At 67.3% G+C, this 57327-nt stretch carries 54 protein-coding genes (1 of these 54 only partly in view); 30 read left to right on the top strand and 24 right to left on the bottom strand.

From position 1 onward, the window contains the following. Nucleotides 1-1446: the 5' portion of an acyl-CoA carboxylase subunit beta gene (locus NI1_RS22885; RefSeq protein WP_067824518.1), read on the bottom strand. The gene continues 105 nt to the left of window position 1, outside the view; 1446 of the gene's 1551 nt are visible here — the first part of the coding sequence; it begins with the start codon at nt 1444-1446; its stop codon lies beyond the left edge, outside the window. A 171-nt stretch (nt 1447-1617) separates the two neighbouring features. Between NI1_RS22885 and NI1_RS22880 the strand changes: the two genes are divergently transcribed. Further along, on the top strand, nt 1618-2997 hold the full coding sequence (locus NI1_RS22880; protein ID WP_157535276.1) for an ABC1 kinase family protein: 1380 nt from the start codon (nt 1618-1620) through the stop codon (nt 2995-2997). Nucleotides 2998-3067: 70 nt separating this feature from the next. Further along, the gene (locus tag NI1_RS22875) at nt 3068-3577 is read left to right on the top strand and encodes a DUF4822 domain-containing protein (RefSeq protein WP_067824514.1); all 510 of its coding nucleotides are present in this window, start codon (nt 3068-3070) and stop codon (nt 3575-3577) included. 43 nt (nt 3578-3620) lie between these two features. Here the strand turns inward: NI1_RS22875 and NI1_RS22870 are convergent, their stop codons facing one another. Further along, entirely contained in the window at nt 3621-4244 is a 624-nt protein-coding gene (locus NI1_RS22870) for a TetR/AcrR family transcriptional regulator (RefSeq protein WP_067824512.1), read from the bottom strand. A 145-nt stretch (nt 4245-4389) separates the two neighbouring features. Here NI1_RS22870 and NI1_RS22865 point away from each other — a divergent pair, with 145 nt between their 5' ends. From NI1_RS22865 to NI1_RS22790, 16 genes are all read left to right on the top strand, one after another. Next, nucleotides 4390-5610, top strand: coding sequence for an alkane 1-monooxygenase (locus NI1_RS22865; RefSeq protein WP_067824511.1), 1221 nt, complete (start codon nt 4390-4392; stop codon nt 5608-5610). After that, a complete protein-coding gene (locus tag NI1_RS22860; RefSeq protein ID WP_067824510.1) occupies nt 5610-5798 on the top strand; it encodes a rubredoxin in 189 nt (62 codons plus the stop codon). The genes NI1_RS22865 and NI1_RS22860 overlap by 1 nt, the downstream gene beginning before the upstream one ends. Beyond that, on the top strand, nt 5791-5973 hold the full coding sequence (locus NI1_RS22855; RefSeq protein ID WP_067824508.1) for a rubredoxin: 183 nt from the start codon (nt 5791-5793) through the stop codon (nt 5971-5973). Before NI1_RS22860 ends, NI1_RS22855 begins: the two co-directional genes overlap by 8 nt. Further along, nucleotides 5970-7244 (top strand): NAD(P)/FAD-dependent oxidoreductase, encoded by a 1275-nt coding sequence (locus NI1_RS22850; RefSeq protein ID WP_067824505.1) that lies wholly within the window; start codon nt 5970-5972, stop codon nt 7242-7244. The genes NI1_RS22855 and NI1_RS22850 overlap by 4 nt, the downstream gene beginning before the upstream one ends. Before the next feature lie 275 nt (nt 7245-7519). Next, the gene (locus NI1_RS22845; protein WP_084523572.1) at nt 7520-8350 is read left to right on the top strand and encodes an MlaE family ABC transporter permease; all 831 of its coding nucleotides are present in this window, start codon (nt 7520-7522) and stop codon (nt 8348-8350) included. Then, nucleotides 8350-9219 carry an MlaE family ABC transporter permease gene (locus NI1_RS22840; RefSeq protein ID WP_067824503.1) on the top strand — a complete coding sequence of 290 codons (870 nt, stop codon included), beginning with the start codon at nt 8350-8352 and terminating at the stop codon, nt 9217-9219. The genes NI1_RS22845 and NI1_RS22840 overlap by 1 nt, the downstream gene beginning before the upstream one ends. Before the next feature lie 2 nt (nt 9220-9221). Beyond that, nucleotides 9222-10247 (top strand): MlaD family protein, encoded by a 1026-nt coding sequence (locus NI1_RS22835; protein ID WP_067824501.1) that lies wholly within the window; start codon nt 9222-9224, stop codon nt 10245-10247. Beyond that, entirely contained in the window at nt 10244-11251 is a 1008-nt protein-coding gene (locus tag NI1_RS22830) for an MCE family protein (RefSeq protein WP_067824500.1), read from the top strand. Before NI1_RS22835 ends, NI1_RS22830 begins: the two co-directional genes overlap by 4 nt. Next, a complete protein-coding gene (locus NI1_RS22825; RefSeq protein WP_067824498.1) occupies nt 11248-12261 on the top strand; it encodes an MlaD family protein in 1014 nt (337 codons plus the stop codon). Before NI1_RS22830 ends, NI1_RS22825 begins: the two co-directional genes overlap by 4 nt. Next, nucleotides 12262-13182: an MCE family protein gene (locus NI1_RS22820; protein ID WP_084523571.1), complete on the top strand. Its 921-nt coding sequence runs from the start codon at nt 12262-12264 to the stop codon at nt 13180-13182. After that, nucleotides 13179-14192, top strand: coding sequence for an MlaD family protein (locus tag NI1_RS22815; protein ID WP_067824494.1), 1014 nt, complete (start codon nt 13179-13181; stop codon nt 14190-14192). The genes NI1_RS22820 and NI1_RS22815 overlap by 4 nt, the downstream gene beginning before the upstream one ends. Continuing rightward, nucleotides 14189-15139: an MlaD family protein gene (locus tag NI1_RS22810; RefSeq protein WP_067824492.1), complete on the top strand. Its 951-nt coding sequence runs from the start codon at nt 14189-14191 to the stop codon at nt 15137-15139. Before NI1_RS22815 ends, NI1_RS22810 begins: the two co-directional genes overlap by 4 nt. 14 nt (nt 15140-15153) lie before the next feature. Next, a complete protein-coding gene (locus tag NI1_RS38540; protein WP_169815617.1) occupies nt 15154-15831 on the top strand; it encodes an Rv1363c family protein in 678 nt (225 codons plus the stop codon). Beyond that, nucleotides 15768-16469, top strand: coding sequence for a TetR/AcrR family transcriptional regulator (locus NI1_RS38535; RefSeq protein WP_169815616.1), 702 nt, complete (start codon nt 15768-15770; stop codon nt 16467-16469). The genes NI1_RS38540 and NI1_RS38535 overlap by 64 nt, the downstream gene beginning before the upstream one ends. Next, complete coding sequence (locus NI1_RS22795; protein WP_067824489.1) at nt 16469-17104, top strand: TetR/AcrR family transcriptional regulator; 636 nt, start codon at nt 16469-16471, stop codon at nt 17102-17104. The genes NI1_RS38535 and NI1_RS22795 overlap by 1 nt, the downstream gene beginning before the upstream one ends. 72 nt (nt 17105-17176) lie before the next feature. Then, the gene (locus tag NI1_RS22790) at nt 17177-17602 is read left to right on the top strand and encodes a hypothetical protein (protein ID WP_067824488.1); all 426 of its coding nucleotides are present in this window, start codon (nt 17177-17179) and stop codon (nt 17600-17602) included. Nucleotides 17603-17649: 47 nt separating this feature from the next. On the opposite strand, the gene NI1_RS22785 is transcribed toward NI1_RS22790, so the two are convergent. Then, nucleotides 17650-18507: a cyclopropane mycolic acid synthase family methyltransferase gene (locus NI1_RS22785; RefSeq protein WP_067824487.1), complete on the bottom strand. Its 858-nt coding sequence runs from the start codon at nt 18505-18507 to the stop codon at nt 17650-17652. 200 nt (nt 18508-18707) lie between these two features. On the opposite strand from NI1_RS22785, the gene NI1_RS22780 reads away from it, so the two are divergent. Together NI1_RS22780 and NI1_RS22775 are read left to right on the top strand one after the other, a co-directional pair. Beyond that, nucleotides 18708-19607, top strand: coding sequence for an expansin EXLX1 family cellulose-binding protein (locus tag NI1_RS22780; RefSeq protein ID WP_067824485.1), 900 nt, complete (start codon nt 18708-18710; stop codon nt 19605-19607). 96 nt (nt 19608-19703) lie between these two features. After that, complete coding sequence (locus NI1_RS22775) at nt 19704-20633, top strand: alpha/beta fold hydrolase (protein ID WP_245663368.1); 930 nt, start codon at nt 19704-19706, stop codon at nt 20631-20633. Here NI1_RS22775 and NI1_RS22770 read toward each other — a convergent pair. Further along, nucleotides 20630-22030 (bottom strand): WS/DGAT/MGAT family O-acyltransferase, encoded by a 1401-nt coding sequence (locus NI1_RS22770; protein WP_067824484.1) that lies wholly within the window; start codon nt 22028-22030, stop codon nt 20630-20632. The genes NI1_RS22775 and NI1_RS22770 overlap by 4 nt on opposite strands. A 265-nt stretch (nt 22031-22295) precedes the next feature. Here NI1_RS22770 and NI1_RS22765 point away from each other — a divergent pair, with 265 nt between their 5' ends. Beyond that, on the top strand, nt 22296-22949 hold the full coding sequence (locus tag NI1_RS22765) for a cutinase family protein (RefSeq protein ID WP_084523568.1): 654 nt from the start codon (nt 22296-22298) through the stop codon (nt 22947-22949). A 161-nt stretch (nt 22950-23110) separates the two neighbouring features. Here NI1_RS22765 and NI1_RS22760 read toward each other — a convergent pair whose 3' ends face one another. Both NI1_RS22760 and NI1_RS22755 read right to left on the bottom strand, forming a co-directional pair. Next, a complete protein-coding gene (locus NI1_RS22760; protein WP_067824482.1) occupies nt 23111-25126 on the bottom strand; it encodes an SDR family oxidoreductase in 2016 nt (671 codons plus the stop codon). A 494-nt stretch (nt 25127-25620) separates the two neighbouring features. Beyond that, entirely contained in the window at nt 25621-26196 is a 576-nt protein-coding gene (locus NI1_RS22755) for a TetR/AcrR family transcriptional regulator (protein ID WP_067824480.1), read from the bottom strand. Between the two features lie 133 nt (nt 26197-26329). Between NI1_RS22755 and NI1_RS22750 the strand changes: the two genes are divergently transcribed. After that, complete coding sequence (locus tag NI1_RS22750; protein ID WP_218026811.1) at nt 26330-26923, top strand: SRPBCC family protein; 594 nt, start codon at nt 26330-26332, stop codon at nt 26921-26923. Here NI1_RS22750 and NI1_RS22745 read toward each other — a convergent pair. The 12 genes from NI1_RS22745 to NI1_RS22690 form a co-directional block, all read right to left on the bottom strand. Beyond that, complete coding sequence (locus tag NI1_RS22745) at nt 26920-27780, bottom strand: amidohydrolase family protein (RefSeq protein WP_067824479.1); 861 nt, start codon at nt 27778-27780, stop codon at nt 26920-26922. The two genes, NI1_RS22750 and NI1_RS22745, sit on opposite strands and share 4 nt — an antisense overlap. A gap of 11 nt (nt 27781-27791) precedes the next feature. After that, nucleotides 27792-28532: an SDR family NAD(P)-dependent oxidoreductase gene (locus tag NI1_RS22740; protein WP_218026810.1), complete on the bottom strand. Its 741-nt coding sequence runs from the start codon at nt 28530-28532 to the stop codon at nt 27792-27794. Nucleotides 28533-28585: 53 nt separating this feature from the next. Beyond that, entirely contained in the window at nt 28586-29893 is a 1308-nt protein-coding gene (locus NI1_RS22735; protein ID WP_245663367.1) for a glycosyltransferase, read from the bottom strand. Nucleotides 29894-29927: 34 nt separating this feature from the next. Next, entirely contained in the window at nt 29928-31241 is a 1314-nt protein-coding gene (locus NI1_RS22730) for a glutamate-1-semialdehyde 2,1-aminomutase (protein ID WP_067824477.1), read from the bottom strand. Beyond that, on the bottom strand, nt 31234-32505 hold the full coding sequence (locus NI1_RS22725) for a GNAT family N-acetyltransferase (RefSeq protein WP_067824476.1): 1272 nt from the start codon (nt 32503-32505) through the stop codon (nt 31234-31236). The genes NI1_RS22730 and NI1_RS22725 overlap by 8 nt, the downstream gene beginning before the upstream one ends. After that, nucleotides 32502-33878, bottom strand: a complete 1377-nt coding sequence (locus NI1_RS22720) for a glycosyl hydrolase family 28-related protein (RefSeq protein WP_067824475.1) — start codon at nt 33876-33878, stop codon at nt 32502-32504. The genes NI1_RS22725 and NI1_RS22720 overlap by 4 nt, the downstream gene beginning before the upstream one ends. Beyond that, nucleotides 33875-35170, bottom strand: a complete 1296-nt coding sequence (locus NI1_RS22715) for a tyrosine-protein kinase domain-containing protein (RefSeq protein WP_067824470.1) — start codon at nt 35168-35170, stop codon at nt 33875-33877. The genes NI1_RS22720 and NI1_RS22715 overlap by 4 nt, the downstream gene beginning before the upstream one ends. Beyond that, the gene (locus NI1_RS22710) at nt 35161-36573 is read right to left on the bottom strand and encodes a hypothetical protein (protein ID WP_157535275.1); all 1413 of its coding nucleotides are present in this window, start codon (nt 36571-36573) and stop codon (nt 35161-35163) included. The genes NI1_RS22715 and NI1_RS22710 overlap by 10 nt, the downstream gene beginning before the upstream one ends. A gap of 88 nt (nt 36574-36661) precedes the next feature. Further along, the gene (locus NI1_RS22705) at nt 36662-37666 is read right to left on the bottom strand and encodes a CgeB family protein (protein ID WP_067824466.1); all 1005 of its coding nucleotides are present in this window, start codon (nt 37664-37666) and stop codon (nt 36662-36664) included. Beyond that, nucleotides 37663-38952 (bottom strand): lipopolysaccharide biosynthesis protein, encoded by a 1290-nt coding sequence (locus tag NI1_RS22700; RefSeq protein WP_067825231.1) that lies wholly within the window; start codon nt 38950-38952, stop codon nt 37663-37665. Before NI1_RS22700 ends, NI1_RS22705 begins: the two co-directional genes overlap by 4 nt. 574 nt (nt 38953-39526) lie before the next feature. After that, nucleotides 39527-40738 carry a glycosyltransferase family 4 protein gene (locus NI1_RS22695; protein WP_067824464.1) on the bottom strand — a complete coding sequence of 404 codons (1212 nt, stop codon included), beginning with the start codon at nt 40736-40738 and terminating at the stop codon, nt 39527-39529. Continuing rightward, the gene (locus tag NI1_RS22690; protein WP_067825229.1) at nt 40735-41790 is read right to left on the bottom strand and encodes a glycosyltransferase family 4 protein; all 1056 of its coding nucleotides are present in this window, start codon (nt 41788-41790) and stop codon (nt 40735-40737) included. The genes NI1_RS22695 and NI1_RS22690 overlap by 4 nt, the downstream gene beginning before the upstream one ends. Nucleotides 41791-42001: 211 nt before the next feature. Between NI1_RS22690 and NI1_RS22685 the strand changes: the two genes are divergently transcribed. The 4 genes from NI1_RS22685 to NI1_RS22670 all read left to right on the top strand — a co-directional run bounded on the left by NI1_RS22685 (nt 42002) and on the right by NI1_RS22670 (nt 47007). Beyond that, on the top strand, nt 42002-43519 hold the full coding sequence (locus tag NI1_RS22685; protein ID WP_067824462.1) for a serine/threonine-protein kinase: 1518 nt from the start codon (nt 42002-42004) through the stop codon (nt 43517-43519). A gap of 72 nt (nt 43520-43591) precedes the next feature. Continuing rightward, the gene (locus NI1_RS22680) at nt 43592-44731 is read left to right on the top strand and encodes a serine hydrolase domain-containing protein (protein WP_084523565.1); all 1140 of its coding nucleotides are present in this window, start codon (nt 43592-43594) and stop codon (nt 44729-44731) included. A 48-nt stretch (nt 44732-44779) separates the two neighbouring features. Continuing rightward, on the top strand, nt 44780-46171 hold the full coding sequence (locus NI1_RS22675; RefSeq protein ID WP_067824460.1) for a polysaccharide pyruvyl transferase family protein: 1392 nt from the start codon (nt 44780-44782) through the stop codon (nt 46169-46171). Next, nucleotides 46168-47007, top strand: a complete 840-nt coding sequence (locus tag NI1_RS22670) for a glycosyltransferase family 2 protein (protein ID WP_067824458.1) — start codon at nt 46168-46170, stop codon at nt 47005-47007. Before NI1_RS22675 ends, NI1_RS22670 begins: the two co-directional genes overlap by 4 nt. 61 nt (nt 47008-47068) lie before the next feature. Here the strand turns inward: NI1_RS22670 and NI1_RS22665 are convergent, their stop codons facing one another. Together NI1_RS22665 and NI1_RS22660 are read right to left on the bottom strand one after the other, a co-directional pair. After that, nucleotides 47069-47695 carry an MspA family porin gene (locus NI1_RS22665; protein ID WP_084523636.1) on the bottom strand — a complete coding sequence of 209 codons (627 nt, stop codon included), beginning with the start codon at nt 47693-47695 and terminating at the stop codon, nt 47069-47071. An 80-nt stretch (nt 47696-47775) separates the two neighbouring features. Then, on the bottom strand, nt 47776-48900 hold the full coding sequence (locus NI1_RS22660; RefSeq protein WP_067824454.1) for a class I SAM-dependent methyltransferase: 1125 nt from the start codon (nt 48898-48900) through the stop codon (nt 47776-47778). Nucleotides 48901-48914: 14 nt separating this feature from the next. Here NI1_RS22660 and rfbC point away from each other — a divergent pair, with 14 nt between their 5' ends. Further along, the gene (gene rfbC, locus NI1_RS22655) at nt 48915-49487 is read left to right on the top strand and encodes a dTDP-4-dehydrorhamnose 3,5-epimerase (RefSeq protein WP_067824452.1); all 573 of its coding nucleotides are present in this window, start codon (nt 48915-48917) and stop codon (nt 49485-49487) included. On the opposite strand, the gene NI1_RS22650 is transcribed toward rfbC, so the two are convergent. Genes NI1_RS22650 through NI1_RS22635 form a run of 4 tightly spaced genes read right to left on the bottom strand, consistent with a single transcriptional unit; the run spans nt 49471 to nt 53160 of the window. After that, nucleotides 49471-50499 carry an NAD-dependent epimerase/dehydratase family protein gene (locus tag NI1_RS22650; protein WP_067825224.1) on the bottom strand — a complete coding sequence of 343 codons (1029 nt, stop codon included), beginning with the start codon at nt 50497-50499 and terminating at the stop codon, nt 49471-49473. The two genes, rfbC and NI1_RS22650, sit on opposite strands and share 17 nt — an antisense overlap. Nucleotides 50500-50501: 2 nt before the next feature. After that, on the bottom strand, nt 50502-51152 hold the full coding sequence (locus NI1_RS22645) for a PIG-L deacetylase family protein (RefSeq protein ID WP_067824450.1): 651 nt from the start codon (nt 51150-51152) through the stop codon (nt 50502-50504). Continuing rightward, nucleotides 51149-51931, bottom strand: coding sequence for a sugar phosphate nucleotidyltransferase (locus NI1_RS22640; protein WP_067824448.1), 783 nt, complete (start codon nt 51929-51931; stop codon nt 51149-51151). The genes NI1_RS22645 and NI1_RS22640 overlap by 4 nt, the downstream gene beginning before the upstream one ends. Beyond that, nucleotides 51928-53160 carry a class I SAM-dependent methyltransferase gene (locus tag NI1_RS22635; RefSeq protein ID WP_067824446.1) on the bottom strand — a complete coding sequence of 411 codons (1233 nt, stop codon included), beginning with the start codon at nt 53158-53160 and terminating at the stop codon, nt 51928-51930. Before NI1_RS22635 ends, NI1_RS22640 begins: the two co-directional genes overlap by 4 nt. A gap of 522 nt (nt 53161-53682) precedes the next feature. Here NI1_RS22635 and NI1_RS22630 point away from each other — a divergent pair. The 3 genes from NI1_RS22630 to NI1_RS22620 all read left to right on the top strand — a co-directional run bounded on the left by NI1_RS22630 (nt 53683) and on the right by NI1_RS22620 (nt 57311). Next, nucleotides 53683-55191 (top strand): sugar transferase, encoded by a 1509-nt coding sequence (locus NI1_RS22630; protein WP_067824444.1) that lies wholly within the window; start codon nt 53683-53685, stop codon nt 55189-55191. A gap of 159 nt (nt 55192-55350) precedes the next feature. Continuing rightward, on the top strand, nt 55351-56586 hold the full coding sequence (locus NI1_RS22625; protein WP_067824442.1) for a cytochrome P450: 1236 nt from the start codon (nt 55351-55353) through the stop codon (nt 56584-56586). Beyond that, nucleotides 56583-57311, top strand: coding sequence for a TetR/AcrR family transcriptional regulator (locus NI1_RS22620; protein ID WP_067824440.1), 729 nt, complete (start codon nt 56583-56585; stop codon nt 57309-57311). Before NI1_RS22625 ends, NI1_RS22620 begins: the two co-directional genes overlap by 4 nt. The last annotated feature ends 16 nt before the right edge of the window (nt 57312-57327 follow it).

Raw genomic sequence — 57327 nt, 5'->3', positions numbered from 1 at the left:
CTCGATGACAGCGTCGATGTATCCGCGCTCGGCGGCCGTCCACGGGGTGGCGACGGTGGCATTGTAAAAGTCGATCATGTTCTGCCGCACCGCCTCTCGCTGCTCCGGCGGGGTCGCCTCCAGCTGGCGCTTGCCGACGATCGGGATCATGGACTCCGCGCCCATCACCGCGAGCCGGGCGGTCGGCCAGGCCAGGGCGATATCCGCACCGAGTTGCTTGCAGCCCATCACCGCGTAGCCGCCGCCGTAGGCCTTACGGGTCACGATGGTCACGATCGGCACGGTGGCCTCGATGAGCGCGCGGAACATGCGCCCGCCGCGCTTGATCACGTGATTGCGTTCCTCGTCCACGCCCGGCAACACGCCCGGGGTATCGACCACATAGACCAGCGGGATATGGAACGCGTCGCAGATGCGGATGAAGTGCGCGGCCTTGTCCGAGCAGGCCGCGTCCAGCGCGCCGCCCAGCACCAGCGGCTGGTTGGCGACCACGCCGACCGGCAGGCCGTCCACCCGCGCGAAGCCGGTGATCAGGTTCGCGGAGGTCTTCTCGCCCATCTCGTGGAAGGTGCCGTCGTCGAAGATGCGCAGCAGCACTTCGTGCATGTCGTAGCCGGTCTTGTCGGCGTCGGGCATGAGCCGGTCGAGTTCGCGGTCGGTGTCGGTGATCTCGGGTTCCAGGCCGGGATTCACCACCGGCGGCTGCTCCAGGCAGCTCGACGGCAGGAAGCTCAGGTAGTCGCGCACCCAGTCGAAGGCGGCCTGCTCGGTCTTGGCGACGTGATGCACGGTGCCGTTCTGTTCCAGCGCCCGCGCGCCGCCCAGCTCCTCGGCGGTGACCACCGAACCGGTGACGGCCTTGATGACCTCCGGGCCGGTCACGAACATGTAGGAGTCCTCGGTGGCGACCAGGACGTCCATATTGATGGGTCCGTACACCGAGCCGGCCGCGCACTTGCCGAGCATGACCGCGACCATCGGCACATAGCCGGAGAGGTCCTCTTGCAGCCGGCACATATTGGCGTACCAGGCCAGGGAGGTGACGCCGTCCTGGATGCGCGCGCCGCCGGAGTCGTTGATGCAGATCACCGGGCACGCGTTGTTGTACGCGAATTCCATGACGAGTTGCACGCGCCGGCCGAAGGTCTCGCTGACCGAGCCGCCGTACACGGTCGGATCGTGGGAGATGACCACGACCGGGCGGCCGTCGATGGTGCCGCGACCGGTGACCACGCCGTCGCCGTAGTAGGCGTTGGAATTGCCGGGCTGGCGCATGAGCGCGCCCATTTCGACGAAGCTGCCCGGGTCCAGCAGCATGCGCACCCGTTCTCGGGCGCTGGGGATGCCTTTGGCTAGCCGCTTCTGGATGCCTTTTTCGCCGGTGGGTTCTTCGGCGATCTCCAGGAGCTTGCGCAGTTCCGCCAGCTTTTCCGCTGTACCCGTCATTACTTAGGTCTTGCCTTTCGCCTTCATCAGGGGAGCCGAGCACGGCCCTGCCGAGCCGGATCACGGCCCGACCATGCACGGTACCTGGTGGGCCCGCGCCGAAACCACCGAACTCCTGGGTAACGTGGCCGCGAGCGGCTGCGCAGCCCGGGCAGCGATACACTGCGCCCCGTGAGCTCACCGACGACCGAACGGGCGAATACGCCCGAGGTGATCCGGCCCGACCTGGATACATTCGGCTTCTCCGAATGGAAGCGAACCGCGATCGTCGGTTTCGTGCTGGGCGGCTCCGTCACCGGGAACGTGCTGCGTCACGGCCTGCGCCCGTCCAAGCGTAAGCGCGCGGTGGCCGACGGCGTGGTGAACGGTTTCGAAACCCTCGGGCCGATGTTCGTCAAGCTCGGCCAGTTGATCGCGTCCTCGCCGGGTGCTTTCCCGCGCGATCTCGCCGATGCCTGCCTGCGCTGCCTCGACGATATGCAGCCGTTCCCGTCCGCCGATGCCCGGGCCATCATCGAGGCCGATCTCGGTAAGCCGATCTCCGAGCTCTTCCTCGAATTCGACGACGAACCGCTCTCGGCCGCCTCGATCGCCCAGGTGCACGCCTGCGTGCTGCGCGACGGCCGGCCCGCCGTGGTCAAGGTGCAGCGCCCCGAAATCGGCCGCCGCATGATCGTCGACCTGCGCGCCGCCATGCGCCTGGCCCGCACCCTCGAGAAGCGCTCCGAGAACGCTCGGGTCGCCAATACCCAAGCGGTAGTGCGTGACCTGTACGAGGCGACCGTCGCCGAACTCAACTTCCTCATCGAAGCCGACAACCAGTCCCGCGCCCGCGAGAACCTGGCGGCCTTCGGCGACAACACCAATGTGGCCATCCCCGAGGTGTATTGGGACTACACGGCCCCCCGCGTGCTGTGCATGGAGCGCATGCGCGGTATGCCCCTGGACCGCTTCGACGATATCCGCGAATCCCACCCCGACTCCGAACTGCTGATCCGCCGCCTGGTCAAGGCATGGATGGAATCGGTTGCCGTGCACGGTCTCTTCCACGGCGACGTGCACGCCGGCAACCTCTGGCTCCTGGACGACGGCCGCGTGGCCATGCTCGACTTCGGCATCGTCGGCCGCATGGAAACCGAATGGCGGGAGTTCGTCCGCGCCCTCTTCTACGCCAGCGCCATCGACAACGACTTCCGCCCTGTAGCAAGGGCTTTGCGCAAGCTGGATCTGGTCTCCGACGACAGCGGCGACGACGCCACCATCGGCCGTCAGCTCGCCGTGGCCCTCGGCCCCGTCCTCTCCGGCAGCCTCGACAAACTCGACCTCGGCGTGGTCTCCGCCCGCCTCCTCGAATTCGGCAAGCGCCGCGGCGCTTCCGGCCCCCAGCAACTCATCCTCATGGGCAAACAACTCGGCTACTTCGAGCGCTACGCGGTAGCCCTGGCCCCCGGCTGGAAACTCGGCCGAGACCTGTTCCTCTTCCGCAATATCTTCCCCACCGAAGTAGCGGAAAAGCTCGCCGAAACCGCCACCCGAATCCCCGCCGACTAGCGGCATCTACCGCTCGAGCGGCTCGGCGCGGTGTTCGGATATGGGATGCCGGGGCTGGTAGGACTGGGGTATGAACAAGATCGCGCCCTTTGTCGCGGCCCTTGTCGCGACCGGCCTGCTCGCTGCTTGCAGCAGTAATGACAGCTCTACGTCGGATTCCACCACCACTGTTGTCTCCTCCGGGGTGGTACGGCCGGGGTCGCCGTCGGCGATCCTGTCGGCCACCGCCTGGGAGACGACCGGTGGGAAGAACGTTCAGGGAGAAGCGGTTCCGCTCACCGATCCGAATGTTCAGAACTATGTCGGCTTTGCCTACTTCAAGCCGGATGGCACGTTCACCATGTACAACCTCGATGATTCGCCGAAGATGCACGGGGATTGGTCGGTGACGCCCGATGGGAAGACCCGGGTCATCGTGGCCAAGAACGATGCGGGGGTGGAGCAGTTCCGGCGGGAGAGTCCGATCGTGACGCTTACCGATAAAGAGTTCACCTATCGGGTCTATCCGGATGGGGCGAATACCGCCGTGTACTACGACATCGTTCACACGCCTACTTCGCACGCCGAGCCGGCGAAGTAGCCTCCCGCTGCGGGGGGATCGGGGGGCTACGAGTGTCGGTGCTTTACGCTGCCGGCGGAGTATGGAGGGCGGGGGCCAGGACGCCTCGGATGACCGTTTCGATTTGATCGACTGCTCGTTCGATCGGTCCGATGGGCTGGAAGAGATGGCTCAGGGCAAGTCGCACAAGGGTTTCCGACACTGCCTCCAGTTGCAAGTCGGTGACGGCGGCGAAGCCGTATTGGGCGCGCAGTGCCACCACCACCGCGTCGATCGCTCGGCCGAGGACTGGTTCGGGCTCGGTCATCAGCACCGGTAGCAGTGTGGTGTCGGCGCCGGTGCGGCCGGCCAGCACGGCTTTGATCAACGTGTTGTCGGCGCCGGTGCGCAGCGTGTAGTCGACCGCTGCGATCATTCCCGCCGCCGCGTCGGTGGGATGCGCCGCGAGCGTTTCGCCGATCCCGATCAGGAACATGTCCAGTTCCTGGCGGATCACGACCTCGGCCAGGTCGTGCTTGTTCGCAAACTCCTTGTACATGACCGGGCGGCTCACGCCGACCTCCTTGGCGAGGCGGGACATGTTCACCGCGCCCCAGCCTTCGGTGATCACGACCCGTCGCGCGTTGTCGATGATGCGTTCGCGCAGCAACTGACGCATTTCGGTCTGGAAGTTCGGCGTGTCGGCCACGTCGAGTCGGTCTGGAAGTTCGGCGTGTCGGCCACGTCGAGATCGTACATGAGCTGCCCATTCGTCTCGTCCGTTGACATTCTCTGGACAAGTGTATCTACTGGATACACTTCGACAAGAAGTGTAAACGTTCAGGAGATCGACAATGACGACGTCTCGAATCGAGGAGTCGCGCGCACTACCGCAGTGGCGTGACCGCAAGCGCTACCTCTGGCTGTTCGGCCTGGTGCCCCCGACCGCGATATTCCTCGCCGCCGCGCTGGTGTGGGCGTTCAACCAATTCGCTTGGAGCGCACCGCTGGCCTCGGCCTGGTGGTGGATCGGCCCGCTGCTGGTCTATGTGCTGCTGCCGCTGCTGGATCGGTTCTTCGGCCCGGACGGCCAGAACCCGCCGGACGAGGTGATGGAGTATCTGGAGAACGACAAGTACTACCGGTACTGCACCTACGTCTACATTCCGTTCCAGCTGCTCAGCCTGGTGTTCGCGAGCTACCTGTGGACCGCGGGCGAGCTGTCCTGGCTCGGCATCGACGGCGGTCTGAGTCTGGTCTCCAAGATCGGCTTGGCGCTCAGCATCGGCGTGATGGGCGGCGTCGGCATCAATACCGCGCACGAACTTGGCCACAAGAAGGACGAATTGGAGCGCTGGCTGTCGAAGATCACCCTGGCCCAGACGTTCTACGGGCACTTCTACATCGAGCACAATCGCGGCCATCACGTGCGGGTGGCGACGCCGGAGGATCCGGCCAGCGCGCGGTTCGCGGAGACCTTCTGGAGTTTTCTGCCGCGCAGCGTCTGGGGCAGTCTGCGCAGCTCGTGGGAGCTGGAGGCCAAGCGCCTGGAGCGACTCGGCAAGCGACCCTGGACGATTCGCAATGATGTGCTCAATGCCTGGCTGATGTCGGTGGTGCTGTGGGGCGTACTCGCGGCGGTCTTCGGTCAGGCGGTGCTGCCGTTCCTGGTACTGCAAGCGGTTTACGGCTTCTCACTGCTGGAGACGGTGAACTATCTCGAGCACTACGGCCTGCTGCGGCAGAAGACGGCGAGCGGCCGCTATGAGCGCTGCACGCCGGAGCACAGCTGGAACTCCGATCACATCGTGACGAACATCTTCCTGTACCACCTACAGCGGCACAGCGATCATCACGCGAATCCGACGCGTCGGTATCAGACGCTGCGGAGTATGGACGGCGCGCCGAATCTGCCGAGCGGCTACGCCTCCATGATCGGCCTGGCATACCTTCCGCCACTCTGGCGCAGGGTGATGGACCACCGGGTGCTGGAGCATTACCGCGGCGATATCACCCGGGTGAACATCCAGCCCCGCAAGCGTGACCGTGTGCTGGCGCAGTACGGAGCCCGCTGATGTCGATCTACCGCTGTCCCGTCTGCGATTACACCTACGACGAGGCGAAAGGCGCACCCCGCGAAGGTTTCCCGCCCGGCACGCCCTGGTCCGCGGTCCCCGACGACTGGTGCTGCCCCGACTGCGGCGTCCGCGAAAAACTCGACTTCGAACCCACCACCGCCAACACAGGACATCCCCATGACTGACTACAAACTCTTCCGCTGTCTGCAATGCGGCTTCGAATACGACGAGGAACTGGGCTGGCCCGAGGACGGCATCGCCCCCGGCACCCGCTGGGCCGACATTCCCGAGGACTGGTCCTGCCCCGATTGCGGCGCGGCCAAGATCGACTTCGAAATGGTCGAGGTCAGCCGCGCGTGAGCGGGCGCATCGTCATCGTCGGCGCGGGCGTAGCGGGGGCGACGGCCGCCCGCACCCTGCGCACCGAGGGCTACACCGGTGAGATAGTCCTGCTCGGCGCCGAACCCGGCCTGCCCTATCGCCGCCCGATGGTGTCGAAGGAGCTCCTCGCCGGCACCGCCACCGCCGGCCGAATGCTGTTGCAGACGGCGGACTTCTGGCACGCGCACGGGGTGGAGGTGCGCGCGGGGACGGCCGTCGAGCGCATCGATGCGGCGGCGTCCCGGGTAGCGCTGTCGGATGGTGGTGGGATGGCGTACGACAGCCTGCTGATCGCTACCGGTGCGCGGCCGCGCACACTCTCGCTCCTGAACCGCGCTCAGCCCGAATTCGCCACTGCGCCATCGCCGTTCGGCGTACGCGGGGAACAGGGCACATCCGGTGTCGTGTGCACGCTGCGCAGCGCGGCCGACGCGACGGCCTTGCGAGCCGCGCTCCATGCGGACGCGTCCCTGCTGATCGTCGGCGCGGGCCTGATCGGCTGCGAGGTCGCCGCCACCGCTCGCGCGCTCGGTGCACGGGTGACGGTGCTGGATGCGGCGGCGCGGCCGCTGGACCGGGTCGCGCCCGCGTTGGTGGGTGAGTTCTACCGGAACCTGCACCTGCGCAATGGCGTCGAGCTGCATTCCGATGTGGTTCTCACCGGCTTCACCGAGCATCCGCAGGTGGACCGCGGCCATGCCGCGGCGGTGACCAGCGCGGACGGGCGCACCTGGGCGGCTGATCTGGCACTGGTGGCCATCGGTTCGACGCCGGACACCGCGCTGGCCGAGGCCGCGGGGCTCGATGTTTCGGACGGTATCCGGGTGGACGAGGACTTCCGTACCTCGGTTCCGGGGATTTTCGCCGCGGGTGATGTGGCGGCGCGGTTCGATCCGGAACTGGGGGTGCACCAGCGCGAAGAGCATTGGAACAGTGCGCAGGCGCAGGGCGCGGCGGCGGCGCGGTCCATGCTCGGGCTGGCTGCCGGGCCGGTCGAGGTGCCGTGGGGGTGGTCCATGCAGTACGGGGTGAATTTGCAGTTCGCGGGGCGGGTGCGGGCGAAAGACGAACTGCTGCTGCGGGGTTCGGTGGGGGATGGGAAGTTCATGGTGCTGGCGGTGCGGGCGGGGCGTGTGGCGGGGGCGGTGGCGGTCGGCTGTCCGGGTGAGTTCCGGGCGGCGCGGGAGATGATCGCCGCGCGTAGTGCGCCGGCGGCGGGGGACGTCCCTCTGGGACAGCTGGTGAGCTAACCCCTCGCAATAACTGAAATGCCGCCGAATCAGACGCTTGGTTCGGCGGCATTGCTATTTGCTGAACCATTGCCGAAATGCCTTGTTATGCAGGCTGAAACGCGCTGAGCTGCGCATCTTCCAATACAACGCCCCCGTAGGTCAACCCCAGCAACAAAATTCGTGAAGACTGACACGTCAGTCCGAAATGTGTATTACTGTCTCGGCCAGTCGGTACCGGCGAATCGAACGCGCCGGTCGGCATCGACCACAGTGGGGACGTGGGGTGGTAGACATTGGTCGACAAGGTCATTCGGGGGCCGGAGCCGTACGTACGGCCTGCCGTCGAGTTCGTGCTCTCGGGGCTGCGGACATTCGGGCGAACGCTGCAACTGGCGGTGGCGGCCTTCCGCTACCTGGTGCTCGACATCGTCCGGCTGCGGCATCCGTGGCGTGAGACGCTACAACAGGGCTGGTTCATCGTCAGCGTTACCGCGATTCCCGCTGTGCTGGTTGCGGTTCCGTTCGGCGTCATCGTCGCGGTGCAGGTCGGCAGCCTGACCCAGCAGGTCGGTGCGAGCTCGGTCTCGGGCGCGGCGGGCGGGCTGGGCGTGATCCGGCAGGGCGCGCCCATGGTGACCGCGCTGCTGCTGGGCGGTGCCGCCGGTTCGGCCATCGCCTCGGATCTGGGCGCGCGCACCATCCGCGATGAGGTGGATGCCTTGCGCACCATGGGAATCGACCCGATCCGCCGTCTCGTCGCGCCGCGCCTGGCGGCCATGATCGCGCTCACGCCGCTGCTCTGCATGCTGATAATCTTCATGGGCGTCTTCACCGGTTATGTGATCGCGGTCGGCTTCCAGGGCGTCACGCCCGGCAGCTACCTGAGCGCCTTCGCCGCCTTCGCGAAAATGAGCGACCTGGTGGTGGCCATCGTGAAATCGATCATCTTCGGGGTGATCGTGCTGGTCGTCTCGTGCCAGCGCGGTTTGGAGGCCACCTCGGGCCCGAAGGGCGTCGCCAATGCCGTGAACGCGGCCGTGGTGATCGGCGTGATCGCCGCCTTCGGCGTGAATCTGGTTGTCACCCAGCTGGTTTCGATGTTCATACCGACACAGGTGGGCTGATGACTCAAGTACCTGCCCGCTATCAACCCCTCGGCGCGGTCGGCCAGCTGGCCGGCAAAGCCGTGCAGGCGCCGGCCGGGGTGTTCGAATCCCTGGGCCACCAGGCGACTTTCGTCTACGAGGTACTGGCCGCCATCCCGCACACGCTGCGGGTGTATCGCCGCCAGACCATGCTCATCCTCTCCGACATCACCTGGGGTTCCGGGGCGATCATCGTCGGCGGCGGCACCGTGGCGGTGCTGGCCTTCCTCGGTATCGCGGTCGGCGGCTCCATCGGCGTGGAGGGTTTCACCGCGCTGAACATGGTCGGCATGGGCCCGCTCACCGGCTTCGTCTCGGCCTACGCCAATACCCGCGAGATGGCTCCCATGGTGGCCGCCATCGGCTTCGCGGCACAGGCGGGTTGCCGGATGACGGCCGAGATCGGGGCCATGCGCATCTCCGAGGAGATCGACGCCCTGGAGGCGATCGGCCTGCGGCCCATGCCTTTCGTGGTGACCACCCGCGTCATCGCCGGTGTGATCACCATCGTGCCGCTGCACCTGCTCACGCTCATCCTGTCGTACCTGTCGTGCGCGACGGTGGTGAACGTGCTGCACGGGCAGTCGTCCGGCACCTACTACCACTATTTCGACGCCTTCCTGCAACCGAGCGACGTGGTCGCCTCGTTGATCAAGGCGACGATCTTCGTGGTCGCAATCATTCTCATCCACGGCTACCAGGGGTTTTACGCCAGCGGCGGTCCGGAGGGTGTGGGCCGGGCCTCCGGTCGCGCCATCCGCGCCAGCCTGGTGCTGGTGGTCATCCTGGACATGATCCTGACGATCGTGATCTGGGGCCTGGATGTCGGCATCCGGATCTCGGGGTAGTCATGGCGGTATTCAAGGATCATTCCGGCCGCGCGGCCGGACCGTGGGCGCTGCGATTGCGCGGAGTGGTCATCGCCGTGGTCCTCGTGACGGTGACGCTGGTCGTGAGCTCCTATGCCAAGGGCGGTTTCGCGGACCGGTTCCAGCTCACCATCGACGCGGCCACCCTCGGTGAAGGGTTGGCGCCGGGCGCGGAGGTGAAGTTCCGCGGTTACGCGGTCGGCACCGTGCGCGAGGTGGAGACCGTCGGCTACGGGCATCAGCGCATCAAGGTGGAGATCGAGCGCGGTCAGGCGGCCGCGCTCACCGACGATGTGACCGCGCGCTTCACCTCGTCGAACGTATTCGGTTCCAGCGCTGTCGAATTGGTGGCGGGCACCAGCACCGGGCAGCTGAAGGAGCACAGCATTCTCAGCATCGGCGAGAACGCCACCAATGCGACGGTGGCGGGGGTGTTCCGGCGGGCGGCCAAGCTCACCCAGGTGCTCGACTCGGACACCGTGCGCCGGCTGATCGATCTCATGCTCGACAATGCGAGCACCATCGGCCCGGTGCTGCGATCGTTCTTCGAGACCGCGCGCATGCTGGCCGACGGTCAGCAGGCCCCGCTCGCGCACTATCTGGAGATCGGCGCGGATATGACGGGCGCGTTCCGCGATCTCACCCCGTCGGCCGGGCACGCCGTGCTCGCCGTGCTCGAACAGAGCGCCTACTTCGGCGAGACCGAGAACCGGGCGCGCACCAACAAGGCCACAGAAGGCGTCGATGTGGCGGTGCTGCAAGGGATTTCGAATCTCTTGCAGACAAACAACCCGAACCTGAAGCCGGTGCTGTCGGGCGTGCTGGATCTGGCGGTGCCCGTCGCGATATCGATCGGCACGGTCGCTCCGGCCTACAACCGGGTGCCGAACCTGCTGCGCGCCATGAACGAAGCCTTCCCGGTGTTGGACGGCCACGTTCAGCTGCAAGTGGAGCTCATCGCGAAAAACATGCCGTACCTGGCCGATTCGCTCGGGGGTGGGAAATGAACGAGGTCGGCAAGTCGGCCGTCAAACTGACGGTGTTCCTGCTCATCGTGGCCGCCTGCTCGGTGTTCATCGTGACCGCGCTGCGCACCCCGATCCCGGGGGAGAAGGTCACCTACGATGCCGTGTTCACCGATGTCTCGGGCCTGTTCGCCGGTGATTCGGTGCGCATGTCCGGGGTCGCGGTGGGCAAGGTCGAGACCGTCGAGCTGGACGGCACCCGCGCCCGCGTGCACTTCACGGTGGATGAGGCGCGCCCCATCTACGAGAAGACCAAAGCCGCTGTGCGCTATCAGAATCTGATCGGCCAGCGCTATGTGGAGCTGCTCACCGAGGGCGACGCGGGTCCGAAACTGAAGGTGGGATCGACCATTCCGGTGGAGCGCACCATCGCCAGCTTCGATGTGTCCAAGCTGTTCAACGGATTCAAACCGCTGTTCGAAACCTTGGATCCGGCCCAGCTCAACCAGTTCGGCGACAACCTGCTTCGCGTCATCCAAGGTGACGGCTCCGGCATCGGCCCGGTGCTGGCCGATCTGGACAAGCTCACCAAGCAGGCCCGCAACAGTGAAGCGGTGATCGTGCTGCTGGTGCGCAACCTGGGCCTGGTCTCGGAATCCATCGGCGGAAAATCGCAGGCGGTGGGGGATCTGGTGCAGCAGCTGGCGGGGATCCTGCGCCAGTTCACCAGCAAGGAACAGACCATGCTCAACGCCGTCGACAGGGCCAATTCCGTACTGGGACCGCTGATTCCGGTGCTGGAGGAGGCCCGCGACGCCTACGACATCGCCTACGGCCCGATGGACAGTTTCATCCGCCGGCTGGTGCCCGCGACGAACCAGCTCACCGATCTGCTCGCCATCGCTCCGCAGGTGGTCACCGGCCTCAATGACGCGGTGCCCGGCGAAGGCGTGAAACCCCGCATCACCTGCACGAACGGTGAAGCCGCCCTGCCCGCCGTAGTGGGCGCGGTGCTCTCGACCCAGGACCTGGTGATTTGCAAATGAAGGGTTTGATCACCTACTTCGGCGAGCTGATTCGGGAACTGCTGGCCGGTCGCGGCGACCAGCCTCGTCAATTGCGCTGGGGCATAGCGGGTGTCGCGATCTGCGGCGTTCTGCTGCTGGCGGCGGGCGCGCTGTACGTGATCCCGTTCGGGCAGCGCACCTACATCGCCGACTTCAAGATCTCCGGTGGCGCGCGCTCCGGTGACGAGGTGCGGGTGGCCGGGATCAATGTCGGCAAGATCCGGGCGGTGGAACTGGTCGGCGACCATGTGGAGGTCAGCTTCACCGTGAACAGCGAGGTGAAGGTGGGTGAGCTGTCCGCCGTCGAGGTCAAGATGCTGACGCCGATCGGCGGTCACTATCTGGCGCTGGCGCCGGCGGGGGATAAAGCGCTGGGCGGCAAGCATATTCCGCCCGAACGCACCGCCACGCCGTTCGAGCTCAGCGATATCCTCGACAAGGGCACGCCGATCTTCAGCCAGGTGGATGCCACCACCATGCGCTCCACCATCGGCGAGCTGAACCGGGCCCTGGCCTCGCAGCCGGACGCGCTGCGCGGCGTGCTCACCAATGCCAACGAGCTGACCGGCCTGCTCGCCGACCGCACCCGCCAGCTCGACGGGGCGCTCCAGGTGTCGGACGAGTACATCGCCGCGATCGCCGACGACAAGGCGGTGCTGGCCGATTTCGTCAAACAGCTGGGCGAGGTCGCCGACAAGCTCGGCAACCGCAAGGACGATATCGTCGGGCTGTTCAACCTGGTGAAACGGCTGCTCATCGTGTTGCACCGGCCGATCATGGTCTACGGCGACAGCATCGAGCCCACCGTCACCCAGTTCGAGCAGCTGTTCTCGAAGGTGTTCGAGGACCCGAACCGGCTCGACATCGTGATCAACGGGCTGCGCGATGTGATCACGAAACTCAACGGCGTACTGGGCACCAAGGTCGCGGTGGCGAATCCGGCCGCGGGCGTTCAGGTGTGCATTCCCTACGAAGGCAAGGCGTGCTGAATGAGTTGGGGTAGACCAGCACTCGTAGCCGCGGCCGCGGTCGTCGCGATGGCGACCGTCGCCGGCGGGGTGACATGGGCGAATACGGCACGCGACGCGAAACAGAGCGTATGCGCCGAATTCGCCGACACCGTAGGGCTTTACGAGGGCAACAGTGTGACCATGCTCGGTGTCGAGGTCGGCACCGTGTCCAAGATCGAGGCGCAGGGCGACCGCATGAAGGTCACCATGAGCGTCGGGCCGAAGGTGAAACTGCCCGCCGATATCCAGGCGGTCACCATGTCGAGCTCCATCGTGACCGACCGGCATGTGGAGCTGACCAAGCCGTACACCGGTGGGGACCGGTTCGACACCGGCAAATGTATTCCCCTGGACCACACCAAGACTCCGATCGGCATCAGTCAGGCCCTGGACGCCATGGGCAAGATCGCGGGTGATCTGACCGGCGGGACGACCGGACAGGACGCCCTGCTCAACGAGACCCTGACCGCCGCCGACAAGGCCATCGACGGCACCGGGCAGCAATTCAATCAACTGCTGCAACGACTTTCGGCGATCGTGGGCGATCCGGATCAGAAGGATGTGGTGTTCCGGCGATTGGTCGAGAACCTCGACACCCTCACCACCATGTTCGTGACCAACTGGCCGGATATGGCGCAGGTGCTCGATAATCTGCGCGCCGGACTCCAACTCATCGGCGACTTCTCCACCGAATTCGCCGGGGCCGTGGATATCGCGGTCGAGCTGCTGCCGGTGCTGGCGCGCAATGTGGCCAAGTACGACTCGCAGGTGTATCAGTTCCTGGACCTGTACCTGCCGGTGGCGCACAACTTCGTGCAGGAGCATCAGGGCGATATCGCCTCGCTGCTGGCGGTGTTGCCGCCGCTGGCCGCACAGCTGCCGAAGGCGGGGGATAGATGAGGCACCAACGTCTGGCCCTGCGCCTGTTGCCCGCGCTCACCGCGGTGACCCTGCTGGTCAGCGGGTGCGGGGTGAAGGCCACCGACATTCCGATCCCGGGCACCTATCCCAGCGGTGACACCTTCACCGTGCGTATCGAATTCGGGTCGGTGCTGAACCTGCCCGATCGCGCCAAGGTGATCGCCGACGGCGTCGAGGTCGGCATGCTCGATCACATCGAGCTGATCGGCAGCACCGCGATCGCCACCGTGCAGATCAAGAGCGACGCCAAACTGCCCAAGACCACCACCGCGGAACTGCGGCAGAGCACCATCCTCGGCGATATCCACATCGCATTGGAAGCGCCGAAGAACTCCGACACCGGGTTCCTGCGCAACGGTGATGTGATCCCGGTGTCGCAGACCGTGCCCGCCACCAATGTGGAGGACATTCTGCGCGCGCTGTCCAACATCATCACCGGCGGTCGCTGGAGCGATATGCAGCAGCTCATCACCGATGTGAACGCGGCCTTCCCGGCCGATCCGGCCGAGCTGGACCGGATCAACCGGGCGGGCCGGGCGGCGCTGGCCGATATGGCCGGGCACACCGCCGAGCTGGACAGCATTCTCGCTTCGGCACAACAGATCTCATCGAAGCTGGAGTCCGGGCGGGGTTCGGTCGACACCATCCTCACCGCCGGGCCGGCACGCGCGGCGGGTCTGTCGGATGTGCTGTTGAACGTGGTCAAGCTGATCATCAGCGGCGGCGGGCTGGCCGGGAACGCCGGTGACCTGCTGCTGCCGCACGTGGGCGACTTCCACTCCATCGTGCAGGTGCTCGCGCCGACCGCGCTGACCGTCGCCTACTCCGATATCACCCTGCGCGAGAACACCGACACCTTCTACACGCTGTTGCGCGAGAAGCTGATTCCGTTCCTGAACTCGCCCGATGTGCGGGTGCGCGGCGTCGCCACCGACGTGCAGGCCGATCAGGTCGTCACCACACTGCGTTCCATCGGGATGGTGCCATGAAACTCTCACTCTCCGGGCCGGTCTCGCTGATCCTGCTCATGGTGCTCACCCTGGTGTGCGGCAGCTATATGGCCGTGGGCGTGCTGAACCTGGATCCGCGGCGCGACCTGAACACGGTGACCATCCTGATCGATTCCTCGGGCGGGTTGATGAAGACCTCCGAGGTGACGCTGCGCGGGCTGCCGATCGGCAAGGTGCGCGAGATCGGCGCCACGACAAAGGGTTTGGCGGTACGGGTCGAGTACGACGCCAAGTACCGGATTCCGGTGGACAGCGTGGTGCAGATCGCCAACCTGTCGGCGGCGGGGGAGCAGTTCCTGGACTTCCGGCCGAGCGGGACCGCCGGGCCGTTCCTGCACGACGGCAGTATCGTGCCGCAGCGGCAGGTGAAGATCGCCACCACCGTCGGTGACGCGCTCGCCAAGCTGGATGCCCTTACCGCGCAACTGGATCCGAGCCGGATCCAGCATCTGGCCACCACGGTCGCGGCCGGATTCGAGGGCCGGGACGCGGATGTGGCGAACCTGACCAGGGCGCTGACCGGGACCGCGAATCTGTTGCGGGACAAGCGCGAAGCCATCGCGCGGCTGTACTCGAACCTACAGACCCTCGGCGACCGGTTCGACGGGCGCGCGCCGACGCTGAGCGCGGCGGCGGGGGATATCGACAATGCGCTGCCGGAGCTGCTGCACATCATCGGCGCGTTCCAGAACTACTCGTATGTCGGCGAGAACATCTTCGACGATCCGCTGGGGCCGCTGGTCACCCGGATCGACTCGTATCTGCAATTGCTCGGCCCCGACCTGGGTTTCATCGCCACCGCGTTGCAGCCCGCGACCGTCGCCGTCAAACCGCTGCGCGTGGACGCCGGATCGATCGTGGATCTGCTGGCCACGGTGTTCCCCGGCGACGGCGCGGCGCATATCGGCATCAACGTTCCTCGATAGAGAGCAGATTCATCATGATTGACACCGAGAAGACTCCGGAAACCACCGAAAACGCCGAGGCCACCGTGGAACCCGTGGTGCTCGAAAAGCACGCGACCGCGCCCGCCGCACCCGCGCCTGCGGCCGCGCCGATGCCCACTCGGGAAACGATGTCCGCCAAGGGATTCCGGGACCGCGTCTACCCGCTGCTGATCGGCGCCGCCGCCGCGCTGGCCGTCCTGGCGACCGTGCTGGGCGTCGGCTGGTACCGCGCCGCCGGCGATCTGGACACCACCCGCACCGCCCAGGCCGACCGCGATCGCGCCGCGGAGGTCGCCAAGGACTACACCCTGCGCTCGCTGACCTACGATTACAAGAACATGCCCGCCTTCTTCGACAACGTCCAGCGCGGCACCTCCGAAGCGCTGACCAAGCGCTACAACGATGTCCACGACACCCTCACCAAGATCATGACCGAGGCCCAGGTCGTCGCCACCGGCACCGTGGTCGGCACTTCGGTGGAGGCCAAGGGCAACGACCAGTACGCGGTCACCGTCTTCGCCACCCAGCGCACCCAGAACATCCAGCAGGCCGAGGCCGCGACCAAACCCAATCTGCTGACCGTCACCGTCGCCAAGAGCGGCGGCGAGTGGCTGGTCGTCGACTACGGCCCGAAGGATGTCACCGAGACGAAGGGCGGGGCCGCGAAATAAGCCCGCGCACCGGCCGGCCGCCGCAGCAACAGCTTCCGCTGCGGCGGCGCCGGCAGATCATCGAAGCCGCCTACGAGGTGTTCACCGCCCAGGGTTACGGGGCCACCGCGATTTCCGCGGTCGCCGCGCGCGCCGGGGTCGGGCAGGGCACCATCTACCGGTACTTCGGCAGCAAGCGTGAAATCCTGGACCACGTAATCGATTTCGGCGTCGAGAAGTTCCTCGACTCACTCCGCATCGACCTGCTGGTCGGGACCGCGTCCAGTGTGCCCGAGTTGCTGGACGGGGTGCGCGCGGGCATGGAGCGCGTCTACGACCTGATCGAACGCGATCCGCGGTTCATGCGGCTGCTGCTGGTGGAGGCGGGTGCCATCGACGCCGAATTGTCGCAGCGGCTCTTCGGTTTGGAGGCGATGGCCGCCACCCTGGTCGCCGCCGAACTGACCCGGGGCATGGACGCCGGCTGGATCCGCGCGGATATCGACGCCGAGGTGCTCGCCCACACCATCCTCATGCTGGTGCTGCCCTGGATGATGCGGGAACTGCGCGGCGCCGGCGATCCGGCGATCCGCGCCCACAGCACCGCCGCCGTCCTCGTCCTGCTGGAGAAGTCCCTGCGTGTCCGGGGCGTCGCCTGATGACCGATACCGAACCCGCCACCCGCCGCGCGGCCCGCGCCGAAGCCCGCCGCACCGCCCTGGTCCGGGCCGCCTACGACCTCATCACCACCCGTGGTTTCCGGGGCGTCGGCGTGGACGACATCGCCGTCGCCGCGGGCGTCAGCCACGGCACCTTCTACAACTACTTCGACAACAAACGCGACATCCTCGACGCCGTCATCGATCACGCCTTCGACCTCATCAAGGACCGGCTGCTCGGCCCCGAAGGCGATACCGCCGCCGACTCCCTCGCCGACTTCTGCGCCCGCTACGCCCGCGTCATCGACCGCTGCTACGACCTGGTCGCCGGTGAGCCCGGCCTGGTGAATTTCCTACTGCTGGAAGCCTCTTCGATCGACGACCGCGTCATCGAACGCTGTATCCAGAATGCCCGCCGCTACGGCGAGCAAGCCGTCGTCAAGGTCGATCACGGCATCCGAGAAGGCTTCCTGGACCCCGCCCTGGACGCCCACACCGCCGGCGAGGTCCTGCTCTCGGTCCTGGTCTCGGCCCTCATGTCCGCCCTGCGCGCCGGATCCGACGGCCTCACCCAGGATCGCGTCCGAGCCCAGCTGGTCGACTTCCTGCGCACCGCACTGGGCGCCGAGCCATAACCCGACCCGGAGCAAACAGTCGGTATCCTCGACCGGGTTCGGCTCGGGATCCAACGTCGCAGGAGTTCACGCATGAATTTCGCTCGTAAGCTCGCCGTCACCACCACCGCCTTGGCCGCCGCGGCCCTCCCCGCCGCCGCGATCGCCGGCGCCGACCCCGCGGTCATCCCCTTCCAAATAAACCCTGCCCCTTTCGGCAACCCCAACGGCAGCTTCGACGCCTTCCCCGGCAACTGCGTCGCCGTAGTCGGCGCCCTCCCCGGCACCGTCACCATCGCCGGCGGCAAGCCGGGCGGCTGGGGCTGCTACATCTCCTCCACCGTCCAATGGCTCAACCTCACCACCGGCGTCACCGGCACCACCCAACTCTCCAACGGCCTCAACGGCATTCCCGCCCAAACCACCTTCACCCCCGGCCCCGGTCAGCTGGCCCTCATCCTCACCCCCGCCAGCGGCGGCACCACCACCCCCGGGTTCGCCACCTTCTATGTCCCGTGAGGTAAACGGAAGTGCCCGCGAATATCCGGCATTCGCGGGCCTTCGGGCTATTTGACGAGGGTGAACTGCATGACGTCGAGGTGGCCGCTGCGGAAGTAGTCGGCGCAGCCGGTGAGGTAGCGGCGGTAGCGGTCGTAGACCTCTTCGGAGGTGAGGGCGATGGCGCGGTCGCGGTTGGTTCGCAGGGCGGCGGCCCACTGGTCGAGGGTGCGGGCGTAGTGGGGTTGCAGGGAGTGGATGCGCTGGATGTGGAAGCCGGCGGCGGTGGCGAGGCGGGGGACTTCGTCGGCTTGGGGGAGTTGGCCGCCGGGGAAGATCTCGCGCTTCATGAAGATGTGGAAGAGCGCGTCGGCGCGGGTGACGGGGATGTTCGCGGCGCGGAGTTCGGCGAGGGTGCGGCCGATGATGGTGTGCAGCAGCAGGCGGCCGTCGGCGGGCATCATGCGGTGGCAGCGGGTCATGAATTCGGTGTAGCGCTCTTTGCGGAAGTGCTCGAAGGCGCCGATGCTGACGATGCGGTCGGCGGTGCCGTCGAATTCTTCCCAACCCTGTAGGCGCACTTCGGCATTGGTGAGGCCGAGGGCCGCGATGCGGGCGCGGGTGTGCTCGTACTGGTTGCGGCTCAGGGTGAGGCCGATGACCCGGATGTCGTATTGCTGGGCGGCGCGCAGCACGGTCGCGCCCCAGCCGCAGCCGATGTCCAGCAGGGTCATGCCCGGTTGCAGGCGCAGTTTGCCGAGCGAGAGGTCGATCTTGGCGCGCTGGGCATCCTCCAGGGTCATTCGGTCGTCGGCGAAGAAGGCGCAGCTGTAGGTCATCGACGGGTCGAGGAACAGCGCGTAGAACTCGTCGGACAGGTCGTAGTGGGATTGGACTTGTCGATAGAACGGCGCGAGCTGGGTCATGGTGGGCGTCTCCTGAGGGGGCAGGTACCCGGTTATACGAAGCCGGATCCGGTTCCGTTCGAATCCAGGACACGCCGGTGACACGCCGATTCTCTGCTTTCGAGTTTCCGATTCGAGTCCGGTGCGACCGGTCCGGCTGCTTTCCTGATAGCAGTCAGCATCGTTGCAGCAAACATCAATTCGGAGGTTGGGGAGCGGCCATGCACCGCACGGGACACGAAGAGGTCCGCTCTGGCAGACCCTGGCTGTGGACGGCACTGACCGGACTCGTCGTGGTGGGAGCGGTGAGCTGGATGATGCGGCCGGTACCGGCGTCCTGCACCGCCGCGCCGCCCACCACCACCGTGGTCACGCTACCGGCGACCACCCCGCCGAGTTCGGTTACCACGCAGCAGAATCCGACGACGCAGCCCGCCCCCGAGCACGGTGAAGCGCGCTACTACGCGTTCGGTCAGGGTGTGGCCTGTTCGCTGCCGGATCTGCCCCTGGACGGCTACTACGTCGGCATACCCACCACGGAGTACGAAGGTTCCGCGCCGTGCGGCTCGTATGTGGACATCGACGGTCCGCTCGGCAGCGTCCGCGCGCAGATCGTGGACCGCTGCCCGGCGTGCGCACCGCACCAATACGACTTGAGCAGAACGGCTTTCGAAGCCATCGCCAATACCAAGGACGGTGTCGCGCCGATCCGCATCAGCCGGGTCCGCGACCCCAATCCCGCGCCCGAGCTCTACTACCGGGTGCAATCGGGTTCCAACGCCGACTGGCTGGGGTTGCTGTTCGGCGGTAGCGGAAACCCATTGCGTCAGGTGGCCTTGCGGCCGGAGGCCGGCGGCGACTGGGTCTCGCTGCGGCGCGGGTACGACAACACCTGGTCGCTTTCGGGTCTCGGCCCGGGGCCGTTCGCGGCCCTGGTGATCGACGAATACGACCACGAAGTGCTGCTCTCGGGCATTACCGTCGATCCGGGGCAGTTGCGCTACACCGGAATTCGGCTCTACGACATGCCCGGCGCGGCGCCGGTCACCGAGACCCCGCCGCCGCCCGCACCGGTGGTGGTCACGACGGTGTTGAGCGGCCCGCACACCTGTAAACCGTAATGAAGCGCACCGCGACCAGTCCGGCGGCTTATGGCATCATCGGGTGGAACGTGTTTCATTTCCGCCTGTTGAAGCAGCACGTCGGGAGGCATTTCGATGACGAACCCCAGCATGGCGCGGTCGGTGCGCGCAGCGACCGGCGAACCCCGCCGCGGCCGCCGCCTGTCCTCACGAATCTCCAGGTTGACCGAGGTCCCGCAGGGGTCCATGGTCGAGCTGGCCGGCCGCGGTCGCACCTACGTGGTGGATCTGCCCGGCCCGGCCGCCGACTCCCCGACGGTGATCCTGCTGCACGGCGCCTCCACCACCGCCATGCTGAACTGGTTCCCGTGCCTGAAGGAACTCGGCGAGCACTACCGGGTGGTGCTGTTCGATCAGCGCTGGCACGGCCGCGGAATCCGTTCGGAGCGTTTCGATCTCGACGATCTGGCGGACGATGTGATCGCCGTGGCCGACGCGCTCGGCGTGGATCGTCCCATTCTCGCGGGCTATTCGATGGGCGGGCTGGTCGCGCAGCTGGCCGCGCACCGGCATCCGGACCGGGTCGGCGGAATCGTCCTGGCCGCCACCACCTACAAGTTCCAGGAGAAGTGGCGCGAGCGCGCGTTCCATCGCAGCTGGGCGGCGATCGCCACCTCGTTCAGCGAATGGTCGTTCCGCCGTGCGGAATTGCGCCGGGACAAACTCACCGAACTGCCCGAGTCCTCCTGGCCGGTGGGCCGGATGGATCGCTGGGCGATGGGCGAGATGCGCAGCACGAGCGGCTGGGCGCTGGCGCAATCGCTGGTGGCGCTGGGGCGGTTCGATTCCTCGGAATGGCTGCCGGGCCTGAAAGTGCCGACGGCGGTGCTGATCACCACGCGGGACCGGGCGTTGCCGGTGGGGCGTCAGCTGGAAATGGCGAAAATGATTCCGGGAGCGGAGATCTTCCTGGCGAAGGCCGGTCATGCGGCCTGCGCACTCGAGGCGGACGTCTTTGTCCCGGTGTTCCTCGAGGCCGTCGCTTCGGTGGCGGAGCGGGTCTAGCGCTTTTCGCGGGCGGCTTTGAGCAGCTCGGTGATGACCTCGGGCACGGCATCGGCGAGCTGGTCGATATCGGGCGCGAGTTCGCGGCAGGCGATGAAACCGAAATCGAGACTGCCGTTGGTGGAGATGACCGTGGCGGTCAGGCCCGCGCCGTGGAAGACCGGCCCGAACGGATACATCGAGGACACCCGCACGCCCAGGAAGTACTTGGGGAAGTCGGGTCCGGGCACATTCGAGACGACCAGATTGTGCACCACCGGATGATGCTCGGCGAGCTTGAACGAGGAATAGGCGCGGGCGGCGAGCTGGAAGGTGTTGGGCGGGGCGTACTTCGCCCAATCCTGTAGGAAGTCCGCACCGATCAGGTTGTGCTCCTCCTTCGCGCCGCGATTGTCCTCGGCGATGGCCAGCATGCGCGCCACCGGATCGGCGATATCGGTGTAGAGGCGGGCGAAGATGGTCGAGACCTGGTTCACGCCGGCTTCGTGACGGGTGGTGTCGTGCACCGACACCGGAACCGAAGCGATGAGCGAGGTTTCGGGCAGTTCGCCGTGGTTCTCCAGATAGGCCCGCAGCGATCCGCCGACGACGGCCAGCACCACATCATTGACCTTGACGCCGAACGCGGTCTTTATCTCCTTGATATCGGCCAGCTCCGACTGGATGAAGGAGACGGCGCGATGCGGGGTGATCGCGCGATTGAACGGGGTGCGCGGGGCGGTGAACGGCAGCGGCATACCGCGCGAGCCGTTGCCGCGCCGGCGTTGCACCAGACCGCCCAGGATGCCGACGGTCTTGGGCACCATGCCGACCAGTCCGAGCTTGGCCGGGAACTTCAGCAGCGCTTCGGCGGCGAGGGCGAGATCGCTGGGTTCGGCTTCGGGAGTAGGTGATTCGGCGGGCGGAGTGTAGCTGACGCCGGGCTCGAGATCACACAGGTGCATCATCATATTGGTGCCGGTGATGCCGTCCACGATGGCGTGGTGGTACTTCGAGACCACCGCGACCTTGCCGTGCGGCAGGCCCTCCACCACCCACATCTCCCAGAGCGGGCGGCGGCGATCCAGGGGCCGGCCGGCGATATCGGCGGTGATATCGGACAATTCGCGGCGACCGCCCGGGGCGGGGAGCGCGGCGCGGCGCACGTGATACCCGAGATCGAAGTCCGGATCCAGCACCCACACCGGATGATCGAGGTTGAACGGCACCTGGTGCAGGCGGCTGGTCATGGCCGGAATCAAGTGCAGCCGGCGGCCGAGTTCGGCTTTGAAGCGCTCGAAGTCGAACTCCACGCCGTCGGCGGCCGGGTCGACTATCAGAAGTGCGCATACGTGCAGCAGTTGAGTGTCTGTTTCGAGATAGAGGAAGCTGGCATCGAGCCCTGTAAGTCGTTCCATACCAAGACAGTATGGGAACCGGTTCCATTTTGCGCACCGATCGCTGCACCTGAATGTACTGGTTGGATCCCATTCCGTTGCCTCGAAGTAGCTTGTAGATAACAAGTTTCATATCGATACGGTTGGGCCGCGATTGGGTATCTCTCACTGGAATGCGTTGCCGCCCCGCCGGTCCGTTCGTACCTTGGGTCACATGGCCGGATGAAGTGTCACTTGTCACTGACAAGAGTCGTCCGGCTTCTCACAACGGCGTGAGGTGAGGAACATGGGCGACCGAAAGGTACTGCCGACTGGCAAATGGCGTAGCACTTGGGTTTTCGCGACCATGCTGATGATCGCGGCCGCGCTGATCCCGCTCCGACCCGGAACGGCACACGCGCAATGGTGTGCCGAGGTGGATGTGGTGGTGGCGCGGGGCACCGGTGAGCCCGGCTGGCTGGGTGACGTGGTCGGGAACCAGCTGTACGGCTATTTGCAGGACCGGTTGCCCAGGACGACCAGCGCCTACTCGGTCTCCTACCCCGCCGACTACAGCTTCAACCTCGGCTGGGGCAGCTCGGATCTGGTGTCCCACTTGACCGCTCAGGCCGCCGAGTGCCCCGGCCAAGCCTTCGTCCTGGTCGGCTACTCACAGGGTGCGGCGGTCATTCACGCCGCCCTCGGCACCGGCGCGGTGTCGTGGTACCCGAACCGCTCACAGCTGCCGGCCTACCTCGCCGATCACGTGGCGGCGATCCTGCTCTTCGGCGATCCCATGGAGGCGATCGGCTGGAGCGTGCCCGGCGCCTACCTCGGCCGCACCGGATCCTGGTGCACCAGTGGGGATCCCATCTGCGGGTCGGGATCCAACTACTACGCGCACGTCTCCTACTCCGACAGCTTCGTCGCGGCAGCCAACTTCGCGGCATACCGCATCTGAGCAAGCCACCTGAATCCCCGGGGTATCGGCGAGATTTCGAAGGGGCGATCGCCGATCGGTCCGGGGGCATCGGCCCGATGGGTTATACCCATCGGGCCGAATCGCTGTGTGCGGCAGCCCTGTTCCTCAGCTTCGCACTCGGCCGTGGCCGGGATCACGGCCTACCAGTGCAGGCCCGGGATCTTGTTGGCGATGCGGGCGGCGGGGGAGGGCAGGCCCATGAGGGGCTGCACGATCGGCGCCAATGCCAGTAGCGGGCTACGGGATTCGGGCTTGGCGTCGGACGGGGCGTCGGCGGGGGTGCTGCCGTGCGCGGCCTTGGACTCGCCGAACATGCGGAAGCCTTGCGAGAGGATGGCGCGCTTCACCGACGGCATGACGGTGTCGACGAACTGGGCGAAGGTGCCGATGGGGGTGTCGATCCGGCTGGGGCGGTGTTCGAGCGCCCGCACCACGATGCCGGCGGCCTGCTCCGGGGTGTGCACCGGGATCGACTTGTAGAGGTCGGTCGGGGCGATCATCGGGGTGCGCACCAGGGGCATGCGCACCGACGTGAAGGTGATTCCGGCGTCGGCGTTCTCGACCGCGGCGATCTCGCTGAAATTGTCCAGGGCCGATTTGCTCGCCACGTATGCCGCGAAGCGGGGCACCTTGGTCTGCACCGCGATCGAGGAGATGTTCACGAAGTGGCCGAAGCGGCGTTCACGCATGGACGGCAGCAGCGCCAGGATCAGCCGGACCGCGCCGAAATAGTTGACCGCCATGGTGCGCTCGAAGTCGTGCATGCGGTCGGTGGAGTTGAGCACCGAACGGCGGATCGAACGGCCCGCGTTGTTCACCACGTAGTCGACGTGGCCGTGGTCGGCCAGCATCTGCTTGACCAGCAGCTCCACCGACTTCTCATCGGTGATGTCGCAGGTGTACGCCTGTGCCGCACCGCTTTCGGCGCGCACCTGGGCGGCGGCGGCCTCGATGTCCTCGGGGGTGCGGGCCACCATGAGCACGGTCGCGCCGCGCTTGGCGACGGCGTGCGCGGTGGCCAGGCCGATACCGGAGGACGCGCCGGTGACCAGCACGATGCGACCGGCCAGTCCGTCACCGTCGCCGCGGCGGGCGCGGTCCGGGTCCAGATGGTCGGCCCAGTAGTTCCACAGCGTGTCCGCGTAATCGGCGAACTCGGGGACCTCGATGCCCGCGGGGCGCAGAATCGCGCGGGTCGATTCGGAGACGAACTCCGATTCGAAGGCGGTGTGCGGGGCAACCTCGGCGGGAATGCCGAAGCGCTCCAGCAGGAAATCGCGCACCGCCGGAACACCGGGAATGCCGCCGAGCGCATGCAGTGCGGTATTGCTGCCGGGGACCGTGCCGATCCCGGCCGGTGCGCCCGCGGCCCGGGCCAGCGCGGCATAGATATCGCCGAACGGCTGCGGCTGCGGATTGGTGAGATGGAAAGTGCGCCCCACCAGACCGGGCTTGGTGATCAACTCGACCATGGCCGCGGCCACGAAGTCGACCGGAACGATATTGGTGGCGCCCAGATTCGGCAGCGGCATCGGCAGTTCCGACGGCAGCGCGGCCAATCCGGCGATCGCGGGGAAGAAGTAATACGGCCCGTCGATCTTGTCCATTTCACCGGTGCGGGAATCGCCGACCACAATGGCCGGGCGATACACCCGCCAGCGCAGGCCCTCGGCCTCGCGGACCTGCTTCTCGGCCTCGAATTTGGTGCGGTGATAAGGCGAATTCAAGTTCTGGCCGAGATCGAAATCGTCCTCGAAGAACTTGCCCTTGTGATCACCGGCGACCGCGACCGACGAAACGTGATGCAGTACCGCGCCCAGTTCCCGCGCCAGGTCGATGACCGACTGCGTGCCCCGCACGTTCGCGGCGTAGGTGACGTCCTCGGCGGCGGTCATATCGTAGACCGCGCCCAGGTGCACCACGTGCTCGGCGCTCGGCGTCTCGTCGACGAGTCCGAGGCCCGGCGCGGTCAGGTCTCCGACCAGCGGGAACACCCGATCCTCCGCGCCCCAGCCCGCGGCCATCTCGCGCAGTTTGGCGACCGACGCCTCGCGCACCAGGGCGTGCACGACCGCCTGCGGGTCGCGCTCCAGCAGCCCGGCGACCACGCGCCGTCCCAGGAATCCGGTCCCGCCTGTGACGATGTAGGAAACCATCGTCCCCTCCTTTTCACGAACCAGTTGGTAGCCAACAGTGTTCGTCCGACATGCGTCGGTGGATGCGGACGTAGATTGAGCGGCCCCCTTACAGAATGTCGGGCCGAGGTAGGAACACCTTCGTGCCTAACTGGTGAGTAACTTTACGGCCCGGAAAAAGTCGTATCAACCGAAACGGGCCTTCGGGGCGTGTGTGAATGGTCACCCCGGAGCTATTCCAGTTGTTGTGTGTAACAAGCGTTTTCGTGTAACCGTCTGACGCAGTTGGCAATTTATCAGCTACTGGTCAAGCGTCCTAAGCGCTGGCTTACCACTTTGCTCATCGCCGATAACCGGCAATCACCCCTATCTGATTTGCCCGAATCGCCACGCCGAGCGGCAAACCTGCTGGTGAACGCCTTGCGTCGGCGACCAATACGAGACCTATCGCCGAAACGTCCCCGCCTGGATCCCCCGCCGCACCCGTTGGACGCCTGCCGGGGTTGATCGTTAGGTCATTGCAGGAGGCTGTCGAGTTCTTCGGTGTAGAGGCCGGCGGGGTCTATTCGCATGCCGGTGAAGTGGCCGGCCAGTTCGAGGGAGAGGACGCCGTGCAGGCGGGTCCAGAATGCGAGGGCGCGGCGGGAAGGTGGTGTGGGGGAAGGGGTTTCGGCCAGGACCTCGATCAGGAGGGTCATTATTCGGTCGGAGATCTCGGTGGTGTCGGCGGGAGCGTGGTAGCCGGGGATGGGGGTGCCGTAGATGAGGAAGTAGCGGTGGGGGTTGGTCAGGGCCCAATCGCGTAGGGAGTGGGCTAGTTCGGTGAGGTCGGCGCCTGCCGTGCGGGCCTGGTGCAGGGTGTCGGACAGGGAGCGGTAGGCGTCTCGGATCAGGTCGGTGATGAGGTCGTCCCGGCTGGGGAAGTAGCGGTAGAGGGCGGGGCCGGACATGCCTACCTGTTTGGCGATGGCATTGAGGGAGAGGGCGGAAGCGCCGGCCGTGGCTATCTGATCCCAGGCGACCTGTTTGATCTCGGCTTGCATCTGGGCTCGATACCGCTCGCGGGGGGTTTTCGCGGGGGCTTCCGTCATGGGCTCGTCCTTCTAGGAGGGGGCTTCGTTGCCGATTGGTTAGAGGTTATCACTTTTGCTCTTGCATATCGCGCAAGATGGTTATACCTTCTAACTCAAGCGATAACCGATAATCAAACAGGAGTTGAGAACGATGAAGATGCTGGTAGGGATGGTTTTGGCAGCGGCGGTTCTGGCTGGAACCTCGGGTGTCGCGGTGGCTGATGGGCCCGCTGCGAACGAGGCTCCGCTGACCTGCGGCGGGGAGGGGATCGATCAGGCGGCACCGATTCATTACCGGACGGAAGCGGTGATCAAGGCTCCGATGGAGACCGTCTGGAACTTGCAGACGGACGTGGAGCGGTGGCCTTCGTGGCAGACGGCCGTCAGCGGTATCGAGCGGCTGGATGCGGGTGCGTTGCGGCCGGGTTCGCAATTCCGGTGGAGCACACCGGTTCCCGCCAGCCCCACCACCCCGGCGACGACGCTGAGCATCACTTCGACGGTGCACCGGATGAGCGCGCAGCGGTGCATTCGGTGGAGCGGGCCCGCGGTCGGTGACGGGTTGAGCATCGACGGCGGGATTCACGTGTGGACGTTCACGCCGGTGGCGGGCGGCGTGCTGGTGCGTACCGAGGAGAACTGGAGCGGGGCGCAGGTCGAGGCGGATGTGCCGACCTCCACCCAGTTCCTCGGTATGGGGCTGGAGGCGTGGCTGGCGGACCTGCGGACCGCCGCCGAGGGTTAGAGGGCGTAGAGAGTGGATGCCGTTGCGGCGTAGAAGAGTTCGGCTTCGTGGTCGGTGGCGTCGGCGGTGACGGCGCGATCGACGGTGGTGAGCAGTTCGGTGTAGGTGCCCGCGCGGGAATCGACCGGCATGTTGGAAGCGAACACGAGACGATGCCAACCCCAGAGCTGGACGCTGGTTTCGAGCCAGTATTCGAGGGTCGGCCAGGTGAGGTCGGGGCAGATCATGCCGAGGCCGGAGAGTTTGCACAGCCACGGGGTTTCCTTGGCGGCCAAGGAGAGTGCGTTGTGCCAGGCGGTCCGCTGGTCGGGATCGGTCCCCTGGGGCAGGCCGAGGTGTTCGAGCACCACCCGCAGCTTCGGATAGCCGGCCAGGAAGTCGATCCAGTCGAGCATATTGCCGGGATGGGCGACGAGATCGAAGACGGCGTCGCGGTCTTGCAGCCAGCTCGCTATCGCATCGGCGGCGGGGGTGTTGGGGGACAGGCCCTGGAAGACGCGGATGCCGCGGAAACATGTCGAGCGGGATTGGGTTTCGAGGTCGGCGAGCAGCTCGGCGCGGGGGAGGGCCGGATCCACCGTGCCGATAACGGCGACTGGTCGGTTCAGTGTCGGGCCGAGCTTCTCCACCCATGCCGTCTCGTCGAGATAGGCCCGCGGCGCCGTCGTGGCGGAGACATGCACCAGCCCGGTGACATTCGCCCCGGCGATCGCCCGCTCGTAGTCCGCGGGCAGAAAGTTGCCCGCCAGCTCGGGTTTACCGGCGGCGGCCGCGAACTCACCCAGCTTCGGATACCAGGAATGCGCGGCGGTATCCCACAGATGAATGTGGGCGTCGACGATGGGATGGGTGGGCATCGGACCTCTCCTCAGTGCATGGTGATGCCGCCGCTGACGCTGATCAGCTGGCCGGTGACGTAACTGGCTTCCGGGCTCGCCAGCCACGCGATGAGGGCGGCGACCTCGTCCGGCCGGCCCAGGCGTTTGAGCGGAATCGCCTTCTCGAGCGCCGCCAGATCGCGGGGATGCGCGCGCATGGTGCGGTCGACCAGGCGCCCGGCGATGGGTCCGGGGCAGACCACGTTGACGGTCATGTCATGGCGGGCGACCTCGCGGGCCAGGGATTTGGCGAACCCGAAGAGACCGGACTTGGAGGCGGCGTAGGCGGCTTCCCCGGCGGCCCCGGCGCGAGCCCCGTCGGAGGAGACGAAAACCAGCCGGGCACAACCGGATCGCTGAAGCGCCGGCAGCAGGTGCTGGGTGAGCAGCATGGGCCCGCGCAGGTTGACCTGATGCATGAGGTCCCAGTGCTCGATACTGCTGCCGAGAAACGGTTCGACGATCGCGGCCCCCGCGCACTGCACAACGGTGGAAACGCCATCGCGCACGGAATCCGCAACGGCCGCAATGCTGTTCGCATCGGTGAGGTCGAGACGCAACGCCGTGGCCCGCGCACCCAGCTCCTGCGCGACCCGCTCGGCGGCATCCACATCGATATCGGCGAGCATCACCCGGTGTCCGGCCGCCACCAGCCGCCGCGCCGCCGCGCGCCCGATATCACCCCCGCCGCCGGTCACCAGTGCACCGGCGACGCTCCCGGATTCGCCCACTGCCCCATCCGTTCCGCCGTTCATGAATCCCTTCGGATTCCATGAATAGTCGGTCAGCGGATGTTTCGCGACACAATGTCCGCAATCCGACTGCGGAAAGCCTCCGGAGCGAAGGTGCACGCGTGCGCACGAATGGCGTCCGGACTGTACGCGGCGGGGTCGAAATCCCGTAGCGCGCGGGCGAACCCGGCGATGACCTGTTCGTCCGAGCCGTATTCGATATGCGCTCCGGACAATCCGGGCACCACGGTGTCGAGTGCCCCGCCTTCGCCCACGGCGAGCACCGGCGTCCCGCACGCCATGGCCTCGACCGGCACGATCCCGAAATCCTCCACACCGGGCATGAGCAGCGCCCGGCACCGGCGATACATATCGAGCAGCACCTCGTCGGAGGCCGCCCCGAGAAACGTCGTCTCCGGCCCCGCGATGGCCTCGAGCTGTCCCCGGAACCGCCCGTCCCCCAGCACGATCAACCGCACCCCGGCCCGCCGCGCCGCGCGAATCGCCAGATCCGGCCGCTTGTAGGGCACGAGCCGCCCGGCCACCAGAAAGAAGTCCTCCCGTGGCACCGATGGGTCCGGCGCGAACCGCTCCACCCGCACCGGCGGATTGACCACAGACGCGGGCAACCCCCACCACTCCCGCACCCGCGCCGCGACCGCCTGGGAATTCGCGATGACATGCTTCAGCCGGGGCGCGGCCCGCAGCTCACTCCGCCGCGCCAACGCCCCCAATCCGATCAACGCCGCCTGCCCCGCCGGCCCGCCACCCTCCTGCCGTCGAAACCCCTTGTCCCACGCCCACCGCGCCGGACTGTGCACATAGGCGATGACCGGCGCCGAGGTCGCCAGCGCCGCCTGTGCCGCGAACGCGTGATGGCTGACAACCACCGCGTCGTACCCGTCCGCAAGCGGCAACCCCCGCAGCGCTCGCGGCACGAACGGCAGCAACGGCGCATGCGATCGGCGACCGGCGCTCACGTGCACGCGCGACAGCCAGGTGTCGTACACACCGTGCGCGACGGCGGAATCGAATGCCGTACCGCCGAATTCGCGTTCATCGGTCGCCGCTGAGCCGGCGCGCGACGCAGGGCCGGTAGCCGCCACCGGGCCGGAGACCGGGTCGCCTCCGAAGCCGGCCGAGTGGACGGGCCCGCTATCGGTTCGGGGGGAGGTGGGCGCGCTCGGCCCGTTTCGCTGTCGCCCCGCCGCGGTCAGGAGCGTTCGGACGCAATCCTCTTCGGCGATCGGGGCGAAGACCGGCGCGCCGGGCCAGGTCTTCATGAACTCGGCCACCACGGCCTCCGAGCCGCCGTATTCGGTGAGGCGCTCGTGCACGATCGCGATTCGTGGGGTCGTCATGGTCGTCCTGTGGGTTGTCCGGGGTGCCGCACGGTCAAGCGCGGCGGGGGGCGGCGTGGCGGCGGAGTGCGGGGGCTACGGGGCGGCCGTTGAGGAGGCCGTCGACCGAACCCTGTTCCAGGGCTTTGCGATAGACGGCGGCGGCTTCGCGGACCGCTTCGAGGGTGTGGTCGATATCGGCGTCGGTGTGGGCGGCGGAGGTGACGAAGGACTGGCCGAGGACGCCGCGGTCGAGGAGTTCTTGGAGGAAGAGGGTGCGGAAGGGCTGGGAGGGTTCGCCCGCGGGGTCGCGGGTGGCGTACACGAGGCAGGAGGGGCGGCCCAGGACTTGCAGGTGCTCGCCGATGCCGAGGTCGGCGGTGATGGCGGCGACCCCGGTGGACAGGCGGATGCCGGCGGCCTCCATGCGGCTGACGGGGTCGGTGGTGCGATAGGCGTCGACGACGGCGCGGAAGGCCGCCAGCGCACCGGTTTCCGGGCCGTGGGTGGTGGAGAGCAGGAAGACGCGGTCGGCATCGGTGCGCAGCCCGCCCAGTTCCATGTATTCGCGTTTGCCGGCGAGCGCGGAGATGGGGAAGCCGTTGCCCATGGCCTTGCCCCAGCAGGACAGGTCCGGCACTACGCCGTAGATCGATTGCGCGCCGCCGAGCGCCCAGCGGAATCCGGTGATCATCTCGTCGAAGACGAGCAGCGCACCGTGCCGATCACACAGCGCCCGAACGCCTTCCAGGAAGCCGGGGGCGGGTTCGGCCAGCGCGGTCGCCTGTTCGAGGATTACGCACGCGATGGTCCCGGACGCCAGCACCTCCGCGACCGATTCGAGCGAGTTATACCGGAAGCGCACCGTCCCCACGGCGGGAATCCCGGCGTCCATCTGCGTGGTGCCGATGAACCAGTCGTCGGTGGAAAAGAACGGCTGATCGCATACCGCCACCTGCTCGCGGCCGGTGACCGCCCGCGCCAGCTTCACCGCGGCGGTGGTGGTATCGGAGCCGTTCTTGGCGAACTTCACCATCTCCGCGCCCGGCACGATCGACAGGAAGTCCTGGGCCGCAAGCATTTCCAGCTCGGTGGGGCGGGAGAAGTTCACCCCGTCGGCGATGGTCCGCGCGACCGCCGTCACCACCGGCGGGTACCCGTGCCCGAGGGTGACCGACCGCAATCCCATCCCGTATTCGACATACCAATTGCCGTCGGCGTCCCACACCCGGGCTCCGGCCCCGCGGACCAGGACCGGCGCCATCGCGTCGGGGTACTGGTCGGCCCCGCGCGCATAGGTGTGCGCCCCGCCTGGCACCAGTTCGTGCAGCCGCTCCTGAATCGCATTGCTGCGGCTGAAGTCACGCATGTTCGCTCCCGCTCGCCGTGATGGCCCACAGTTCGTGGTCGGCGCGCCGCCCGCCGGGTCCGATGTAGCCGCGCATGACGCCCTCCTTGTGCAGTCCCGCTCGCGCGGCGACCGCGGCCGTTGCGGTGTCCCCGGATTCGATCTCCGTGGTCACCCGGTACAGTCCGGCACCGTCGAACGCGTGGTTCAGCAGTGCGCGGGTGGCCGCCAGGCGCACATCGTCGTCGGTGTGGGCGGGGTCGAGCCGGATGTGTATCCGGGCATTGCCGTCGAACAGGTCGATATCGAACAGCCGGGCCCGGCCGACCGCGCGGCCGTCCACGTCGACGACCAGAAGCAGGCCCTGCGCTGAGCGGAGACCCGTTGTGCTGCGGGCGAATTCACGCCATCCGCCACCGGATGCCCCGGCCCCCACGTTACGGCGTCGCCGCCACCCGTGCACGATATCGCCGGGCCGCGGACTGCGCAGCACCGCACCGGGCCGCTCCGGCAGCGGCAGCGACAGCGGCCGGGCCGGGATCAGCCGCTCGATCCTCCGCCATGCCTGCGCTACCCGATAGCGGGCCGAAACCACCAGAACCGTTGCCGCACGCGGTGTTCGATCCACCGTGGGCAAGACCGCCGGCAGCACCGCACTGCGCCGCTCCAGCACCCGTTCGATCCAGGTGTCGGTGAATCCTTTCGGCGGTATCTCGGCCCGCGTCATGGCCCACAGATCATGATCGGACCGTTTGCCCCCGACATGGAAATGCATGGCCATCCGAGCCTCGCACCGGTATCCGATCTGCGCCGCCCCGTGCGCCGCCGCCGTATTCTCCGGCGAGATCGGCGCGATGATCCGCTCCAGGCCCAGCACATCGAAGCCGAAGTCCAGGATCATGGCGGCCGCCAGCCCGCCGAACCCGTGCCGCGCCATTTCGGCGTCGATCCAGATCCCCATCTCACCCTGCCGCGCGACCGGATCGATACTCCCGATCTCCACCTGCCCGGCGAACCGACCGTCGATCTCGATCACGGTGGCCAGCCGCCGCCCGGCCCGGGCATTGGTGGCCGCCTCCAGACACTCACGCACCCAGTATTTTTCGGTGTGCCGCCGGTGCCAGTCCAGCGGTGAACTGTGCCAGAACGGTTCGATCAGCGCCCGGTCGCGCAACCGCAGCCGCCGCCACTGCGCGTAGTCGGCGAAGCGCGGCGGGCGCAGCACGAGGACGCTGCCGTGCAGCCGTACCGGTCCCAGCCGCACCCGTCCGAGTCCGGCGCTCACGCGGTGGGCCGCTGCTTGCCCAGCGACGAGGTCTTCACCGCTCCGTCGGTGCCGACCGACAGCCGCCAGTAGGTTCCCGCTTGATCGCGTAGCACGATTCCCCCCTCGCTCCGATCGGATAGAAATGCGCCGCTGGACAATACGGCCGAGAGCACGCCGCCGTCGCGGTCCTGCGCCTGCACGATGTCGGTGTCCATCCGCCCCGCCTGCGCGACCATGGTGCCGGAGAAGCGGGCCCCGTGCACCCGTCCGCGCCCGATCACATGCCAGCCTTCGGGGAACGCGCGCGGATCCACATCCTCGTAATTGCCGGAGATGAGATTGACCGCGGTGCCCTCCGGTACGCCCTTCTCGTCGATGCGTACTTCGATGGGCGGTGCGTTCAGATCCGGATCGAACTGCACGTTCGCCAGATACGGCTGCCGGCAATAGATCAGGTCCAGGCACACCTTGCGCGCCGCCACCTTGCAGTTGACCATGCCGAATTGTGCGGGCCCGCCGCTGGGTGACCCGACGGACAGCGCCGTATCAGCCCCTTCGAACCACACATTGGTCAGCCACCAGTCATTGGCCGCACCGTCGATGGTGATGTGCTTCTCGGTGGTGCGCGGATCGGAGTCGGAGACGAATTCGACGTTGGTGAGCGCCAATCCGGCATTGTGGTCGCCGCCGGTGCCCAGCACTCCGACCAGGTTGTTGGTCAGCTTGGAGGAGGTCACGTAGTTCTGGATGCACGAGGTGACGATCCCGTACCCGAAGTTGTTGATATCGCAGTTGAGGACCGCGGTCCCGCCGGTGTTCCGGTCCATGACCAACCCGCGCTGTGCCGCGTACTTCGGCGCGTTCTCGCTCACATGATTCCCGCGCAGCACCACCGCGTCGAAGGTGCAGCGGAAGCACTCCGACAGCCGCACGGCCGTGGCTTTGGCGCCGGTGAGGTAGAAACCCAAGCGGGAGAAGCGAACCCGCTGCTTGCGTTGCAATTCGATGAGCGTCCCGTCGCCCTCGTAGTAAAGCGTGGTGACGTCCCCGCCGTCGCCGAGCACCGAGGCGTAATCGGGCAGTGCCGGAAAGGATTTCAGCAGGTACTGTCCCGCCGGGATGTAGAGCACCAGCGGCTTGTCGCCCACGGCCACCGCCGCGGCGAAGGCCGCACTGTCGTCGGTGCGCCCGTCGCCGACGGCCCCGAAGTCCTTCACATTCCGCGCCGACGGCTGATCGCTGACGTGCGGCGAGTGGAATTCGGTCCCGCCCGAATCGGCCGAACCGCACGCGGCGGCGAGAGGCAGTACCGCGGCCGCCCCCAAGCCGGTGGCCAGCAGTCGCCGCCGCCGTACCTGTTCGTCCTCGAGCCCCCCGCTCGATCCGGTCACCGCTTCACCAGATCGAGTGGCTTGCGCGCGATTTCGCGCAGCCCGCCGGGCGGCCGCGAGAACACCACGACCCCGATGAGCCGCTTGTCGTCCGCCCCGAAGGTGGCGAGCGCCCCGCGCACCTGATTGGAGGTGGTGCCGCCGAGTTCGATCACTCCGACCGCGGCATCGCACTGGCGGGCCAGCGCGATGGCGTCGGCCGCCGTCGTCACCGGCGCGGCCTCCACGATGATGTAGTCGAATTCGCCGCGCAGCTTGGACATGATGGCGGCGAAGCGTTCGGAGCCGAGCATGTCCGGGGTGCGGAAGTCGGGCCCGCCCAGCGGCAGGAGGCTGATCCCCGCCTCCGGCCAGCTCGCCACCGCGTCGAACGGAGAACCGTTGGTGCGCAACAATTCCGAGAGCCCGGTCCGGGCCGGGACGGCGCGGCTGGACCCGTGCCCGGTGGTGTCGGCGTCCACCAGCACCACCTTCGCGCCGGTGTCGGCGAAGGTACGCGCCAGCCCGATCGCCACATCCGGTTCCGAACGGGTGCCGAGCGAGCTGAACAGCACGGTGGTGCGGTCCGGGTCAGCGGTGAGCCGGGTGCGCAGCCGCCGCAGTTCGCCCGCCGCCCCGGGCCGCCCTTCGTCGATGATGCCCAGGATCGGCACCGGCACAACGGCTTCCACATCCATCGAGGTGCGCAACCGCTTGTCGAGTTTGTCCCGCACCAGGGCCGCACCCAAGCCCAGCACCAACCCGGCCAGCAGGCCCAGCACGTAATACCGCGTCTTCTGCGGTCCGCTCGGCTGACTCGGCGTCTGCGCCTTGTCGATCACCTCGGCGCGCGCGGCGGGCGCGGCATCGGATTGGATGACCTCCAGTTTGGAGACCAGCGCCCGGAACTGCGACACCACTTCGTCGGTGAGCATGCGCGCCCCGTTCGCGGTGGAATCCTTGACCGACACCACGATGATGGTGGTGGCCGGCGGCGAGACGGCGGTGATCCGGCTGCGCAGATCATCGGCCGAAACGGTCAGTCCCAGCTGATTTTTCACATAGGTGGCCACGGTGACGCTGGTGACCAGGTCCACGTACGAGCGCACCCGCTGCTGTGCGGCCAGCCCGCCCTGATAGGAGTCGTTGACGGAGGTGCCGGTGGCCATCGAGACGTACACCGAACTGGAGGCCGTATACGTGGTCGGCAGCGTGCTCGCGTACCCGGCGGCCGCCGCGACACAGACCACCACGCCGATCACCACGATCAGCCAGCGCCGCCGCAGCAGCCGCCAGTAGTCGATCAAACCCATTGCGCTGTCCTCGTTTTCCCGGATGCCGTCGATCCGGCGCCGATGGGAATCGGCGCCCGCACCAGTTCGTCCACCCGTCTGCGGTATTCCCCGACAATGAGATAGGCCATCCAGGCCAGCACCGCGGCCTGGAGGTATTTGCCGAGCGTCTCGACGGTGCCCAGGACGCCGCGCTCGAACAGCACCGGCACCTCGATGAGGGCCAGGCCGAAGATGGGCAGCGGGAACCAGCGGGCGTAGAGCGAGTGGATCCACACCAGCAGCAGCGCGAAGGTGACGGTCACCCCCACGGCCACCCCGAAATACCCGCCCAGCACATAGCCTTCGTTGATATTGCCCTCGGCCAGCGATACCGACACCGTCGACATGTCCACCGAGCCGCCGCGCACCTGTTCGGCCCAGGCGGCACCGGACCGGAACTTCTCCGCGCCGAGCAGCTGGGTCGGAACCAGGCTCTGCGCGGCGTGGGTGGCGACCTCGCCCGGCGTCAGCCAGGAGCTCGGCCCGGCGAAGGCGGCGTCGGTGGCGGCTTCGAGCAGGTCGAAGCGGCGCAGCAGGCTCAGGAACGGGTGCACCACGGTCGGGTACTGCGCATCCACCTGTGCCGCTTCGGCTTTGGCGGCCGAGTCGGTCTTGAGCGATTGCAGCCAGCCGAAGCCGCCGATGGCCAGCCCGGTGATGGCGAAGACGCCGACCACCTTGACCCGGGTCCAGCCCAGCATGGCGAAGCGCACCGCGATGGCCAGCGCCGCGCCCATGACCGGCGTCTTGGATTGCACGGTGGCGGTCCACAGCAGTTCGCCGCAGGTGAGTGCGGCCAGCATCAGGGCGGTCAAGCGGGCATTGTCGTTGCGGTAGAACACGATCAAGCCGACCGAGCCGAGGGTGGCCAGAATGGTGATCAGGTTGATCAGCGGGTTGGGGCTCTCGAGTTCGCCGGCCTTGCCGACGCTGCCGGTGGCGACGGCGGCGAGCCGGCCCAGCGTGCCGACGCCGTAGAGCGCGATCAGGGTGGCGGCGAAGGTGGGGTCGCCCGCGAAATGCGGTATGCGCGGGGCGATTTCGGTACCGACCGGTCGCGCCGCACGGGCTCGCGTCCACACCGCGTAGGCCATTACCAGTCCGGCGTACACCCACAGCCCGAACACCACCGGCTGCATCACCATGGCGATGCCGTCGTCGTACCCGAACTGGTACAGCCGCGGATCCGGGACATTGTCCCCGAAGTGCGGTTCGGGTTTCACCCACAGCAGCACCACCGGTCGCGCCACATACGACAGCGACCAGTGCGCGGTCTGTGCGATCAGGAACACCCGGGCCACGCCGGGCAGATACATCGCCGAGACCACGATGGTCGCCAATGCGGCGGCGACGAGCGCCACTTCGGTTTGCGCAGGGGCCATCACGTGTCCTCCCTCACCCGTATGTCCGCCCGCGCCGCCCGGTCGTTACCCCGTGGCGCGTCCGTGTCGCGTACCGGAGTGTCGCCGGTCATTCCAGTGCGTCGACGATCTCGCGGGCCCGGTCCACATAGCGGTGTGCGCCGCCGGTGATGCGGTGATATCCGGCCTCGGCGACCTTGGCCGCCTGCTCCGGATGGCGGCGGCAGCGGTCGAGGATCTCGCGCAGTTCGGCGGGCCCGGAGAACAGGAAGCATTCGGATCCGTCCTGCAACAGCTCGGCGTGCTCATCGGTGCGCTCGCCCACGAAAAGGCCGCCGGCGGCGGGGACTTCGAAGGTGCGGCAGGTGTGGGTGTCGCGATTGTCGGAGTTCAGCAGCACCAGGTTGGCGGTGGTGGCGGCGACCGCGGCGGAGAAGTGCTCGCCGTAGACCGCGCCGCCGATCTCGGCGCCGGTGTTCCAGAGCGGTCGCACCCGCCGCCACCCGGGGCCGCGTAAGAGCATGTCGCCCTGGTATTCCCGGGCCAGGGCGATGAGCAGATCGCGGCGGTCGGGGCGGACCGCGCCGATGAAACCGAGCAGGAAGCGCCGTGCGCCGCGCCGGGCCGTGAGGTGGTGCCAGGCCGGATCGTATGCGCTGCGAACGAATTTCACGTGCCGGGCCCCGCGGGCCGCGAGTTCGGCGACGTTGTGCCATTTGGTGGTGACGATGAGGTCCCAGGCCGATTCGTGGGCGAGGTAGTCCGGCGAGGTGTTGTACGGATTCGACACATCGTCGGGGCTGTAATGCACGCGCAGACCGGCCGGTGTGCTGAGTAGCCGCTGCTGATCCAGGTGCACCGATTTGAAGGCGAACAGCACATCCGGCGCGAAATCCGCCGCGGCGCGCTCGATCTCGTCGTGCAGCGCGGTGACATCCCACGGCGCGCGCCGATGCGCGAACTTCGAGTACACCCACGGCGGCGACAGCCGCGCGGGTAGCGTGACCGCCGTGGTGTCGACGACCACCACCTCGTGCCCCGCCTGCCGGAAGCCGTCGGCGAGCGAGCGCGCGTTACTGCCCACCCAGTCGTCGCCGACGAACAATATCCTCATGCCAAGTCCCCCTTGCCCATGAGCACGGTGGCCGGACCGGATCCGGACGCCCCACTGCGCACCGCCCGCTCCCGGACGATGAGCCACCGCACTCGGATGATGTACCACAGCGCGACCCCGATTTCGGCCGAAACGGTCCCATAGACGAGCGTCCAGACCGATTGGGTGCGAACGGCGTACGCCAGCGCGGCCGCCGCGATGCAGGTGCCGATGATCGCGCCGACGAGCACGCCGACGGTATCGTTCTTGACCGGCAGGATCGCGGTCGTCACGTACGAGGTGACGGTGGTGGCGGGCAGGATGAGCACCTCCAGCCGCAGCAGTGCGATCGCGCCGTCGAAATCGTCGCTGTAGATGAGATGGATCAGCATCGGCGCCACCACCCAGACGCTCGCCGTGGCCAGGCTCGCCACCGCCACGACCGCCACCAGGGCCTGAATCGAATTGCGCCAGAAGTGATCGTGCGTGCGGCGTTTGGCCATCCGGGGCAGCAGCGCGAATCCGATGGGATCCAAACTGGATTGGATCGCCCGTACCAGCCGGTCACCCGCCGAGTACAACCCCAGCGAGGCCGCATCCAGCACCGCCCCGTAGATGGCCGCCGACCCCTGCCCGTACCCCGTGACCAGCAGACGCGAGGTGAAAACCGGTGCGGCCATTCGCATCATCACCTTGACGCCGTACGGCCTGGCCGGCGGGCCGTAGTTGCGCACGGAATCCCACCAGGTCAGCGCGACGGTGGGCACCGAAGAAATCAGCAGGCACAGTACCGCCGTGGTGGCCGTCGGAAAGTGCGGCAGCAGCACGACCAGCAGCACCAGATACACGATCCGCCCCACGCCCTGATACCCCGTGGACGACCCGAACCGCCCCTGCCCGATCAGCAGCCAGTCCTCCGACACCGACCAGAACCCGCCCGCGAACAACCCGAGCAGCACCATGTGCAACGGCGGCGGCACCCCGATGACAAGGCTCCCCAGCAGCAGCGCACCGATCAGCGCGACCGTGGCCGACCTAATGGCGAGGTACGTCCCGCGCAGCCGATTGATCTCCGCCCGGCCGTGATCCGCCTCGTGCACCCGCGCCGCCAGGAACTGGGTGATCCCCAGATCCACCAGCAACGACCCGATGAAATACGACGACATCCCGATGGCCAGCAACCCGGTCCCGTGCGGCCCCAACGTCCGGGCCAGCAAAGGCACCGTCACCAACGTGATGACGTACTGCCCGTACTTCCCGAATGTCACCAACGCGATATCCCGCAGAATCCCCCCGAGCCCGCCCATTCGCTGCTCGACCGGTTTGCGGTGCCGCCCGTGCTCCAGTGGAACCGTTGGGGCCTCGGGATTCTCGGCCGACGGCGCATAGGCGCCGGTGCGGTCGCGCAGCTGTACGGGTGTGGCGGATTCCAACCGTGCCGCGTGCCTCTCACGCGCGACGGCGGCATCCGAGTCACCTTGCGGGGGAGGTGTGTTCGACGGCGGTGCGCTGCGGCGCGATGGGGATGCTTCCGGCGGTATCCGGGGCGACCGCTCGGTTTTCGGCGGCGCGGTATCGGTGTCCGGATAGACCGGCCAGCTGGTTTCGGGTGCTACGGCAGGGAAGCCCATGGGACTGGTATTCGGTGCCGCGAAGTACGCGGTGTTGTGGCCGTCGAAATCGGAGGGATTTGCCCCGGAATCGGGGTGTGCCGGAGCGGCGGCGCGATCCGGCCGGTCGGGTTCGAATGCCTCGGCGTGCGGGTCGGCGGGGGCGAGGCCGCGGCGCATCACCCGGCGCTGGCGCAGGCGGCCGATGGTGCGCAGAGGAGTGGTGGGGGGATCGTAGCGGGGTAGGCGTTCGGTGGGATCGTCCACGGGGTCACCGTCTTCCGGGCAGGCCGCCCAGGAAGGCGGTGACGGTGCGGGCCGATTCGGCGACGTCGAAGTCGCGGGCGCGGGCGCGGGCGGCGTCGGCGAGTTTCGTGCGCAGTTCCTGATCGGCGATGAGGGTGTCGAGGGCGTGGGTCAGCTGGGCGCGGTCGCCCGCTCGCACCAGCAGGCCGTTCACGCCGGGATCGACGATCTCCTCCGGACCGCCGGGACGGGTGGCGATCACCGCGCAGCCGGCGTGCATGCCCTCCACCACCACCTGGCCGAAGGGTTCGGGCAGCACCGAGCAGTGCACCAGGATGTCGGCGTAGCTCAGGTAGGACTGCGGGTCTTCGACGTGCCCGGTGAAGACGACCGGCAGATTCAAAGCGGTGGCGTGCATTTCGAGCTCGGCGCGGTACGGCTCCTCATCGAAGAAGGTGCCGCCGACGAGGTAGACCGTGCGCGGCTGGATCCGGACGTCGGCGAGCGCCCGCAGGAACACGTCCTGGCCCTTCCAGGGCGCCAGCCGCCCGACCACGGCGATGACCGTCTCGGCGGCGGGGCGCTGCGGCTCGTCGATCCGCCCCGGTTCGGAATCGGCTGTGGCGCTGCTGTTTCCATCGCCGCGGTGTAGCTCCGCGATCGAGTCGCCGCAGCGGAATCCCGCGTGGTCGGGGAACTCGACGCCCGGATAGGCCACCAGCGTGCGCCGCCCCCGCGTGTGCAGCGAGGCCAGCGTGCCTTTGCTGTTGGCGATGTAGCCGTGCGCGACGACCCAGCCCAGCAGTCGCAGCGCGAACGCGAGCCCGCGGCCGAAGTAATCGGCCGAAATGCGGTCGTGCACATGCCAGATCAGCGGAACGCGCGCCCGGCGCGCCGCGACCGCGCCCATGAGCAGCGCCTTGGAGCTGCCCGCCACCACCACGGTGCCGTCCAGCTCGCGCACGGTCTCGCCCAGCCGCCAGCCGAGCCGGATCAGGTTCACGCATCCGGTGACCAGGCTGCGTATCCCGGCCTTGTCGATGGTCATCGCGCGCGAGTCGAAACCGCTGGTGACCGAATGGGTTTCGATGCCGCGTTCGGACATTCGCCGCAGCATCGGCCCGTCCTCGGTGTACACCACCGCCGCGCTCCCGGCGGGCATGGCCGACACCAGGCGCAAGGTGGCCAGTTCCGCCCCCGACGGAGCCGCCGTGTGCGCCAGGAAAACCGCCTTCATACCCGTCCTCCGCCGGCGAGCTCCGCGTAGACCTCGTGATGCCGGCGCGCGGCGGTCGCCCACGAGAAGGTCTCGGCGTGCGCGCGGCACTGTTTCGCACCGGGGCGAGTGCCTGCCAGTCCGGCATCGAGCCGGGCGGCCAGCGCGTCGGCATCACCGGGCGGAACGATCAGCGAGGCATCCAATTCCCTTACCGAATCGGGCAATCCGCCGCAGTCGGAGACGATCGGGGCGCGGCCCGCCGCCAGCGATTCGAGTGCGATCAGGCCGAATCCCTCCAATGCCAGCGACGGCACCACGGTCAGCTCCGAGCGCACATACAGCTCGGTGAGCTGCTCATCGCTCACGGCTCCGGTGAAGACGATCGAATCGTCCCCGCGCGCCAGCGCCCGCAATTCCGGTTCGGCCGTACCGGTTCCGACGATCACCAGCCGGGCATGCGGATGCGCGGCCCGTACCGTGGCCCAGGCCCGGATCAGCACATCGATGCCCATCCGCCGTTCCAGCCGGCGCACACACAGCACCACGCCGTTCTCGGTCGCGGGTTCGGGGGAGGGGAAGCGCTCCAGGTCCACCCCCGGCGCGATCACCCGGACCTTCCGTTCGGGCACCCGGTACTCCTCGATCAGCAAGCGCCGAAAGTGCTGGGACAGCACAATGAATCGATCGGCGCGCAGGTACCGCAACCGCTCCACCAGGTACTTCGCGCGCACCGCGCGCGCACTCTCGCCCGCCAGCCGGCTCTCGCCCGCCCACGGCCCGTGAAAATGCACCACCAAGGGATGTCGTCCCAGGGGCGCGGGACCGTACAGGCAGAAATGCCGATCCAACACCGTTCCCGGGCGCAGCTGCGCGCGATCCAGGAACGCGGTGCGCGCCCGATCCAGGGTCGAGCCGCCGGTCGGCCCCCAACTACCGCCGCCGTCGGGTGCGACCCCGAAAGCCTTTGCGGCGACCTCGATTTCCCCGCTCGCGGCCAATGCCGCGTGCAGGTCCGTAAAGTATCTGTTCAGGCCCCCCGGAGCCGCTCCGAACCACTCCGACCCGGTCATGTACACCCGCACCGGTCGTGCCAACACCCTCACCCCCGGGTCGGTCAGCCACGCTCGAGCCTCGATCGCGACCCGAACGCCCTTGCAGCGCAAGTGTATGCCAATCCGCGCAGCTGGGCGGGTTATCGCGGGGCTAACGACCGGCCGCACGGCGCCGCCGAATCTGGGCTACGGTGAGCGGGATAGGGAAGTAATCGGAGGAAGTGCGGTCTTGGGGCGGACACTCGAGCGGGGGCAGGCATTCGCGGGCTATCTCGTGGAACGGCTGCTCGGGGTCGGCGGCATGGGCGAGGTGTACCTGGCTCGCGACCGCGATCTGCCGCGACCGGTGGCATTGAAACTGCTCGCGCCGGGCAAGGCCGACGATCCCGAGGTGCGGGCCCGGTTCCTGCGCGAAGCCGATACCGCGGCCCGGCTGTCGCATCCGAATATCGTGGCGGTCTACGCGCGCGGCAATGACGAGCATCGGCTGTGGATGGCCATGCAGTACGTCGAGGGCACCGATGTGGCGGAGGTGCTGGCGCAGGGCGCGCTGCGGCCCGATCACGCGGTGCGGATCATCGGCGAGACGGCGAAGGCGCTCGACCACGCCCACCGCGCGGGAGTGCTGCACCGGGATGTGAAGCCCGCCAATATCCTGCTCGCCTGGGGTCCGGAGCAGCGAGTGTTCCTGGCGGACTTCGGCATCGCCAAGGCGCTGGATCACACCAGCGCGCTCACCCGCACCGGCGAGATGTACGCGAGCTTCCAGTACGCCTCGCCCGAGCAGTTCGAGCTCCGGTCCGATACCGATCAGCGCGCCGACGTATATGCCCTGGGTTGCACGCTCTTCCACATGCTCACCGGCGAACTGCCCTATCCGGGCCAGACCACGGCGCAATTGGTGGCCGGGCATCTGCACGGTGAGATTCCGCGCCCCAGCATCCGGAAGCCGGGCGTCCCAACGGCTTTCGATCAGGTCATCGCCCGAGCGCTGGCCAAGCATCCGGACGGCCGATACAACAGCTGCGGTGAGCTGGCGGCCGCCGCCGCACAGGCGCTGGGCGCTACGCCTACCGGAGCAGCGTGGCGGGACCTCACCCAGCGGCCGGCCGCGACGCCGGTGCGAACGACGACCGGACCCGGTTCGGTCCCGCGGCCCGGCCCCACCACCCAATCGGATATTCCGACACAGCTCGGCCACCCCACTCAGCCCAGCCCGCCGCCCCGACGCCGCGGCCGCAAACGCCTGCTCGTGGCCGCCGCTGTCGTCGCCGCCGTGCTGGCCGGCGCGGCCGGCATCGGATACGGCTCGGGCGCACTGCATTTCACCCTCACCGGCGGTGCCTCCGGCGTGGCCGCCAACGATCCGTCCCGCGACGCCGCCATCAAGGCGGCTTGCGAGTACGGCCTGCTCATGACCACCTACGACTACAACGACGGCACCGGCTGGCAGGCCAAGGTCGAGGCCGGCGCCACCGGTACCTGGAAGACCCAGGCGCAGTCCCTGCTGCCCGCCATCCGGCTGCTGCTGGAAGCCGATTCCGAACACAGTCGCGGCACCGATCCGAAATGCGCCATCACCTCGGGCAATACCACCCACTACGAGCTGTCCGCCGATATCACCGTGATCAATTCGACCAGCGGCAAGGCCGACACCACCGAGCACCAGAGCATCTCAATGTCGATGGATTACGTCGACGGCAAGTGGCTGTGCAGCAAGTGGTCCAGCCCGCTGTTCCCCACCTGACCCCGCTGTTCACGATTCGATACCGCGGCCCGGCCGTCGAACCGGTCGCGCGGCGGCCGCGTATGCCCCCTCGTGCGCAGACCCGCCGTAACCCTGGGAATTTTCGCCGTCGCCACCGCCGCGTTCGCCGCGGCCGTGACCGGCTCACTCGCCCCGACCGCCGAACCCTCGGCGCTGCCGGGGCATTTGCAGACCGAGCTGGATCGCCTGGTGGCGGGTGCGGCGGTGCCGGGCGCGCAACTGGTGCTGACCGAGGGCGACGCGGTGGTCCAGGTCGACAGCGGCGTCGGCGATGTGGGCGGCAATACCGCCTATCCCGACAATGCCCAGTTCCGGATCGCCAGCAATACCAAGACCTTCGTGGCCGCGGTGGTCTTGCAGCTGGCGGGGGAGGGGCGCCTCGAACTGGACGCGCCGATCGATCGCTATCTGCCGGGCGTGGTGCACGGGCCCGGCGGCGACGGCAGCGTGATCACCGTGCGGAATCTCTTGCAGCACACCAGCGGAATTCCCGACTACCTCGGGCAGCTGGATCTGGAATCGGTCGCCGGATTGCAGGCGGCCCGGCCGATCGGTGAGCTGATCGCGCTGGGCATGGCCGAAACCGCGAATTTCACGCCGGGCAGCAAAGCGCAGTATTCCAATACGAATTATCTGATTGCCGGGGAACTGGTACGGAAAGTAACCGGGAAGCCGGTCGGTATCGAAATTACGACGCGGATTCTCACCCCACTCGGTCTCACCGGAACCTATTGGCCCGCGTATCCGTCGGAGAACGTGATTCGCGCACCCCATGCGCGCGCCTACCACGAATTCGACGGAAAACGCGTGGACATCACCGATATCGACCCGGGCTGGGGCCTGCCCGACGGCGCCATGGTCTCCACCGGCCTGGATCTGGACCGTTATTTCACCGCCCTGCTGGCCGGTCGCGTGCTCGCCCCGGCGCAGCTCGCCGAGATGCGGCACACCGTGCCCAGCAACGATTTTCGGCGCTCGGACGACTTCGGGCTGGGCTTGTTCCACTGGAAGACCTCGTGCGGGCTGGATGCCTGGGGGCACGGCGGCACCATGAACGGGACATTCGTCTACGGCGGCACCACCGGCGCCCGCGCGGTCACCGTGAGTTTGAATGAGATTCCGGACATGGTCGGTGCGCAGGCACACGGGGTCGATCTGGACACGGTGGTGGATACCGCGCTCTGTGCGTAAGATTCGCGGCGGACAACTCTAGGGCCGGGCTCCGGAAGGACATCACTAGTGGGGAAGTCTGGCGCGGGGGATAGTGCCGGGGAATTCCGAGTATTGGTCGACAACGGCGAGTACTGGTTACGTAATCGCGGTGATCTGGCCATGATGGTCATAACCGTGGAGCGCCTGCGCGGCCGGTGGCCGCACGCGCGCATCGGGATGCTCACCGATCAGCCGCTGGTCATGCGCGCGTTGCTGCCGGAGGCCGAACCGGTCTTCGCCGCTGCGGGCGGGCATTGGGGCAGAGGCGGTTTGGCGGGCTGGGTGGATCAGCAGGCGAGCGCCCGGGTGACCGGGCCCGCGGCGCTGCACTGGCGGGCAGCCACCGAGGTGCCCAAGCATCACCTGCGCGGGGTGCGCGATCAGGTCCGAGATCAAGTGCGGGCCCTGCGCGGCGGGGAGCGACCGCGACCGCGGGCCACCGGCGCGATCCCGGACCTGCCGCCGGTGCCGGCCGCGCTCGCCGACGCCGGACTGGTCATCGCCCAAGGCGGCGGCTATATGACCGATATCGATCTGTATCAAGCCCATCGCACCCTGAACCTGCTGGAAGCCGCACAGCGCCAAGGCATTCCGAATGTGATGCTCGGTCAGGGCCTGGGCCCGATGGCCGACCCCGAGCTGCTGCGCCGCTGCGCCGAGGTGCTGCCGGGCGTGGACTACATCGGGCTGCGCGAGGGCGTGCAGGGTCCGAAACTGCTGGCCGAACTCGGTGTCTCCGCGGAGCGGTTCCTGGTCACCGGAGACGACGCGGTGGAATTCTCCTACCGCCTGCGCCGCCCGGAGATCGGCGCCGATCTCGGCCTGTGCCTGCGCATCTCGGATTATTCCAAAGTCAGCGACAGCGCCCGCGACACCCTCGGTGCGGTGGTGCGTGAGCAGGCCGTCGCCCTCGACACCCATCTGGCCCCGCTCATCATCTCCGAATACGACGACGAGGACCGGCGTTTCACGCTGCCGCTGCTGGCGGGCGCGCCCAAGGTGCGGCCGGTGCTGGGCCGCGCCGGGTCCGCCGACGACTGCGCCCGGCAGGTCTCGCGCTGCCGCATTCTCGTCACCAGCGCCTACCACCTGGCGGTATTCGCGCTCTCCCAGGGCATTCCGGCGGTGGCTGTAACGGCCTCCCAGTACTACGACGACAAATTCAATGGACTGGCCGACATGTTCGGCGCCGGATTGCGAGTGGTACCCCTGGCCGTCGACGACCTCGAAACCGAACTGACACGCGCGGTTCGCGAATTGTGGGAATCGGCGCCGGAACTGCGGGATACGCTCCAGCAGCAGGCGGTTGAGCAGATCGATGCCGGTCGCGCGGGCCTGGATCGGGTATTCCGGCTCGTGGCAGGCGGACGGGAAGGAGACCGGCCCGCCGACACCGCCGTACCAGCGCAGGGGGAATGATGACAGTACTGTCGGTTTGCGTCCCGGCCTACAATTCCGGGCGCACCCTGGCTACCACGCTACGTTCGATACTCGATCAGGACGCCGACTGCGAGGTCGTGGTACTGGACAATGCCAGCTCCGACGACACCGGCGAGATCGCGAAATCCACCGGCGACGCCCGGGTCAAGGTCTACCGCAACGAGCAGACCCTGCCCATCGGGGAGAACTGGAACAAGGCGGTCTGGCATGCCACCGGCCGCCTGGTGAAGGTGGTCTGCGCCGACGACATCCTGCTGCCCGGCGCGCTCGGCAAACAGCTCGAGGTGATGGGCGACAACGGAATCGCCATCTGCTCCTCGAAATTCCAGGTCATCGACGAATCCGGCGGGGTCGAGGAGACCGACCTGGGCCTGCCGGACCTGCTCGGCCCGCGTGATGCCCGCGCCCTCATGCGCGTGATCGTCCGGCGCGGCCCCGCCGACTTCGGGCCGACCGCCGCCGCCCTGTTCCGCCGCGCCGACTTCGATCGAGTCGGCGGGTTCCGCGGTGATCTGGTGTTCCCGATGGATGTCGACCTGTTCGCCCGGGTGAGCGCGTTCGGCCTGTTCTACGGGCTGCCGGATATCCTTGCGGCCTGGCGTAATTCGAGTTTCAACCTGTGCAGCAGTACCTCCACCGTGAGCAAGCTGACCGAGATGCTGCGCTTCCACCACCGGCTGGGTTCGGAGTATCCGCAGCTGGTCGGCAAGAGCGCGGTGCTCGCGGGGGATATGCGCCTGGCGCGCGCGGCGGCGGACCGGGTGCGGATTCGCGCCGCGGCCACCGCGCTGCGCCGGCCCGAACTGCTGCACTGAGGCATCGCACGAACGACGGCCCGGTCCATTCGGACCGGGCCGTCGTGGTTTCGCCCGGGGGTCAGTTGGTCCAGAGCGGACCGTAGGTCACGACCGTATCGCCGTTGCCGCTGACAATGGCCACCCACGGCCGGATGGTGAGCTGCCCGAGCACACCGGTGACGGTGCCGTGGAATCCGGACATTTGCACGAAGCCGTCACACCCGGAGATGGAGCCGCCGGCCGCTTCGATATTCTGGATGCCGGGCCCGAATCCCACCCCGATCTCCAGTCCGAGCTGCGGAATCAGGCTGCCGAGCGTCAGTTTGGGATCACTGCCGACCTCCACGCCGATGCTCGGGCTCCACCACTGGAACTTGATCTTGCCGTCCAGGGTGGCCGGATAGCCGACCTGGTAGCCCATGGTGATCTTTCCGGACCAGTCCTTGGCATCGGCCCCGGAGACCTTGAACGAGGCCCGGCCGTCGTGGAACCACTCGCGGGTCAACGGGTTTCCGTCCAGCGGCGAGACGAAAGTGATCTTGGTATCGGATTGGATGGCCTCGACAGTGCGATTCTGCCGGTCCACGATCGAACTGCTGCTGTCGACCGCTGCCGTCGACAGGCTGGTGCTCAGGGCCACGCCCAAGGTCAACGCGGCGGCGACGACCGCGGTGCGCGCGGTGGCGCGCGAAGTCGAGCTCTTCATGAATTTCCCCTCTTCCCTCATCAGGTGCTGCGGCGCGTAATGAGTACGCGGGTAAGGAATTTCCCCTGCCTCCGGGACGGTCACGCATCCCGGAGCTGATAGTCGACCTGCCACCTCCCGTTCAGTTCAGGCATGCTCGTCCGGACCTCCGGAAGCAGGTCCGGAAGGGTCAGGAACACTCGATCCGGCTGCGCGGCAACCAGTTCCGCCGGATCGATGATGGGTATATCGGTGCCCGGCATGCGCCGCCCCTGTTTGGCGGGCGAGGCGTCGGCCACCGCGGCGAGCAGGCCGCGGTGCACGCCCGCCAGATGGAACAGGGCGACGGCGCGCGAAGCCGCACCGTAGGCGTAGACCCGGCGTCCGGCGGCGGCTTCCGACTCCAGCCACTCGCGCAGGGCGCGCGCCTGCCGGTCGGCCGCCAGTTGCAGGCTGCGCACCGTATCAGGTTCCACGACAGTCGATTCGGTGGCGAGAATGCGCCGCACCGAGGCGTCGGCGGCGGTCGGCGGATGCACGGCGGCGACCAGGACGGTGCCGCCGTAGAGATCGAATTCCCAGGCGGTGGCCACGCTCATGCCGGCGGCTGCGACGAGCCGGGTCAGCGCGTGCAGGGAGTAGTAGGCGAAGTGCCCGTGCCGCAGGGCATTCCATTGCCCCTGGGTGACGATGGTGCGCAGCGAATGGAACTGGAGCAGCAGCACCCCGCCGGGTGCGGTGGCCGCCGCCCGCCGCGCGAACGCGGCCCGCTGATCGGGCTCGTGCATGATGCCGAAGCAGTCGATCACCACATCGGCCGGTTCCGCGGTCTCGGTGAACCCGCGTTCGGCCAGCAGGGGCAGCCAGCTCCCGCCGTGCGGAGAACCGAACTCCCGCACCGTATGCCCGGACAGCAGGCCATCGGCGGCCACCCGCGCCAGCGCCTGCGCGGCCTGATCGCGCAGCGCCTGCGGCTCCACCCCGCGCGGCTCGGCGGTCACGGTGTCGTCCTCGGCCAGCTGGGCCAGCCCGCAGTCGCCGCACAGGTCCATCGCCAGCGGATGCGCGGCGTCCCCGGTGCTGCCGAGTCCGGACCGGCCGAGCCGCGCCGCATCCGGCGCGAACTCCGGAAAGTCGTCTGCCGCAGGCATTTTCCCGAGATCCAGCACCCGGAACAGCGATCCGGAGCCACATCCGCGACACCCCCGCGCCGTCCCGATACTCATGGCACCATGACCTCGTGCGCATCGACACCACCGAGCTGGCCGACGTACTGGTGCTGACCCCGGAGCCGTTCCGTGACGGCCGGGGCCTGTTCACCCGCACCTTCGACGCCATCGAATTCGACGAGTATCTCGGCAAACCGGGACTCTCGGCGGCGTTCGTGCAGGATTCGCAGTCCCGCTCCTACCGCGGCGTGGTGCGCGGCCTGCACGGCCGGTCCGGGCGCGGGGAGGCCAAGCTGGTGCGGTGCGCGCACGGCGCGGTGCACGATGTGCTCGTCGACATCCGCCCCGACTCGCCGAGCTTCGGGCGGCAGGCCGCATTCCTGCTCGACGACAGCGACTTCCGGCACCTGTACGTACCGCCCGGGTTCCTGCACGGCTTCCAGGCGCTGAGCCCGGTCGCCGACGTCTGCTACCGCATCGACCGCCCGCACGATCCGCGCGAGGACCTGGGCGTCGCCTACGACGATCCGGACCTGGCCATCGCCTGGCCGCAGCCGGTGACCGTGGTCTCGGACCGGGACGCGGGCGCGGGTTCCTGGCGGCAGCTGCTGGCCGCGTTCGGTCACCTCAGGCCCCGATCCTGACCCGGCGCAGCTCGTCGTCCAGCACCCCGGACTCCTTGAGCGACTTCAGGTGCGCCAGGCGGGTGAAGCGCTGGAAGAAAGCGTCGGCGGTGAGGCCGCGGGCGGTGTATTCGCGATACAGCTCGGCCGCGCCATCGGGGATGGTCCACTGCGCCTCGAAGCCCAATTCCGCGCGGGCACGCGAGAAGTCGACGCGGTAGGAGCGCGGGTCCGCGCCGCTCTCGCCGGTGATCACCAGCGTCGAGTCCGGCACCGCGTCCACCACCGCCCGCGCGATCTCGGCGACGGTGAGGTTGTTGGTCTCGGTGCCGATATTGAACGCCCGGCGGTCGATGGCCGCTGCGGGCGCCTCCAGGCAGACGGCGAAAGCGCGCGCGATGTCCTGCGCGTGCACCAGCGGCCGCCACGGGGTGCCGTCGGAGAGCACCTTCACCTCACCGGTGAGCACCGCGTAGCCGACCAGATTGTTCAGCACGATATCGGCGCGCAGGCGCGGCGAGAAGCCGAAAGCGGTGGCGTTGCGCAGGAATACCGGGGTGAACCCGGAGTCGGCCAGCGCCGCCACATCGTCCTCGACCCGCACCTTGGACTCGGCGTACGGCGTGAGCGGGCGCAGCGGGGCGTCCTCGGTCACCAGACCGTCCCCGGCCGCGCCGTACACCGAACACGTGGAGGCGTACAGGAACCGGCGCACCCCGGCGTCCTTGGCCAGCCGCGCCAGCCGCACCGAGGCGTGATGGTTGATGTCGTAGGTGATCTGCGGCGCGAGCGCACCCAGCGGATCGTTGGACAGCGCCGCCAGATGCACCACCGCATCGAACCCGGCGAGCTGATCGACGGTCACATCGCGCAGATCCACGCGCAGCGCCGGCGGCGGGGCCGGAGCATCCCCCAGCACGCATTCTGCGAAAAACCCACTGTCCAAACCGGTTACGTCATGGCCGGCCCGCTGTAGCTCCGGCACCATCACGGTGCCCAGATACCCCTGATGCCCGGTGACGAGCACACGCATGATCACGCACCTCCGAAAGTGATGGTGGCCTTGTCCAGCAGGAAGGCTTCGGCGTGCGGGGCGCGGCACTGCACTCCGCGCAGCCGGGACAGGGCCAGGAAGGACTGCTCGTCGAACCAGTCCCGATTACGTTGCGAGGGATAGTGTTTCATCAGCAGGCCGGCCTTGGTCTCGGCCAGGCTCGCGGACAGCGGATGGAACACCGTCGGTTGCGGAGTGTCGTTCTCCCACTTGAGGATCTCGTAGCCGAGCACCAGATGATCCCGGAACTCGGTGGGTGTCAGCTCCGCCAGCAGCCGATGATCCTGATGGGCGTCGAAACGCTGCGGGGCGAACACCACCTGGGCGTTGGAGCCGCGCCGCAGCGCCGCGACCGCGTCCTTGACCCGCTCCCAATGCGCGGGGGCGTAACCGTCCGGCACATCCAGGATGCGCAGGTCGAGATCGGCTCCGGGGCAGAAGGATTCCAGCGCCGCCTGCTCCTCGAGCGCCCGCTCGGTACCCGCGCCGGTCAGCACCAGCGCCCGGATCCGCAGTCCCGGAACGGCATTCGCCAATGCCAGCAGGGTGCCGCCCATGCCGATGGCCAGATCGTCGCAGTGCGCGGCCAGCAGCGCGATCTCCCGGACGGCGCCGGTATCGAGTCCGATCATGCGTCGGCTGTCTCCCACACCATCCACGGCCGGTCACCCTGCTGGTACCCGGTATCGAGTTCGGCGCGCTCCTTGAAGGTGTCGGCGGGCTTCCAGAAGCCGTGGTGCTGATAGCCGTACAACCGGCCCTGCGCGGCCAGCGCGCCGCAGGCGTCCTCCACCAGATCGCCGCCCGCCGGCAGGTGCTCGAACACCTCGGGGGTGAGCACGAAGTAGCCGCCGTTCTCCCAGATGGGCAGGCGTGAGACGGGGGTGATGTTCTTGACCTCGCCGGCCGAGTTCACGTCCACGCAGTGGAAGGAGGATTGCGGCGGCACGATCATCATCGACGCCGCGGCCCCGGAATCCCGGAACTGCGTGATCATCTCGTCCAGCGGGGCGTCGGTGAGGACGTCGGCGTAATTGGCCAGGAAGTACCGCTCGCCCTCGAGGTGGTCGCGCACCCGGCGCAGGCGTTCGCCGATCGGCGACTCCACGCCGGTGTCGACGAAGGTGATGGTCCAGTCGCTGATATCCGATTGCAGCAGTTCGACCTTGCCGCCGCGGATGACGAAGTCGTTGGAGACCGACTCCTGGTAGGTGAGGAAGAAGTTCTTGATGTGCGCCGCGCCGTAGCCGAGGCAGAGGATGAAATCCTTGTGACCGAAGTGCGCGTAGTAGCGCATGACGTGCCAGATGAGCGGGCGCGGGCCGACCATCTGCATCGGCTTGGGGATCATGTCCTCGGTGCCGTTGCGCATGCGCATTCCGTAGCCGCCACAGAACAGTACGACCTTCACTTCGCTGGCCTTTCCGCGTGATGAAGTGCGGGTAGGGGATAGACGAGTTCGCCTCCCCGGTCGAGGACGGGGGCGAGCTGCGCGGTGATCTCGGTTTCGAGATTCCAGGGCAGCACCACGACCACGTCGGGTTTGTCCGCGTCGATGCGGTCCGGGACATGGATGGGGATCCGGGTGCCCGGGGTGAAACGTCCGTGCTTGTAGGGATTCCGGTCGACCGTGTACTCGAGCAGGTCGGTGCGGATGCCGCAGTAGTTGAGCAGGGTGTTGCCCTTGCCGGGGGCGCCGTAGCCGACCACGCGTTTCCCGGCGGCCTTGGCGTCCAACAGGAATCGCAGCAGATCCTGGCGGACGCGTTCGGTGCGCGGGCGCAGTTCCAGGTAGCCGGCGATCTCGTGCAGCCCGGCCTCGGCCTCCATACGCAATACTTCGGCAACTCGCGGGCCGGGTTCGGCCACCGCGTCCGGTCGTGCCCACAGTCGCAGCGAACCACCGTGTGTGCCAAGCAATTCCACGTCCACCACGGTGAGCCCGGCGATGGCGAGGGCGCGCTGCGCCGAGAGCACCGTGTAGTACTGGAAGTGCTCGTGATAGATGGTGTCGAACTGGCCGAGGGTGACCAGGTTCAGCGCGTGATGGACCTCGATGGAGAGCCAGCCGTCGTCGGCGAGCAGACCGCGCAGGGCTCGGGTGAAGCCGCGCAAATCGGGTATATGGGCATAAACGTTGTTGGCCACCAACAGATTTGCTGCTCCGTGCTCCCGGCGTACCCGGGCTGCGAGCTCCTCGTCGAGGAAGGCCGTCACGGTCGGCACGCCCTTGTCGCGGGCGGCCGCGCCGACGTTGACCGAGGGTTCGATGCCCACGCAGCCGATGCCCGCGGCCACCGCGTGTTGCAGGAGATAGCCGTCATTGCTGGCGACTTCGACGATCAGGGAATCGGAACTCAGGCCGAAGCGGGCGATCGAGGCTTCCACGAAGAGTTTCGCGTGCCGCACCCAGCTCTCCGAATACGAAGAGAAATACGCGTATTCCGAAAAGGTGTCCTCGGGGGTGATCAACGCCGGAATCTGAAGCAGCAGACAGCTTTCGCATAGCCGCAGGTGGAGGGGGTAGGTGGGCTCGGGCAGGTCCAGTTCGCCGGCGGTGAGGAATTTCTCGCACGGCGGTGTCGCACCGAGATCGAGCACGCTGACCAAATGCTTGGAGTCACAAAGACGGCATTGCACGCGATTCCCCACCTTTCACCGAACCAGACCCCGGCTTTTACGCCCGGCTGAACTGAGGTCGGCTCGGTCGGGCCTTACGTTACAACAGGATTGGCGTGCCTCGCGGTGCTGCGCCGGGGGCTGGTCCGGGGTTGGGAAGCGAAATTCTGCGACCCACAGAACCGGGCGTTTGGTCGGCTAACTCTCGAGGCTTGCATGGCAAGGCTTACGCGCAGGTCAGCCACCCTGTCCAGGGGGTCCGGACCTGCGAACTTGCGAATAGGGGGAATAGGGGGCGGGAAAAAGTAAACCGGTCGTGACGAAACCCGCTAACTCCGGGATACACTGGCGCGTCACAAGATTGGCACTCTGCGTCACTCGGGGTGTGTAACACTCGGCAGCGGGCCGCCGAAGAAGTCGGCAGCCCCAATCGGTTTTGTCATGGTCCGGAAAGCCCTTGGGGACCGGCGATCTGCAAGTTCTGTGGAACTGATCAGTGGGGATCGGAACCGAGTTCTCCCGTGGGGGAGGTGCGTTCGTTTCATGAGTTACGAAGTTTCAGCCGGTCGCGCCGTGCGCGCGACGCGGCTGCCACGACCGGAGCCGCGGTCGGATCGGGAACGCTGGCAAGCGGATTACGCGCGCAGGCTATTTTTCAGCGACCTATTCGTGGTGGTGCTGGTGGTCGGTTCGGCGCAATGGATCCGCTTCGGCGGGCCCGCCGATCCGCCGCTGGCCTCCACGCTGCCGCTGGAGGTGCGCTACACCGTGGTGTCGGCGGTGCTGGTGGTGGCGTGGGCGCTCGCCCTCGCACTCAGCGGCACCCGTTCCGTGCGCGTAATCGGAAGTGGCACAGAGGAATACCGACGAATCGTGGCGGCGTCGCTGAAGCTCTTCGGCGGCATCGCCATCGTTTCGCTGCTGCTGCGGGTGGATATCGCCCGCGGCTATCTGGCGTTCGCGCTCCCGCTCGGCATGATCGGCCTCATGCTGGAGCGGCGGGTATGGCGGGGCTGGGTGGCGCAGCGCCGCGCCCGCGGCGAATACCGCACGGCCATGCTGGTGGTCGGCAGCCCGGAGGCGGCGCGCGCGATGGTGGGCGCGTTCTCCCGGGATCCCGAAGGCGGGTATCAGGTCATCGGGGTGTGTACCCGGGACGAGGGTGAGCTGGCCGAGCGGGGGCTGGAGGTGGCCGGGCGGGTGATTCCCATTGTGGGAAGCGACCGTTCGATCATCGAGGCCGTCCAGCGCACCGGGGCCGACACGGTGGCCGTCACCGCCACCGACAATCTCGGGCCGGCCGACTTCCGGCGCATGGCTTGGGAATTGGATCCGCTGGGGGTGCAGCTCATCGTCACCCCCGGGCTGGTGGACATCGCCGGGACCAGGCTGACCCACCGGTTGCACGCCGATATGCCGATGCTGCATGTCGAAAAGCCGCAATACGACCGCGCGAAGTCGATCCGCAAGGGACTCTTCGACTTCTGCTTCGCACTCTTCGCACTGACCGCCATCGCGCCGATGCTGTGCGCCATCGCCCTCGCGGTGAAGGTGACCAGCCGGGGCTCGGTGTTCTACCGATCCGAACGGATCGGGCGGGACGGGCGGCCGTTCCGGATGATCAAGTTCCGCAGCATGTACGCCGACGCCGACGCCCACATCAACGCGCTCATCGACAGCAACGGCGGGAACCCGCTCTTCTTCAAGCTGCGCGACGATCCGCGGGTGACGCCGGTGGGCAAGGTGATCCGCAAGTACTCGCTCGACGAGCTGCCGCAGTTCTTCAATGTGCTGCGCGGGGAGATGAGCATCGTCGGGCCGCGCCCGCAGGTACAGCGCGAGGTGGATTCCTACGACGGCATGATGCGGCGGCGGCTGCTGGTGAAGCCGGGGGTCACGGGGTTGTGGCAGGTGAGTGGTCGCTCGGATCTGACGCCGGAGGATGCGATGCGCCTGGACCTGTCCTACGTCGAGAACTGGTCGATGGTCTTGGATCTGCTGTTGATCGCCAAGACGATCGGGGCCGTGACCAGGGGCGAAGGAGCCTACTGACCCGCGTTTCCGGCCTCGGGAAACGGGCCCGCCACGCTGCCGTGGCGGGCCTTTCCGCTGTCCCGGCAGAACAAGTGAACGGGATTTACTAATAGGTGTTCACAAAGTGGGGTGTGGTGTGGTTCACTCGTCGGCGAACGTGTTCCAAAGGAGGTACCCGTGTCCGCGCCGTCCATCCCCACCGGGTTCGATTTCACCGATCCGGACCTGCTCGCCAAGCGTCTGCCCGTCGAGGAGTTCGCCGAACTCCGTCGCACCACCCCCGTTGCCTGGGTTCCCCAGAAGGGCAGCGGCTTCAAGGATGACGGCTACTGGGCCGTCACCAAAATGGATGACATCAAGGAGATCTCGAAGACTCCGGAGGTGTACTCCTCCGAGGAGAACACCGCCGTCATCCGCTTCTACGACGACATCATGCGCGAGGAGATCGAGGTCCAGCGCTTCCTGCTGCTGAACCAGGATCCGCCCCGCCACACCAAGCTGCGCCGCATCGTCTCCAAGGGCTTCACCCCGCGCGCCGTCGAATCGCTGCGCAACGCGCTGCGCGACCGCGCCGAGCGAATCGTGCACGAGGCCAAGAAGACCGGCTCCGGCGACTTCGTCACCCAGGTCGCGTGCGAGCTGCCGCTCCAGGCCATCGCCGAACTTATCGGCATCCCCCAGGAAGATCGCGGTCGCATCTTCGACTGGACCAACCAGATGATCTCCTACGACGACCCCGACTTCGAGGGTGACCACAAGGTCGCCACCGCCGAGGTCATGGGCTACTCGTGGAACCTGGCCGAAGAGAAGCGCAAGTGCCCCGTCGACCTCGACGGCCACGGCGACATCATGTCCACCCTGCTGAACGCGGACGTGGACGGCGAGGCGCTGGCCTCCGACGAATTCGCCTGGTTCGTCATCCTTCTGGCCGTCGCCGGCAACGAGACCACACGTAATGCCATCACCCACGGCATGAAGGCGTTCGTCGACCATCCCGAGCAGTGGGAGCTCTACCGCGAGCAGCGTCCGCGCACCGCTCCGGACGAGATCGTCCGCTGGGCCACCCCGGTCATCGCCTTCCAGCGCACCGTCCTCCAGGACACCGTGCTCGGCGGCCAGCAGCTCAAGCAGGGCCAGCGCGTCGGGATGTTCTACAGCGCGGCCAACTTCGACGAAGAAGTCTTCGAGAACCCGTTCGAGTTCAACGTCCTCCGGAACCCGAATCCCCATGTAGGCTTCGGCGGCACGGGCACCCACTTCTGCGTGGGCGCCAACCTCGCCCGCCTGGAGATCGACCTCATGTTCAACGCCATCGCCGATGTGATGCCGAACCTGAGCCAGGTGTCCGACCCGGTTCGTCTGCGCTCCGGCTGGCTGAACGGCATCAAGAGCTGGCAGGTCAAGTACGAATGACAGAGACGACCAAGCGGCGCGGGCGGATGCCTGCGGTAAGCGATTCCGACATTCGTCGCGTCGCTCGGTCCCTCTTGGTGGCGCAGGGGCCGGAAGCGGTGACCCTGCGCGCCATTGCCCGGGAGTTGGGGATTACAGCTCCGGCGCTTTACCGCTATTACGAGTCTCGGGATGATCTGGTCACGGCGGTGCGGATGGATGTCTGTGCGGATCTGGCCGCCGATCTTGCCGCCGCGACGGCCGATCTTCCCGATGATGCGGCCGTGTATTTCTTTGCCGTCTGCCGGGGTTTCCGGGAGTGGGCGCTGACCCACTCTCGTGAGTTCACGCTGGTGTTCGCGTCGCCGACGACATCCGGAATCAACAGTGCCATGCAGCAATTCGGTGAACCGGTCGGGCGTCTGTTTCTTGGTGCGGCGGGGCGCTTGCTGACCGACTACGATGTGGTCACGCCGCCCACTGAACTCATTCCGCCGGAGTTGCGGGATGATTTGGTTCGCTTTCAGACTGATTTGCTTCGGGTGCTGGCGGAGTCCGGTCAGAAGTTTCCGGCCGAGAAGTTGGACCTCGGGGTCAGTTACGTGATGATCCAGTTCTGGGCTCGGTTGTATGGGCATGTGACGCTCGAAGTGTTTGGGAATTATCCGATTCCGATCAGTCATCCGGATGTGTTGTTCGATTCCACGCTTGCGGATATTGGGCGTAGTATCGGGCTGGTTGTTTAGAGATCAAGAGATTAAA

The sequence above is a fragment of the Nocardia inohanensis NBRC 100128 genome (genome assembly GCF_001612945.1).
Taxonomy (GTDB): domain Bacteria; phylum Actinomycetota; class Actinomycetes; order Mycobacteriales; family Mycobacteriaceae; genus Nocardia; species Nocardia inohanensis.
The sequence above is the reverse complement of the archived record's forward strand: the minus strand, read 5'-3'. Positions and strand labels throughout refer to the sequence as shown.

Bases quoted from the DNA above. Each gene is read 5' to 3' on its own strand.
- NI1_RS22795 (WP_067824489.1), top strand. From the start codon at position 16,469: ATGACCGATACCGAACCCGCCACCCGCCGCGCGGCCCGCGCCGAAGCC.
- NI1_RS22690 (WP_067825229.1), bottom strand. From the start codon at position 41,790: ATGACCGGGTCGGAGTGGTTCGGAGCGGCTCCGGGGGGCCTGAACAGA.
- NI1_RS38540 (WP_169815617.1), top strand. From the start codon at position 15,154: ATGATTGACACCGAGAAGACTCCGGAAACCACCGAAAACGCCGAGGCC.
- NI1_RS22700 (WP_067825231.1), bottom strand. From the start codon at position 38,952: ATGGGCGGGCTCGGGGGGATTCTGCGGGATATCGCGTTGGTGACATTC.
- NI1_RS22630 (WP_067824444.1), top strand. From the start codon at position 53,683: ATGAGTTACGAAGTTTCAGCCGGTCGCGCCGTGCGCGCGACGCGGCTG.
- NI1_RS22780 (WP_067824485.1), top strand. From the start codon at position 18,708: ATGCACCGCACGGGACACGAAGAGGTCCGCTCTGGCAGACCCTGGCTG.
- NI1_RS22665 (WP_084523636.1), bottom strand. From the start codon at position 47,695: ATGAAGAGCTCGACTTCGCGCGCCACCGCGCGCACCGCGGTCGTCGCC.
- NI1_RS22835 (WP_067824501.1), top strand. From the start codon at position 9,222: ATGGCGGTATTCAAGGATCATTCCGGCCGCGCGGCCGGACCGTGGGCG.
- NI1_RS22620 (WP_067824440.1), top strand. From the start codon at position 56,583: ATGACAGAGACGACCAAGCGGCGCGGGCGGATGCCTGCGGTAAGCGAT.
- NI1_RS22810 (WP_067824492.1), top strand. From the start codon at position 14,189: ATGAAACTCTCACTCTCCGGGCCGGTCTCGCTGATCCTGCTCATGGTG.
- NI1_RS22785 (WP_067824487.1), bottom strand. From the start codon at position 18,507: ATGACCCAGCTCGCGCCGTTCTATCGACAAGTCCAATCCCACTACGAC.
- NI1_RS22695 (WP_067824464.1), bottom strand. From the start codon at position 40,738: ATGAAGGCGGTTTTCCTGGCGCACACGGCGGCTCCGTCGGGGGCGGAA.
- NI1_RS22790 (WP_067824488.1), top strand. From the start codon at position 17,177: ATGAATTTCGCTCGTAAGCTCGCCGTCACCACCACCGCCTTGGCCGCC.
- NI1_RS22855 (WP_067824508.1), top strand. From the start codon at position 5,791: ATGACTGACTACAAACTCTTCCGCTGTCTGCAATGCGGCTTCGAATAC.
- NI1_RS22715 (WP_067824470.1), bottom strand. From the start codon at position 35,170: ATGGGTTTGATCGACTACTGGCGGCTGCTGCGGCGGCGCTGGCTGATC.
- NI1_RS22755 (WP_067824480.1), bottom strand. From the start codon at position 26,196: ATGACGGAAGCCCCCGCGAAAACCCCCCGCGAGCGGTATCGAGCCCAG.
- NI1_RS22650 (WP_067825224.1), bottom strand. From the start codon at position 50,499: ATGCGTGTGCTCGTCACCGGGCATCAGGGGTATCTGGGCACCGTGATG.
- NI1_RS22775 (WP_245663368.1), top strand. From the start codon at position 19,704: ATGACGAACCCCAGCATGGCGCGGTCGGTGCGCGCAGCGACCGGCGAA.
- NI1_RS22745 (WP_067824479.1), bottom strand. From the start codon at position 27,780: ATGCCCACCCATCCCATCGTCGACGCCCACATTCATCTGTGGGATACC.
- NI1_RS22830 (WP_067824500.1), top strand. From the start codon at position 10,244: ATGAACGAGGTCGGCAAGTCGGCCGTCAAACTGACGGTGTTCCTGCTC.
- NI1_RS22660 (WP_067824454.1), bottom strand. From the start codon at position 48,900: ATGAGTATCGGGACGGCGCGGGGGTGTCGCGGATGTGGCTCCGGATCG.
- NI1_RS22670 (WP_067824458.1), top strand. From the start codon at position 46,168: ATGATGACAGTACTGTCGGTTTGCGTCCCGGCCTACAATTCCGGGCGC.
- NI1_RS22840 (WP_067824503.1), top strand. From the start codon at position 8,350: ATGACTCAAGTACCTGCCCGCTATCAACCCCTCGGCGCGGTCGGCCAG.
- NI1_RS22750 (WP_218026811.1), top strand. From the start codon at position 26,330: ATGAAGATGCTGGTAGGGATGGTTTTGGCAGCGGCGGTTCTGGCTGGA.
- NI1_RS22865 (WP_067824511.1), top strand. From the start codon at position 4,390: ATGACGACGTCTCGAATCGAGGAGTCGCGCGCACTACCGCAGTGGCGT.
- NI1_RS22645 (WP_067824450.1), bottom strand. From the start codon at position 51,152: ATGATCGGACTCGATACCGGCGCCGTCCGGGAGATCGCGCTGCTGGCC.
- NI1_RS22815 (WP_067824494.1), top strand. From the start codon at position 13,179: ATGAGGCACCAACGTCTGGCCCTGCGCCTGTTGCCCGCGCTCACCGCG.
- NI1_RS22875 (WP_067824514.1), top strand. From the start codon at position 3,068: ATGAACAAGATCGCGCCCTTTGTCGCGGCCCTTGTCGCGACCGGCCTG.
- NI1_RS22820 (WP_084523571.1), top strand. From the start codon at position 12,262: ATGAGTTGGGGTAGACCAGCACTCGTAGCCGCGGCCGCGGTCGTCGCG.
- NI1_RS22705 (WP_067824466.1), bottom strand. From the start codon at position 37,666: ATGAGGATATTGTTCGTCGGCGACGACTGGGTGGGCAGTAACGCGCGC.
- NI1_RS22710 (WP_157535275.1), bottom strand. From the start codon at position 36,573: ATGGCCCCTGCGCAAACCGAAGTGGCGCTCGTCGCCGCCGCATTGGCG.
- NI1_RS22860 (WP_067824510.1), top strand. From the start codon at position 5,610: ATGTCGATCTACCGCTGTCCCGTCTGCGATTACACCTACGACGAGGCG.
- NI1_RS22825 (WP_067824498.1), top strand. From the start codon at position 11,248: ATGAAGGGTTTGATCACCTACTTCGGCGAGCTGATTCGGGAACTGCTG.
- NI1_RS22730 (WP_067824477.1), bottom strand. From the start codon at position 31,241: ATGCGTGACTTCAGCCGCAGCAATGCGATTCAGGAGCGGCTGCACGAA.
- NI1_RS22770 (WP_067824484.1), bottom strand. From the start codon at position 22,030: ATGGAACGACTTACAGGGCTCGATGCCAGCTTCCTCTATCTCGAAACA.
- NI1_RS22765 (WP_084523568.1), top strand. From the start codon at position 22,296: ATGGGCGACCGAAAGGTACTGCCGACTGGCAAATGGCGTAGCACTTGG.
- NI1_RS22760 (WP_067824482.1), bottom strand. From the start codon at position 25,126: ATGGTTTCCTACATCGTCACAGGCGGGACCGGATTCCTGGGACGGCGC.
- NI1_RS22735 (WP_245663367.1), bottom strand. From the start codon at position 29,893: ATGACGACCCCACGAATCGCGATCGTGCACGAGCGCCTCACCGAATAC.